46 protein-coding genes, 4 tRNA genes and 1 other annotated feature are annotated in these 46,612 nt (G+C 40.9%); of the genes, 9 read left to right on the forward strand and 41 right to left on the reverse strand.

The annotated features are described in order from the left end of the window. Together BA79_RS19295 and BA79_RS17155 are read right to left on the reverse strand one after the other, a co-directional pair. A partial coding sequence (locus BA79_RS19295) for a T7SS effector LXG polymorphic toxin (protein ID WP_155923909.1) occupies positions 1-151 on the reverse strand: 151 nt, incomplete at its 3' end. A gap of 201 nt (positions 152-352) precedes the next feature. After that, positions 353-1,588 carry a TerD family protein gene (locus BA79_RS17155; protein WP_035704130.1) on the reverse strand — a complete coding sequence of 412 codons (1,236 nt, stop codon included), beginning with the start codon at positions 1,586-1,588 and terminating at the stop codon, positions 353-355. 161 nt (positions 1,589-1,749) lie between these two features. On the opposite strand from BA79_RS17155, the gene BA79_RS19635 reads away from it, so the two are divergent. Beyond that, complete coding sequence (locus BA79_RS19635) at positions 1,750-1,911, forward strand: hypothetical protein (protein ID WP_100218327.1); 162 nt, start codon at positions 1,750-1,752, stop codon at positions 1,909-1,911. 5 nt (positions 1,912-1,916) lie between these two features. Here the strand turns inward: BA79_RS19635 and BA79_RS17160 are convergent, their stop codons facing one another. From BA79_RS17160 to BA79_RS17170, 3 genes are all read right to left on the reverse strand, one after another. Next, positions 1,917-2,897 carry a restriction endonuclease gene (locus BA79_RS17160; protein ID WP_035704134.1) on the reverse strand — a complete coding sequence of 327 codons (981 nt, stop codon included), beginning with the start codon at positions 2,895-2,897 and terminating at the stop codon, positions 1,917-1,919. 174 nt (positions 2,898-3,071) lie between these two features. Beyond that, positions 3,072-4,511 (reverse strand): 6-phospho-beta-glucosidase BglA, encoded by a 1,440-nt coding sequence (bglA, locus tag BA79_RS17165; RefSeq protein WP_155923908.1) that lies wholly within the window; start codon positions 4,509-4,511, stop codon positions 3,072-3,074. Between the two features lie 9 nt (positions 4,512-4,520). Further along, a complete protein-coding gene (locus BA79_RS17170; RefSeq protein WP_035704139.1) occupies positions 4,521-6,419 on the reverse strand; it encodes a beta-glucoside-specific PTS transporter subunit IIABC in 1,899 nt (632 codons plus the stop codon). Positions 6,420-6,574: 155 nt separating this feature from the next. Here BA79_RS17170 and BA79_RS17175 point away from each other — a divergent pair, with 155 nt between their 5' ends. Beyond that, on the forward strand, positions 6,575-7,285 hold the full coding sequence (locus BA79_RS17175; RefSeq protein WP_035704142.1) for a GntR family transcriptional regulator: 711 nt from the start codon (positions 6,575-6,577) through the stop codon (positions 7,283-7,285). A 38-nt stretch (positions 7,286-7,323) separates the two neighbouring features. Here BA79_RS17175 and BA79_RS17180 read toward each other — a convergent pair whose 3' ends face one another. Then, entirely contained in the window at positions 7,324-7,887 is a 564-nt protein-coding gene (locus tag BA79_RS17180) for an Imm64 family immunity protein (protein WP_035704144.1), read from the reverse strand. 323 nt (positions 7,888-8,210) lie between these two features. Between BA79_RS17180 and BA79_RS17185 the strand changes: the two genes are divergently transcribed. After that, a complete protein-coding gene (locus BA79_RS17185) occupies positions 8,211-9,107 on the forward strand; it encodes a PhzF family phenazine biosynthesis protein (RefSeq protein ID WP_035704147.1) in 897 nt (298 codons plus the stop codon). A gap of 39 nt (positions 9,108-9,146) precedes the next feature. Here the strand turns inward: BA79_RS17185 and BA79_RS17190 are convergent, their stop codons facing one another. The 5 genes from BA79_RS17190 to BA79_RS17210 all read right to left on the reverse strand — a co-directional run bounded on the left by BA79_RS17190 (position 9,147) and on the right by BA79_RS17210 (position 12,160). Further along, positions 9,147-10,007, reverse strand: a complete 861-nt coding sequence (locus BA79_RS17190; protein ID WP_035704150.1) for a LysR family transcriptional regulator — start codon at positions 10,005-10,007, stop codon at positions 9,147-9,149. A gap of 13 nt (positions 10,008-10,020) precedes the next feature. Beyond that, the gene (locus tag BA79_RS17195) at positions 10,021-10,527 is read right to left on the reverse strand and encodes a hypothetical protein (RefSeq protein WP_017368423.1); all 507 of its coding nucleotides are present in this window, start codon (positions 10,525-10,527) and stop codon (positions 10,021-10,023) included. A gap of 17 nt (positions 10,528-10,544) precedes the next feature. Beyond that, entirely contained in the window at positions 10,545-11,051 is a 507-nt protein-coding gene (locus BA79_RS17200; protein WP_035704155.1) for an LURP-one-related/scramblase family protein, read from the reverse strand. Positions 11,052-11,156: 105 nt separating this feature from the next. Beyond that, the gene (locus tag BA79_RS17205) at positions 11,157-11,498 is read right to left on the reverse strand and encodes a darcynin family protein (RefSeq protein WP_008347446.1); all 342 of its coding nucleotides are present in this window, start codon (positions 11,496-11,498) and stop codon (positions 11,157-11,159) included. 71 nt (positions 11,499-11,569) lie between these two features. Continuing rightward, on the reverse strand, positions 11,570-12,160 hold the full coding sequence (locus BA79_RS17210) for a Crp/Fnr family transcriptional regulator (RefSeq protein WP_035704157.1): 591 nt from the start codon (positions 12,158-12,160) through the stop codon (positions 11,570-11,572). Between the two features lie 100 nt (positions 12,161-12,260). On the opposite strand from BA79_RS17210, the gene BA79_RS17215 reads away from it, so the two are divergent. Together BA79_RS17215 and BA79_RS17220 are read left to right on the forward strand one after the other, a co-directional pair. Further along, positions 12,261-12,509, forward strand: a complete 249-nt coding sequence (locus tag BA79_RS17215; RefSeq protein ID WP_035704162.1) for a hypothetical protein — start codon at positions 12,261-12,263, stop codon at positions 12,507-12,509. Between the two features lie 14 nt (positions 12,510-12,523). Continuing rightward, the gene (locus BA79_RS17220) at positions 12,524-12,766 is read left to right on the forward strand and encodes a hypothetical protein (RefSeq protein ID WP_008347452.1); all 243 of its coding nucleotides are present in this window, start codon (positions 12,524-12,526) and stop codon (positions 12,764-12,766) included. A 69-nt stretch (positions 12,767-12,835) separates the two neighbouring features. Here the strand turns inward: BA79_RS17220 and BA79_RS17225 are convergent, their stop codons facing one another. The 12 genes from BA79_RS17225 to BA79_RS17275 form a co-directional block, all read right to left on the reverse strand. Then, positions 12,836-13,684, reverse strand: coding sequence for an MBL fold metallo-hydrolase (locus BA79_RS17225; protein ID WP_035704164.1), 849 nt, complete (start codon positions 13,682-13,684; stop codon positions 12,836-12,838). A gap of 157 nt (positions 13,685-13,841) precedes the next feature. After that, positions 13,842-15,584, reverse strand: coding sequence for a DNA cytosine methyltransferase (locus tag BA79_RS17230; protein ID WP_035704165.1), 1,743 nt, complete (start codon positions 15,582-15,584; stop codon positions 13,842-13,844). A gap of 433 nt (positions 15,585-16,017) precedes the next feature. Continuing rightward, a complete protein-coding gene (locus BA79_RS17235; protein ID WP_035704167.1) occupies positions 16,018-17,829 on the reverse strand; it encodes an AIPR family protein in 1,812 nt (603 codons plus the stop codon). 3 nt (positions 17,830-17,832) lie between these two features. Then, on the reverse strand, positions 17,833-18,858 hold the full coding sequence (locus BA79_RS17240; RefSeq protein ID WP_008347462.1) for a PD-(D/E)XK motif protein: 1,026 nt from the start codon (positions 18,856-18,858) through the stop codon (positions 17,833-17,835). A 22-nt stretch (positions 18,859-18,880) separates the two neighbouring features. Then, positions 18,881-21,532, reverse strand: coding sequence for a Z1 domain-containing protein (locus BA79_RS17245; RefSeq protein ID WP_035704169.1), 2,652 nt, complete (start codon positions 21,530-21,532; stop codon positions 18,881-18,883). After that, on the reverse strand, positions 21,519-22,997 hold the full coding sequence (locus tag BA79_RS17250; protein WP_008347465.1) for an ATP-binding protein: 1,479 nt from the start codon (positions 22,995-22,997) through the stop codon (positions 21,519-21,521). The genes BA79_RS17245 and BA79_RS17250 overlap by 14 nt, the downstream gene beginning before the upstream one ends. A gap of 124 nt (positions 22,998-23,121) precedes the next feature. Further along, positions 23,122-23,601 (reverse strand): 23S rRNA (pseudouridine(1915)-N(3))-methyltransferase RlmH, encoded by a 480-nt coding sequence (gene rlmH / locus BA79_RS17255; RefSeq protein WP_035704171.1) that lies wholly within the window; start codon positions 23,599-23,601, stop codon positions 23,122-23,124. 80 nt (positions 23,602-23,681) lie between these two features. After that, positions 23,682-23,852 (reverse strand): CxxH/CxxC protein, encoded by a 171-nt coding sequence (locus BA79_RS19300; protein ID WP_008360116.1) that lies wholly within the window; start codon positions 23,850-23,852, stop codon positions 23,682-23,684. A gap of 164 nt (positions 23,853-24,016) precedes the next feature. Continuing rightward, on the reverse strand, positions 24,017-24,844 hold the full coding sequence (locus BA79_RS17260) for an energy-coupling factor transporter transmembrane component T family protein (RefSeq protein WP_035704173.1): 828 nt from the start codon (positions 24,842-24,844) through the stop codon (positions 24,017-24,019). Beyond that, positions 24,835-26,550, reverse strand: coding sequence for an ABC transporter ATP-binding protein (locus BA79_RS17265; protein WP_017368436.1), 1,716 nt, complete (start codon positions 26,548-26,550; stop codon positions 24,835-24,837). Before BA79_RS17265 ends, BA79_RS17260 begins: the two co-directional genes overlap by 10 nt. 19 nt (positions 26,551-26,569) lie before the next feature. Beyond that, entirely contained in the window at positions 26,570-27,127 is a 558-nt protein-coding gene (locus BA79_RS17270; RefSeq protein ID WP_035704175.1) for an ECF-type riboflavin transporter substrate-binding protein, read from the reverse strand. Between the two features lie 14 nt (positions 27,128-27,141). Then, positions 27,142-28,002, reverse strand: coding sequence for an SAM hydrolase/SAM-dependent halogenase family protein (locus tag BA79_RS17275; RefSeq protein WP_007497378.1), 861 nt, complete (start codon positions 28,000-28,002; stop codon positions 27,142-27,144). A 111-nt stretch (positions 28,003-28,113) separates the two neighbouring features. Beyond that, positions 28,114-28,384: a binding site (T-box leader), on the reverse strand. A 192-nt stretch (positions 28,385-28,576) separates the two neighbouring features. Between BA79_RS17275 and BA79_RS17280 the strand changes: the two genes are divergently transcribed. Continuing rightward, entirely contained in the window at positions 28,577-29,266 is a 690-nt protein-coding gene (locus BA79_RS17280; RefSeq protein WP_008347476.1) for an ABC transporter permease, read from the forward strand. Beyond that, the gene (locus BA79_RS17285; RefSeq protein WP_035390097.1) at positions 29,267-30,148 is read left to right on the forward strand and encodes an ABC transporter ATP-binding protein; all 882 of its coding nucleotides are present in this window, start codon (positions 29,267-29,269) and stop codon (positions 30,146-30,148) included. Positions 30,149-30,187: 39 nt separating this feature from the next. Here the strand turns inward: BA79_RS17285 and BA79_RS17290 are convergent, their stop codons facing one another. From BA79_RS17290 to BA79_RS17340, 11 genes are all read right to left on the reverse strand, one after another. Beyond that, a complete protein-coding gene (locus tag BA79_RS17290) occupies positions 30,188-30,652 on the reverse strand; it encodes a GNAT family N-acetyltransferase (protein WP_035704176.1) in 465 nt (154 codons plus the stop codon). Positions 30,653-30,720: 68 nt separating this feature from the next. Then, on the reverse strand, positions 30,721-31,908 hold the full coding sequence (locus BA79_RS17295; protein ID WP_035704177.1) for a S1C family serine protease: 1,188 nt from the start codon (positions 31,906-31,908) through the stop codon (positions 30,721-30,723). 81 nt (positions 31,909-31,989) lie between these two features. Continuing rightward, positions 31,990-32,784, reverse strand: a complete 795-nt coding sequence (locus tag BA79_RS17300) for an MBL fold metallo-hydrolase (protein WP_035704178.1) — start codon at positions 32,782-32,784, stop codon at positions 31,990-31,992. A gap of 6 nt (positions 32,785-32,790) precedes the next feature. Continuing rightward, entirely contained in the window at positions 32,791-33,654 is an 864-nt protein-coding gene (locus tag BA79_RS17305; protein ID WP_024718467.1) for a two-component system regulatory protein YycI, read from the reverse strand. After that, on the reverse strand, positions 33,641-35,020 hold the full coding sequence (gene yycH, locus BA79_RS17310; RefSeq protein ID WP_035704179.1) for a two-component system activity regulator YycH: 1,380 nt from the start codon (positions 35,018-35,020) through the stop codon (positions 33,641-33,643). Before yycH ends, BA79_RS17305 begins: the two co-directional genes overlap by 14 nt. After that, entirely contained in the window at positions 35,010-36,848 is a 1,839-nt protein-coding gene (walK, locus tag BA79_RS17315; RefSeq protein ID WP_007497390.1) for a cell wall metabolism sensor histidine kinase WalK, read from the reverse strand. The genes yycH and walK overlap by 11 nt, the downstream gene beginning before the upstream one ends. 7 nt (positions 36,849-36,855) lie before the next feature. Beyond that, positions 36,856-37,563, reverse strand: coding sequence for a response regulator YycF (gene yycF, locus BA79_RS17320; RefSeq protein WP_017359978.1), 708 nt, complete (start codon positions 37,561-37,563; stop codon positions 36,856-36,858). A 347-nt stretch (positions 37,564-37,910) separates the two neighbouring features. Beyond that, positions 37,911-37,983, reverse strand: a tRNA-Phe gene (locus BA79_RS17325). Positions 37,984-38,009: 26 nt separating this feature from the next. After that, positions 38,010-38,086, reverse strand: a tRNA-Asp gene (locus BA79_RS17330). Between the two features lie 81 nt (positions 38,087-38,167). Beyond that, positions 38,168-38,239 (reverse strand) — tRNA-Glu (locus tag BA79_RS17335). Positions 38,240-38,245: 6 nt separating this feature from the next. Then, positions 38,246-38,321 (reverse strand) — tRNA-Lys (locus BA79_RS17340). Positions 38,322-38,653: 332 nt separating this feature from the next. On the opposite strand from BA79_RS17340, the gene BA79_RS17345 reads away from it, so the two are divergent. Then, entirely contained in the window at positions 38,654-39,178 is a 525-nt protein-coding gene (locus BA79_RS17345) for a peroxiredoxin family protein (protein ID WP_035704180.1), read from the forward strand. 30 nt (positions 39,179-39,208) lie between these two features. Here the strand turns inward: BA79_RS17345 and BA79_RS17350 are convergent, their stop codons facing one another. The 4 genes from BA79_RS17350 to BA79_RS17365 form a co-directional block, all read right to left on the reverse strand. After that, the gene (locus BA79_RS17350; RefSeq protein ID WP_024718463.1) at positions 39,209-39,418 is read right to left on the reverse strand and encodes a hypothetical protein; all 210 of its coding nucleotides are present in this window, start codon (positions 39,416-39,418) and stop codon (positions 39,209-39,211) included. A gap of 15 nt (positions 39,419-39,433) precedes the next feature. Then, on the reverse strand, positions 39,434-40,567 hold the full coding sequence (locus BA79_RS17355) for a DUF418 domain-containing protein (protein ID WP_035704182.1): 1,134 nt from the start codon (positions 40,565-40,567) through the stop codon (positions 39,434-39,436). A 133-nt stretch (positions 40,568-40,700) separates the two neighbouring features. Further along, a complete protein-coding gene (locus BA79_RS17360; RefSeq protein WP_007497400.1) occupies positions 40,701-41,996 on the reverse strand; it encodes an adenylosuccinate synthase in 1,296 nt (431 codons plus the stop codon). Positions 41,997-42,212: 216 nt separating this feature from the next. Then, the gene (locus BA79_RS17365) at positions 42,213-42,815 is read right to left on the reverse strand and encodes a TetR/AcrR family transcriptional regulator (protein ID WP_282706817.1); all 603 of its coding nucleotides are present in this window, start codon (positions 42,813-42,815) and stop codon (positions 42,213-42,215) included. Between the two features lie 116 nt (positions 42,816-42,931). Between BA79_RS17365 and BA79_RS17370 the strand changes: the two genes are divergently transcribed. Next, on the forward strand, positions 42,932-44,137 hold the full coding sequence (locus BA79_RS17370; RefSeq protein WP_017368448.1) for a cytochrome P450: 1,206 nt from the start codon (positions 42,932-42,934) through the stop codon (positions 44,135-44,137). 32 nt (positions 44,138-44,169) lie between these two features. Here BA79_RS17370 and BA79_RS17375 read toward each other — a convergent pair whose 3' ends face one another. The 3 genes from BA79_RS17375 to BA79_RS17385 form a co-directional block, all read right to left on the reverse strand. After that, positions 44,170-44,583 carry a VOC family protein gene (locus BA79_RS17375; RefSeq protein ID WP_017359894.1) on the reverse strand — a complete coding sequence of 138 codons (414 nt, stop codon included), beginning with the start codon at positions 44,581-44,583 and terminating at the stop codon, positions 44,170-44,172. Positions 44,584-44,713: 130 nt separating this feature from the next. Continuing rightward, positions 44,714-46,078, reverse strand: coding sequence for a replicative DNA helicase (gene dnaB, locus BA79_RS17380; RefSeq protein ID WP_003214779.1), 1,365 nt, complete (start codon positions 46,076-46,078; stop codon positions 44,714-44,716). A 286-nt stretch (positions 46,079-46,364) separates the two neighbouring features. Further along, positions 46,365-46,612: DUF4885 family protein (locus BA79_RS17385; RefSeq protein WP_035704185.1), on the reverse strand; the 248-nt coding region annotated here is incomplete at its 5' end.

The raw sequence follows: 46,612 nt of genomic DNA on the forward strand, positions 1-46,612 counted from the left end.
CGGCACCTTTTCCAGTGAAGTCGTCACCGAGATTGGCAACACCTTGAAGTGCCTTTTTTAAATCTATCATTTGTTCGTGGAGTTCCTGATAGTGTTTTGCCCTTGTATCCATGGCACTGGTTAGTGCTTTTGCATCAAGTATCTTGCCCAGATTAAGCCACTCCCTCCATTATTGATCATAAAGTCTATTTTACCGTGACCTCCAAAACGGAAAAATAGGCTAAATGACATAAAAAATGGAATGAACTCTCTATTCAATTTACCCTCTCATTTGGATAAACGAGTTTATCCATTGTAGGGATATAGAAAAGGCCAGACAGTTCATTATACTCTGTCTAGCCACATGTTCACGTTACTTATAGTCATTGATTGGTCCTTTATCCATCAAAACATCGATCTCATTTGAATATTTCATTTTTAACTTCGGTCTACGCTCAGAGTTTGGTTTACTGTAAAGCTCTAGTGGACGGATGATCACGCCATCATTTGTGTTTTGAAGAATACCTGGAACACAAGAATAAATTCGATCATTGTCATTTGCATGTTTCGCGTGAATCGTGACAGACGTTCCTTGATGATTATCGATACTCATAGACACTCTATATCTATAGAAAGAACCTGTTCCATTTGATTGAGCAGAGTAAACAACGGGTACCACCGCAAGGATATCATCATTTAACCTTAGTTTAATGACTTCTGTTTTCATTGATTCACGATCTCTACCGACATCTCCCATATGCTCAACAGCCCCGTTACCGTAATTTTTGAGAGCGGGAACACCTTTTGCGCCAAACATGGCCACATCTATTTGCTTTCCTGACTTCGTATAGACCAATGCGTAAATATCATAATCGGTTCCAGACTCCCAAGATACTGTAGCCGTAATCTCTGGTGTTTTTTCAATGATGATCGGTTTATGACCTTTGTCTAGACTAATTTTACCTTGAACTTTCTCTAAGCTAATAGGTGCAGCGACTTTCTCTTTAGCGGCTGTTTTCATTGGAGCAGGCTCATTAATTTGTTTTTCAGAAACCATTGGAGGAGGTGTAGAAACACCCTGTTCATCAGGTTCAACCTCTACCCCATAAAGCTTGCATAGCCCTTCCAATCCAGAATCGAAGCCACGCCAGATGGATCGTGCTTTCGTTTCACTATTTCTTATGTATAGCTCTACTACGACAATACCCTTTTCATTTGTAAAGCTTACTGGTGTTAGGTATAGCACCTCATCACCTGTTCGAATTTCTGCTTTCAGATTCTTCACATGAGAAAAGCCGATTCCTCGATCCTCTGTTAGTGTAATAGCCATCTTTGTGATTCCGACAGGCACTTTGCTCATATCAAAATTCAATTGATGTCTTTTCAACTGATCTGATATCTCTGCTGGTAAAAGTGTCGCGACACCCGTAGCACTCTCCGGCTGATTGTAAGAAATAATGCCATTATCTCCTTGAACTAGATCTGAATCTGTTAAGAGAAACGCCGTTAAAGAAATATCAATTGCAGATGACACTTCATAACTGATGAATAATTGCCCCTTTGGAGAGTTTAGTACGGTATTGGCACCCATTTGCAGAGTTTGATTCATTTCAACAACTCCTATTCTTTATCTACCATTTATCGTTTTTATAGACCAATTATACCGAATTATGTGATAGAACCTATTAAAACCTTTACCTCTTTTCAACCTCTACAATGATATGAGACAATGCCAACTAAAACCGCACTACTCTAGAAGGGAGAACCATTGTGTATAAATTAATTATTCCTGCTGTTATGGTGGTATTCAGTCTGTGGATTCTTCTTCAATTATCAATGAACATCAATATCTTTCAGAATCCAATGAACTATTTTACCGTCATTACCCTCTTTTTTCTTTGTATTCAGGAGTTATTGAAACATAGACAATAAAAAGATCACTCAGGTACATACACTTTTTTCAGAGGTAATAAGGATCTTGTCTCAGCTGGCATATATTCATACCAATGTACAATAAGATTTACGAGCTCTTCTAAGTCCACTAGATGAACCTCATTATGTTTAGCAACAGCTTTTGCATGAGAAGTAAACCCACCAGTAGAAACAAATAAACTGTTAGCATTCATTGGATTAGCACCTAATAATTGCTGCACCTCTGGCGAACTGGCTGAATTTTTCCGATGCTTTACTTGTACTTTAATAATAGGCTTTTCAAATCCAAATGCATCTTTATAAGCTAATACATCCACACCGCCATCTGGCCCTTTTGGACTCACGCGAACATTGTATGACATTGCTTGCAGTAAGCCTCCGACTAAGTCTTGCATTTGCCACGGGTCCAATTTATCTACTTTATCTTCAATCATGACAGTAGCTTTGCTGACTAAATCTTCGATAATTTCATCTTCTTCGGTTTCATCTTCAGGCGCTGATATAGATGTAGGGTTTTTGAGTAAATGTTCAATCTCTTTCCCCCAATCATCTACACGAAAAACAGTTGATATAGAACCGAGGCTGTTCTTAGCTGATTGACTGAGAGAATCTCGTTTAACTGCTATTGGTTCCCAATTTACCTGAATATGATTTGGATACATTTTATCTCCAACTGCTTCATCAAAAAAATGCGGAGCAATCACCGTACCTACTCGATATTCACGGCTTTCTTTTATGTACGTAATGATTCGATCTCCCTTTTTGATTTCTCTACTAAACCTCCATACCTGACTGACCCAGCTTCTTCTCGTAAAAGGTTTGTTCTCAGCGAATATGACATCAGCTCGAGCATTCATCTCTTGCTTTGTTTGATATTGTTTTGGATTACCTAATTTAGGCCACCCTATCGATGCAATGCCTTTCTCTTCCCAAATTGTAATTAATTCGTTTTGGTCACCCGCACGAACCATCCACCATTTCGTCATTTACTACCTCTCCCATTCCATCTATCTTCTCTTATTTTCATCATCAAATATTCTATCTAAATTATAAGACTTATTTCTTGTTAACAAAAGGATATGCGCACCATTTTTGTCGAAAGAAACACAAAAACCCGAACAAGCGTATACCACACTCATCCGGGTCTGCATTTTCCTTTGTTACACTTCTTCACCATTCGTTGCAATGACGTTTTGGTACCAAGTAAATGAATCTTTTTTGAGTCTCTTCATTGAACCATTACCTTCGTTATCGCGGTCAACATAGATCATGCCGTAGCGTTTTTTCATTTCACCGGTTGTGAATGAAACGATATCAATGATGCCCCAAGGTGTGTAGCCGATGAGGTCCACACCGTCATATTCAATCGCTTTTTTCAGTGCTTGAATATGAGAAGCGAGATATTGAATTCGCTCTGGGTCATGAATAGAGCCGTCTTCTTCCACTTGATCAATGGCACCAAAGCCATTTTCCACAATGAATAGCGGGATTTGATAGCGATCGTAAAAACGATTCAATGTATATCTTAAGCCTGTCGGATCAATGGACCAGCCCCAGTCACTTGATTTGATATACGGATTTTCCACACCATGTGGCAGTGCTCCATTGACAATGTCTCCGTTGTGATCAGATACCACATCGCTTTTGACCGTTGTTGACATGTAGTAGCTAAAGCCAAGGTAATCTACTTTTCCTTTTCTTAAACTTTCTTCATCCCCTTCTTCAAAAGGAATGTGATAGCCTTCGCGCTCAAATTCTTTTAACGCGTAGCTTGGATAGTAGCCACGCACCTGGACATCTGGGAAGAAATAGCGCTGTCTCATATATTCTTCTGCCAGCATGACATCCTCTGGGTTCGAGGAATATGGATAAATTGGCACGTGGGACACCATCGCTCCAATTTGAAAGGACGGATTGATCTCTTTTCCTTTTGCCACTGCCCATGCACTTGCAAGCAATTCATGATGTCCCGCTTGATACATGACTTCTTTGGCATTTTCGCCTTCTTTGACAGATACCCCTGAATTTGTCCAAAGGAACAACGGGTTGTTGACGTCCATTTTGTTATTGATTTCATTAAATGTCATCCAGTACGTGACCTTGTCCTTGTAACGATTGAAGCATACTTCCGCAAATTTTACGAAATATTCAGCGACTTTTCTGCTTCGGAATCCGCCGTATTCTCTTGCCAAATGGAGGGGCATTTCAAAGTGAGACAGCGTAATGACAGGCTCGATGCCATGTTTAATCAGTTCATCAAACACATCATCATAAAACTGTAAGCCTGCTTCATTCGGCTCGTCTTCATCCCCTTTAGGGAAAATTCGGCTCCAGCCGATCGATGTTCGTAAGCATTTTAATCCCATTTCAGCAAACATGGCGATATCTTCTTTGTAACGATGGTAGAAATCAATGGCTTCATGGTTTGGATAAAAAGTTCCTTCTTCTATCGTTTCCGTGATCTGTCTTGGAACACCATGAGCACCTGCTGTCATGACATCTACAACACTCGGCCCTTTGCCAGCTGCATTCCATCCACCTTCGAATTGATGAGCGGCTAATGCCCCGCCCCATAAGAAATCTTTTGGTAAAGTCATTATCTATTCCTCCTATTTCACAATTGTCATCATGACGTCAGTTGGCTGACATGTCGAACGTTTCTCTACAATCACATCTTCGTATGCTTGGGTATTGGTAATGATAACAGGTGTGATTGTTTGTAATCCTTTGCTTTCAATTGCTTCCTGATCAAATGTCATCAACAATTCACCCTTTTTCACCTTGTCGCCTTCTTTGATATTGAGTGTAAATGCCGATCCATCTAGAGAGACCGTATCAATTCCTACATGAACAAGTAACTCCACACCAAATTCAGAACGCAGACCAATCGCATGTTTTGTTGGTGCAAGCATGACGACACTGCCATCAAACGGTGCAAACAGTTTGTTATCGGTCGGATGAATGGCAAAGCCTTTCCCCATCGCTCCAGAGCTAAATACGGCATCTGGCACTTCAGATAACGAAAGCACCTTTCCTGTAAGTGGAGCCGTGATCATTTCTTCATTGTTCATAGAAGCTTGTGTCGTTTCTCCGCCTTGATCTTTAACAGGTGTTTCACCAGCTGGCTGGTCTACCGTATCTTCCCCATAACCGAACAATTGAATAAGCACAACTGGTAATATCAGCGCAATGGCCACACCAATCAAAATACCAATGATAGACGTTGGATAATCTGCACTGATTCCGTTCACAATGGTCAGAGGGCCAGGCAGCCCTGCATATGCAAAGTAATAAGGCGTAAAGAAGCTGGCCACAATGGCACCGACTGCTCCAGAAATACACCCGAAAATAAACGGCTTTTTAAAACGTAAGGTGACACCGTAAATCGCAGGCTCCGTAATACCGAAGAGTCCTGTGATTCCAGCTGAAACCCCAACTTTCCGTGTTTCCCGATTTCTTGCTTTTAAAATAACTCCCAGCACCGCACCGACTTGAGCGATAACAGCGATGGTTTGATATGCCTGAAAGGAGTCACGTCCATATTGTTCAAAGTTCGCAAGTACCATTGGCGTGATGCCCCAGTGAACACCGAAAATCACGAGTACTTGCCAGAAACCGCCGATAATGGCCCCTGCCAGAGCTGGTACATTTTCAGCTAAGATATTGTATCCGTTTGCAATCCCATTTGCACCTGCTGTCGAAAGAGGACCGATTAATAGAATGGTTAACGGAACCATGACGACCATACATAGAAATGGGACAAATAGCGGTTTGACAACCTCATGAATTCGTTTGTTTAAGAATTTTTCTACATAGGAAAGAATCCATACTAAGAAAAGCGGTGGCAAGACGGATGATGTATAAACCGTTTCAGATAACGCAATCCCTAAAAAGGTCACACCTTCCCCTGATGCTACACGTCCAGCAATCTCTGTCCAAGAAGGACTGACAAGCGCTGCTGTACAAGCAACCGCGATATACATATTTGTTTTGAAATGCTTGGCTGCAGTGATCGCAATAAAAATGGGCAAGAACGTAAACGGTGCCCAAGAAATAAAGCTAAACACTTCATAAGTTCCTGTTTTCGAGAAGCTTGGAAATATCAAATTTATTAAGATAAGTGCACCTTGTAAAATACCAGCTGCGGCTAAAATATACACAAATGGCGCAAACACAGCGGACATGGTCGCAATGACCCGATTCAGTATCGTTCCTTTGTTTTCATTCGGCTGATCATCATCCGACGTTTGGAGCTGAACAAGGTTGGAAAAATGCTCATATACCTCACCTACATGCTGACCGATCACAACCTGAAACTGACCACCGTTTTCCACCACTGTAATGACGCCAAGCATGGCGTTGACTGCTTCTTTTGCCTTTGGATTAGAACGCTTCAACACCAAACGCAGCCTCGTGGCGCATCTTGCAGCACTCACCACATTTTCTTCTCCGCCAACTGCTTCTAAGATGTCTTCTGCAAGCTTTTGATAATCCCTCACTTTTGACATATAAAACCCCCCTTTATCACTACTAGTATATGTACATTATAATTATACCGGTACAATTTATCAATACCTATATAATTTCAATTTGCATATCAAAAAGAAATCGGGATGTGCTATAATACAAAGACAATAAATCGTGAAAACAAAGAGGAATGGCTATGTTAAAGTATCAACAAATTGCGAGCGATATTGAAAAATATATTGTCACACATGAGCTACAGCAAGGAGACAAACTTCCTGTGCTTGAGACGCTCATGAATCAATTTGCTGTGAGCAAAAGTACAATTATCAAATCATTAGATTTACTCGAAAGAAAAGGGATTGTCTATCAGGTGAGGGGCAGCGGCATCTTTGTGAGAAGGCATAGACGCAAAGGCTATATCAGCCTTTTATCCAACCAAGGGTTTAAAAAAGATTTAGAGGAATTTCAACTGACATCAGAAGTTCTCACGTTAGATACCATCAAACCGCCAGAAGAAGCTGCGCTGAATTTAAACATTGAACCAGATGAGGATGTTTTCTACCTTAAACGCATTCGTTACATCAATGGACAAACTTTATGTTTAGAAGAGTCCTATTACCGGAAAACCATTATTCCTTACCTCAACACAGAAATTGCAGCCGATTCTGTATTTAAATTCGTCAGTGAAGGTCTTGGACTCAAAGTCGGCTTCTCCGATATGTACTTACAAGTAGGCAAACTGAACGATACCGAAGCAAAGCACCTCGGCCTCAAACTAGACGATCCCGCTCTCCGCGTCGAGACGGTCTTTCATCTCACAAACGGCCAGCCCTTCGACTTTTCGAAAATCACATATAACTACACACAATCCCAATTTTTTATTCAAGCGAATAATTATTATGGGTGATGAAAGGAAAAAGCCCCTGATACATTCAGGAGGCTTTTCTACTGTTCTCTTTTAACCTTTAAATATTTCTTCCCTCTCTCTTGAGTAGTTAGCCCGTCAATGAGAGTATCACCATAAAAAATGACTAAACAATCCCCTTTACCTATAAGAACAACTGGAAAAGCATGATGTTCTTGCAGACTCTTTTCAACATCATCTGGATGAAGCTCGACTTCCATTTCATGACCAATGAATGCATACTCGAACGTAAGAGTATGATAAAGTTCTACAAGACACTGTACGATCTCCTGTTGAATACGAACGACATCATGTGAAACAACCTCTGTCCACTTTAAATATAGAACGAATCCAACAAAACCAGCTTCTTTTTGTATATTCATGGTCGTATGCTTTAGACATGTTCCCGTCAATTCAAATTCTGTATAATAGGCTTCCAAGTAATTGTTTTTGATTTTATTCTCTTTTACATCATGTTCGATCCATGCTTCGCCATTAGCGTCCTGACTAAACTTTACCTTCGTTATCAATATTCCTTTTTTTGTTAAAAAGTCAGTCAGTTTGCGAAAAGTGATTGTTAAATGAATGTCATCATAGAATACCAATCCAATATTGATATATCCTCCTAAAGCTATGCTGACCCCCTCGCTTTCTTTTTGTTTTGTTCAAGCATACTACAAAAAAAGCAGATTCTCTTTGAACCTGCCTTTTGATCCGATATTATTTTCTTTCAGCCTTAAACGACTTTACCGTCTTACTACTCTCCGACATTCCTTTTCCTGTAACGGTAAGACCTTTCCGCCCTTAGCGCCTAGTTGTTTGATATTACATGAACAATTCCAATTCATCACATTCAAAAGATTCATTTTACGAATGCATCATACAAACTTATGATGAACATAACAACATGTTTAGGAGGATTCGTCAGATGAAAGATATTAGGGTGTATCATGTCGATGCGTTTACAACTGAGAAATTTGGAGGTAATGCCGCTGGGGTGGTGTTGGATGGGGAATGGTTAACGGAGGATGAGATGCAGAATATCGCCAAGGAGTTGAACTTACCCGAGTCCGTTTTCTTACTGCCGGCACATGATGAGAAAGCTGATTATCGAGTGAAATATTTCACTCCAACGGAAGAGGTCAATTTCTGCGGGCATGCGACGGTTGGGTTGACTTGGCTTTTAGCGACGGAGCTAGGGATGGCTAAAGAAAAATCAGGGGTTGTGTTAGAAACAAAGATCGGCCATGTTCCCGTTATATGGCACGAGGAAAATGGCAAAGTTGTGGATGTGGAGATGACACAGGTCACGCCAAAGACGCGAGATTTTATCATCGATGTAGAAGAGCTTAGTGACATGCTCGGTATAAGCAGTGACAGGATTGATCCATCCTATCCTATAAAATTAGCAAACACCGGAAACTGGCATCTCCTGGTTCCGCTGAAACATCAGGATGACATTGATCAAGCGGCACCAAACTTAGCAGCTTTAGGGAAAATGAATAAAGCGCAGGGTATCACAACGACTCATCTTTATACGTTTCAAGCCACAAAGGACTGTGATCTTTATACAAGGGATTTTGCACCTGGCATTGGTATACCCGAAGATCCTGTAACCGGAGCAGCAAACGGAGCATTAGCCGGATATCTGTATTTGGAAGGGATCATTCCTCAGCAAGAAACCACTCATCTGCGCATTGCTCAAGGTGATGCAATCGGCAGACCAGGATTGCTTCGTATCACGGTCATTCCGAATGAAGCAAAGCCGGTGATTAAAGTAGCAGGTGCAGCGGTTATTACCATTCGTGGGGTGATCACGCTATAAATTGATCAGCTTGAATAGAGACTCTCGTTCAAGCTGAATCTATTTAAAATGATCTTTGACCGCTTCAATCCATCTTTTAGTAGAGGGAGAGGCTGCGTTAAAAGATTTAAACGCCATATTGATTTCGCGATAAACACTGGTCTCAAGTGGAATTACGTTCGCATGAGGCACCTGAGGCGGCAAAATCAACTTCGGAATGATCGTGAGCCCAATGCCTTCCTGAACCATAGAGATGAGCGTATTGTTGTCCCCAATCTCAAATAAAACATGGGGTTTTACGCCTCTTTCTTTTAATATTTTCTTAATGAGTTGATCACAGCCCGCTTTTGGCATGATAAACGGTTCATCTTGAAACGAAGCGACTTCCATCACCTTCTTTGTATGGAAACGATGACTCTCTTGCATGAGCACCACCAATTCATCTTGAAACAGTGGAACAGTTACCAAATCTCTAGATGGCTGTGTTAAAAACCCAAGATCAACTGTGCCAGACGCGATCCACTCTTCAATCTCTTCATAGCCGCCTTCGTATAACTCCAATTGGATATTGGGATAACTTTTCGTAAAACGATGAATCAGCTGCGGAAGCATTTTTGAAGAAAAACTAGAAAACGTGCCGATTTTAATGCTCCCCACTTCCATCCCTTGAATCAACGCCGCCTCCTGCTCAAGCAATGACGCATGATGAATGATTTGGCGAATATGCGGCATCACCCGCTCACCTGCATCTGTCAGCGACAGCCCGTTTCGATTCCGATGAAGCAGCACAATCCCAAGTTCTGACTCAAGCTTCGCCATATTATGACTCACCCCAGACTGCGTCAGCCCAAGCTTCTCTCCAGCTTTTGTAAAGCTGCCGCATTCGACGACTGTTTGAAATACTTTGTATGGGAATGTCATTCGTTTGCTCACCTCACTTTAGATCTTGGCAAAACCTACTGTTAGACATGTCTGTGATTTTTCGATTTAATTGTTGTTCGACCAATTGAAAACATGCCTGCTGAATCCATAAACGTTTAAATGTATAGAGTTGTTCTTTTTCATCGCCATGCATCTCTTCATCTTTTTCTAACTGAAAATCTGTCAATTCGATTTTGTCATGAACATGCATGTGAATAAAAACATGCGCATTGTGAAAATCATGCATATGCTCTACTAAAGCTGAGATATTGGTGATAAAGTCATCAAATATATCTTCTTCTAGCGTTTTCTTGAGATCTAGATGGCTGTGCACATCCATTGATATGTAATTATCTCTTTCATCCAGTTCTTCTTGAGTGGCCAGAGGGTTATCATGAATCGTTGCTTTTCTATTTAAATCTGTAATCGAGAAATAGACGATGATGTCTTTATTATCGAGAAATTCATACTCCCATATCTCTGCATCTCTTAATCTTAAAATGCGGGTGAGGTTGTCCAACTTTTTAAACCCTCCAATTAATTATTCATCGTCGTCGACGAAGACCTCGACGCCGCTTCATCCGCCTTCACACAATCAATCGCAACAACCAATGCAATCATCACAGGCTCCATCTCTTCTTTCAAAATATCCACCTTATAGCTATCCCCCCAAGTAAACCATTCCTTCTTCACTTGACCGATCATTTCGCCGCTTTGCAGCACTTGGAAATTCATATCCCACCAGTTCCCTTGTACTTCGATACCCGCAGCATCAATTGAATATTTGGCTTTGAAGAACGTAAATTCTTTTTTGATCGTCAATACCTCTTGACCATCAACTTCTACTACAAACTTCGGTAAAAAGGTAAACATTTTCTTCGTAATCACAGCGATTTCATCTCGTTCTGTATTCAAAATGGTGAACGTCTTTGGCACCTTCATAAAGCTGCCTTCGACCACATATACATCATTCTCCTGCTGATCCTTTACAGTAAACCTGCCGCTCAGACTAAATACCTTTTGCTTCATATAAAGCTGCTTCATAAGTACCTCCGATTCAGTTCAAAAATTTATCCGTTCTTACCTTACCCCTGATTATACCAAAAAATAGAATGTGCAAAAAACCACCTGATAGTAGGTGGTTTTCGATTACTGATCCATTTTCAGAGATTCTTTTTCATATGTTTGAAAAGCATCTTCCATTCCCATGATGACCTCTTTAATTTTGACATAACCACTTGTGTAAGGAATAGAATCTCTAATCTCTTCCCACATAAAATGATAGAACTTCAGGTCATCTGTTTCACACATCACAAAATCTGTGTAATCCTTACCTGGAAGAGCTTCAGCATCAAAAAAGCGCACCGTCACATGTTCCTCATATTTCTGCATCAACTCTTGCAGCGAAGCCGCATGGGTTCTGCGCTCCTCTCGTGGTAAAGCAAGCCAAGATGGATAGAACTCTAATAAAACAACCATCATATATTTCATCATCATGCCCCTCGATTCTTCTATGATGTGATGATTGTACGCCAGATCTAGAGAATGTGCATTAACATAGGTTAATGTTCAGCAGGATGCAGTAGCCTGCTCAGCGAAACTGGAGAAATACCGATATATGAGGCAATATGATATTGAGCGATACGTTGATGTAACCCGGGATATTTCAATAAAAACGCCTGATATCGCTCAATGGCTGGCAAATAGAGCAGTTCCCTCTCACGCTCTTCCTTTCTCGTATACAGCCTTTCTACACTCACCCGAACAAACCGCTCCCACATATGACTTCTGTCCATCAACATTTGAAGCAGATCATACGGAATTTCAATCACGATAGAATCCTCCATCGCTTCAATCGAATAAGAAGAAGGCTGCCCGTTGATCATACTTGCATAAGAAGTAGCAAAATCATCTTCCAACGTAAAAGCCACGTTGTACTCCCTGCCATCCGGTAACAAATAGAAGAGACGGAAGAGACCTGTTATGCAGAAATAAGCATGCTTCACTGGATCGCCAGCCTTGATCATGCATGTACCCGCTTTTAATTGTTTAATCGTTGTTCCATCTTTGAAGACTTGCCAATGATTTTGTTCAATTGGATATTTCGATATTTTGGTTTTGAACGTGTCGTATGGGTTAGTTATTTTGTCCATCTGTAAGTAACCTCTCTATTAATAGAAAAATTGATAAAAAATGGTGTCAGAAAACACTCAGGTTATAATGGAAATATAAGCGAAGATGAGGGGAGAAACAATGAAAAAAATCACTTTTTTTGACTGGACCATCCATTTACAAGCAGACTTAACGGCGATTACCGATCATCATGAAAAGAAAATGGTCATTTTAGAGCCATCTATTGAACTAAATAGCATCATCTGGATGGATGACAACAACGAGCTACAAATCAAACCTACTTGGGATTGTGTCATTTCAATTGATCCAACCAATAAATCACTGACAATCCGGCAAACAAAAGAAGTATTCGGAGATGTGTACGAATGAAAATAGGAGGAACTATGAAGAAAACCGCTTTTTATGATTGGACGATTCACTATCCTGAACATTTAACAGCCGTCAAAGATGATACAGAAAAGAAAATGGTCTTTCTAGAACAGACTGTTGAATTTAAAGGGATTATTCGTATTGATGAGAATGATGAACTGCAAATAAAGCCCACTTGGGATTGTGTCATTATTATTAATGCAAAACAGATGTCTGTCACAGTTCGTGATGCAGAAGACTTTGTAGGTTTACCATAGAAATGAAATAAGTCTCGTTTGAGGGAAATCACTCAAATGAGACTTTTTCTGTTTAGTCACCATAATTATTTAATAACCATTTACAAAGTAAGCAATGGTTTCTAGTTCATCTTCTTTCAATTCTCTGTTCACGTAATTTTGATATTCTATCGTGATTTTCTGTTGATCTCCACCACAAAGATCGGTGAATTTCGCAATCATCCGAAGCTTGTCTGTTTCCTGACGAAACTCCTCTTTTGTCCACGGTCTTTGGTGTGAAGGAATATACGTTTCAGCATCAAATGCATCTAACTCATCTAAAAGACGCAAGATTTCTTTTACCGTATAATGTACTTTTTCAGCATACATTTTCGGATAAATGCAATCAGCAAGAAACAGGATTTTTTCCTCTTTCACATACACGATCACTGAATCTGCGGCATGATCACCCCCAACATGCTGCACAACACAAGTCACCCCGCCAAGATCAATCTCCATCCGACGATCAAACGTCACAACCGGTAAGACGACCTGAATCTCTCGATGATTCTTAAATTCTTCTTTTATCGCCTTCGCGCAAAACTCAATCTCCGTTCCTTCCTTCACCCGCTCATCAATCGCCTCATCTGACCAAGAAAACGGAAGAAGCTTCTCCATTTCCTTTCTGGTTTTTGCAGAAGCAATTGAAACCGCATGAGGCAACGCCGGTAGACCAAAGATATGATCCCAATGCCAATGCGTGAGGACAACGAGATCAGGCTTGGCGTTCTCGTGTTCTAAGGTTTTTTGGATGAAATATTTCGCATGATCTTCTGAGTTTCCGGCATCGATCATTAATGTTTTGTTATTGCCTTCGACCATGCCTAGGATGGGGCGGTCGGTGAGTGATACTGGTGTGATGTAGGAGAAGGTTTTGCCTATTTTTTTGATTGTGTGCATGGTGTGTTTCCTACCTTATGATTTCTCTTTGGATTTTTTACCCTAACTTAATTCCAGAGAGTAATTTTTTAATTTTAATTATGTTTCACTTTAAAATTTACAAGTTATGTAATGGGAGTATATAAAAAGTTTAAAGGCAAAAGTCTATATCAGACCTTTACCTGCGAACTTTCATTCCAGAATATACACAATTTTCAACAACATGTTTAGGCAAAAGTATTTCTCTAATATTCCCCTCAACCTCTTCACCTAAAGATTGCAAAATTCCCTCTGCAACAGCCCTAGCAAGCAATGGGGGAACCGCATTCCCTATTTGTTGATACTGCGAGTCTTTTGACCCACAGAATTTATATGAATCCTGGAATGATTGTAACCTAGCTGCTTCTCTAATACTGATAGCTCTGTCTATAACTGGATGAACCCACATTGATTTTCTAGCATTAAGTACAGTATCTGAAGGCTCATTATATGCAAGTCTTCTATAAATCGTATTTTGTGTTCTGCTATGATCTGTGTAGGTAGTTTTCAAAGATTCATCCAGATTATGAAAATTCTGACCTTCTTTTAAAGCCTTAAACCTTTTTTGAGCTACTTCACCAGATTCAGTTCTAACATGGTTATATACCTTATCTATATTATTAAGGTAATCATTAAGAGGACTATTGAGTAGCGGTTGATGGGAAGTCTTATCAAGTTCATCATCTTTTACATTTACACCGGGTGATATGTTTTCTAAATCGCCTATTGCATCATAGATTTTGTTATACTCTTTCCTATTATGAAAAAGTGGCTCAGGCGTTTTAACTGCTTCCTTTTTTAAAGAAGTTTCTTTGATGCCCATTAAAATTAATCTGCTTCTTTCCTGCGCCACGCCATAATGAGCAGCATTAAAAATATACTTATCCTCATTTAATGCGTAACCTAACTTGGTAAACTTTCTTTTAATATAATCAAACACATTGAATGATTTAATGATAATCTCAATATCATCATTATTTACTTCTATATCGAATAACAAAACTTTATTTTTAATTACTTCTGAAATCTTGCGTATTACCTTCTGTGCCTCAAGAATGTTTTCAAGGCTATCTGTATATGAAGTGAGATTTTCAGTTGTTTTGTCTAAAAGGTTCTTCAGCTTTTCTCCCAAGTCAGTCCAATCTAATTGGTATAGGCTATTCCAATATTCACAATGCTGACTATGCCATTGCTTGTTTATTACCTTCATAAAAAATTTATAGTTTGCTTCTTTTTCTATAAAGTTCAATAAATCCATAGGCGATTTCTTTTTAGCATGTTTTAAAAGTGTATTTAATTTAGAAAAGAGTTCGTTACTTATTATAAAAGGGGTTAGATCTTTCCGCTGTTTGTAGGCATCCATAAGGAAATTTCTTAATATAACAGAATAAAGTGTACTTCTGCCGATCTTAATATGTTCTTCCACAGGCTCAATTTCCAGCTTATCAAGCTCAACTTCGTCCCCTTCACTCAAAAAAAACTTATGCTTTTCTGACTCCATGCTTTTCACGTTTTCCATCACAAAAGCTATGGGACGAATTTCTTCAATCGCCCGCAAATATTCCTTAACAAGATTATTATTCGAAGAAATTAATGTATTCTGTTGCCGATTTGCATTGGAAAATCCTTGACATGGTGGTCCACCTATCACCACATCAATATCACGGAATTCACCAATCTTTTCTCCATTTTTGTCTGTATATTGAAGCTTTGTAATATCCTCATGTAAAATGACGTCATTACGATGGTTTATTTTAAAGGTTTTACGTGCGTTCTCATTAATTTCGACAGCGACTTTCACTTCGAACCTGCCTGTCTGTTCAAAGCCGTTGCTGAGACCACCTGCCCCTGCAAAAAGATCCATTACTTTAAATTTTTTCATTATAAAACCTCACTTCATTAAGAAGTAATCTTTCATATTATATTTCAATAAAAGAACATAAGTTCGTAAATTTGTTTTTTAATTAACTTTTCAATTATATCATAATTATATTTATATCAAATGGTTTATTGTTGGTTTCTCAAGGGAGATTTCAGAGTTTGCAAAAGCCGATTTTTTTATAAGGTATAAAGTATAACAAACCTACAGTGTTCCAATCCATGTCTAATAATGTCTCACTAAGACTCTCTAAAATGACTGCAAAGACCAGCGAGTGAATATAAAAGACTAGTATGTAATAAAGTTAATTTTCATTAAGGAAAATGAATTTATGCATGGCTTTTGACACTCAGTTAATCATATTCACATATTTATAAAACACTATACTTAAATGAAAAACACCCTGAATCTCTGTAGAAGGATTAGGGTGATAATACTAAATCAAGTTTTTTAATTCTTGTGAGCAGGTCTCTTTATACTGAATCCAACATGCTTCTTGCTTCGCCCATTGTGTAACGTTTCGCTCTCCCGCAGATTCCCTAAGATAGGACAATGTCTTTTCTGCGATTATTCGAATGATATCATCCCATTTTTCGGACAAGGATTGTTCTTCCCACACTTTAATTAAATCTATCTGTTCACTATATATTTGATGAAACATCGCAGTTGTATAATAAAGGACATTTGCTTTGTAACCTCTTAGCTTCATTTCATCAACAATTTTCTTTACCCTAAGATTAATAATAGCTCGCGCAATTAGTTTTTGATAGACAGATAATGTTATTTTATCGAGGGTATTTCCGCTCCAAAAGCTCTTATTTAACTCCATGAATTTCTTAAAAGCTTCCTCCCCGCCTTTACTGGAAACATGAGGATAGCCTTCCCATGACATGAAATATTTAGCCATATCAACTTTTGTGAGGACTTTATTTTTCGGATATTGTTTCTTGAAGTCAATCTGTTCTTTGCCTCTTTTTCGCCTGTTAATATCAACCATATACTGCCCTCTGGCACGTTCAAAGTACCATTTGCTTTCGGACCTTCTTCCATCTATTCCAGGAATCCAGATATTTCTCGAAAATTTTTCAAGGTCAGACATGAAACGTGTATTGGCTAATAAATCTGATTTATTAATCTTGTTTTGGGTATTGGCATATTGTGAAATGCGTGAAATCATCTCATCTTCGATCTGGTGCTGATCTTTTTCAGTAAATTCATTAACCTGTAGGATAGTAAGTTTTGCCTGGACATAGACATCTTTCAAGCTGATCCCATCCTTGTAAGCTTTATGAATGGAAGCTGTCGTTTGACCTCCGTTAACAATCTGCCAGCCACTTAATCCCTTAATCTTAAATTGGTTTACTCCTTCTTTTACTGGTTCAAAGTTACCAGTACGGGCTACTGTTGATATACCATTGTTATAGGCAACAAACATTTTACGCTGAAAAGGGTCCTTTAATGTATCGCGAATGCCTTTGTTGGTTCCGCCCCTTGCTTGAAGGAATGATCGAACATTTCGCTCAACAAGCTTTTGTCCCCATTCATCATATGCTTTAGCTAGTAACTCAGCAGAAATATAACCTATATAACATTCAAAATCCTTCACACCACTTGAGGGGTCCGGGACAAACATCATCTCAAATGTTTCACCGTAGTCCTGTTCAAAATCTATGTAGTCTGTTTCAATAGCTTGCTCAGAAGTGATCAGTTGCTGAACTCGATCAATATCCCATACTTGAACATTAACAGTTTCAATTCCAGGGATGGTTATTTCTACAGGCTTATTGGAAGTATAATACATGTTTGTTATAACAAAAATATTAATCTCATTTAAACTATTCATTACTTCATTGATGATTTTAGCAAGATCGTAGGCTTCCAATGAATGATCAATCGTCTGAAGGAGACTTTTTGAATTTGTAATAAATCGTTTTACCCTATTGGCTACTTCAGTGACAGCAGTCATGTTGATGGAAAGTAAATCTTTTTCATTCTGCTCAAAGTTATAATCAACAACGTAAACATCTAATACTTGATTCTCTTCGTCATAAGAATAGGCATTTACAGCAATATTTTTTCCAGAATCCCTAAAAGGAGGCAACAGAATTTCAGGTTCATCTGGTCTATCCATAAAGGAGATCATTTTTTCCAGGAAAGGAACCTGGTAACTACCAGATTCTATCGCTTTTTCCTCTAACTCTTCTGTAAAATCGAGCAGGAATTCTTTTCTTTGTCTTGTTTCTATCATCTTTTATCCTTCCACTCTAAACATTTGATATATAGTTTCCAGTTGCTTCTCATATGCTGCACAATGAGTCAGATCAATATTATAACTTACATGTGAAATTCCTTTTGGCAGATGTTCCTTTAATAAGCGAGGAAAATTTTTACCAGCCTCATACACCTCTGTTTTTTCCATAAAATAAAGCACATCTTCGTATTCTTCTTCTCTAAACCCCAGATCAGTCAATAAATCGCTATAAATGAGTGCAATTCTTTCAGATCTTTCTGCAAGCTTGATACGAACCTGACCTGCCAGTTCTTGAAGAGAAAGCCCATGTGTACGGCTTTGTTCTAGAAAACATACATAGAGATAAATTGAAGATACAGCTTCATTCAGCTTAAGCTGATTTTCATTTGATATTTTAATCGTTTTTGATAATTTTTCATTAATTGTTTTGATTTCAATTCCACATTTGTTTCCTTTAAAATCAATGCGACCTTTCGTCGGTCCTTCCCAATGTTCAATTATAAGAGGCGGTTGGCCAGGATGCCTTTCCAGCCATTCATTAATAAACCATAATTCCCCAAACAACCCACGCTGTTGCTCTTCTGAAAGCCGCTTAAATCCTCCTCGCTGAAAGAAAGTCCTCCATCGATCAAGTACTTTATAGACTGTTGAAAAAAGAGAAACTTCTTCTTCAGCTACTGCCAGGTGATCAGCGAGATTCTGCAGAACAAATTCAAAGATTTCTGGGCTTTGTTCATCCTCTTGTCGGATAACAAGAAAATAATGTTCCTTTAAGAGGGATAGTTTTTCAAAGTATTCCACCTTAACGGACATTCCCCTCCATTTGGGCAATGCTTTTTCCTGATCCTTGTCCCATCCTTCTGTGCCCAAATCAATGTACAGCTGCCGATGATGATTAGCAGGGTCGATCCCTGCAAACATAATTGGATTCTCATAAGTCAAAACATTCAATTTATATACTTCACTTTCATCCTGGCTTCGAAGTTCTTGTATCATATCATCAAACTCTATTTTTAGGTTCAACACATATACTCTCCTTAAATAAAGGTTATTTAGATATCGTTTTATTTGTCTGATAGACGCCATTCTCTTCAATTTCCGTCGCCGGGAAAGAAAACGCAATTCCAATTGGCACTAGTTTCGAGGAGAATTTCACATCTAAACTCTTAAAGATAGGAACTTCTGGATGCAAAGGATATATTAACATTAGGCCATTTTCCTTTGAACGCACTCCTCGTTTATCTTTACGCTCTTTAATTTCTTTAATTTTATCGAAGTCCAAATCCATATCCTCATGGTTAGGAGACACAATAGCCCCAATGTCTCTAATTTGATACATGTTCTCAGGCGCTTTGACCTTATTTCCAAGTGCAGAAGCAGATTTCAAACTGATTTTTCCTAATTCAACCGGGTATTCTGATAGGCCAAGAGAAGATTTGCGCTGACCTTCTACTATTGAAACAGTCCAATTTAATAATTCTCCTTCTTTGTTCACTCTGTCAATATAGTCAGCAATTAGTGCAGAATTTACAATATTACTGTCAGCCGTTCGATATTCTGACAGAAATCCTTTGATGTGTTCTGCGTGCACACCAGATGTCGAGTAGAAGTCGGTCTTTTTGTATGTTGTCTTTGTTAAAGGAAGTATATTAACGAGCTTAACAGTCGCATCCATGTTTCCTTTCATTACATCTTCACTTGGATCAAACAGTCTTGTCTGTTGTAGGGTACCAGCATAAATGACATTTGAAGAAACTGCATTTCTCATTTTCAAAGGACTCGTAAGCTTCATTGTTGGATGGCTTAGCATTTTGATCGCATATTCAGATGGTGTCTTCTTCATTGTAGCCAGACGGTCGAATTCCTGTCGAAGTTGAATCATCGCAATAGACAGATGTTCAAAATTTGAAGCAATCTCATTAGAAGTATAAATGCGGCATATATCCATATAACCCTTTTTATAGCCAAACCAGCGTCCCATCTGCATGAGAGTGTCGTACATAAGCGTATTACGGAAATAATAGGTGATACTTAAGCCTTCTAATGTTAATCCTCTGGACAATTTGTCTCCACCTACTGCAATAACATTTAATCCTTCTTCTTTATATTGATGGTAATCTAATGCATCCCGGCTGTTACCATTTATCTCAAAAACTTGGATACTTTCACAGCAATTCATCAATTCTTTATATACTTCATTCCAGCTAAATTCTGGGTGATTTTCATTCGGCCAATCTTTACTTGTTGGGAGAATATCATTATCATAAAGTTCTTGTAGTTCTGCAATCACAGTGCTTTCTGCATTATACTGTAATTGCTTTGATATAGCATCAAACGCCCGCTCAACTGCGTCTTTTACACTTGACTGGACATCTTTAAAACGAGAAGTATGTATGAGCATTGAATTATGTTTATTTCTTTGTCCTCTCAGATTGCGAATAGCAATCACAAGCAGGAATTCAAGTATTGCTTCACGCATTTGAGGAGGAACTTCTTCGAATTTATTTGCGTCAGATTTCTTTTTAATTTTTGTAAATACATCGAGGTCTTCTTGACGCAAATGGCGGATCAGACTCGGGCGAGTATCTTCCGCGTCCTCTTCCACATTAAAATATTCCTCAGGTCCGCAATATTCCTTCGGCTTTGGTAGGCCGACAAGAAAATCTTTTGGATACAGGTCATCTCCTTCTTCATTTGTATTTCCTTCATTGCTGATTAGAAGATTTGCAAAAGGTGTTGCAGTATATCCGACAAAAGCTTTTCGATTAAAAATTTCAAGGATTTGCCTGATCAAGCGATTGATCGTTTTCGGATCTTCATTTTTATCAGGATTGGAAGTATCAACAGATGCCTGATCTGCTTCATCGTCAACAATTAAGACGGGAATATCCAAATTATATATATCCCGATGATAAATTAACTGATCTCGAAGCGATTCTAGTACGGTTTTATTTTTCTTAACGACCATTAATGTTGGTGAGTTTAGGTTAAAAGTACCCCTTTGGCTTGATTTGATATCATGGTCTTCTGTTGTCCAAGAAGAAATGATATGATCAGCTGTATTTGCGCTTATTTGAGCAACTCCTATTGGGTTTCCATCTTTGTCTGTTCGGTTCCCGATTACCTCTTCATTCAAACGGATTTGTGTCTGAGTTCTTAAATCATTATGAATACCTGATAGCACAATTATTAGCATATAGCCAACATCAAAAGCTTTATTGATTAAGCCAGTGAAATTAGCTGTTTTACCTGACTGAACATAACCTAATACAAGCCCACGTTTATCGAATGGGTCTATCGAGCTTGGATTTCCTATAGATGCCATTATCTGATTCGTTGTTTCATCTATTGCAGTAACTGCCTCAAGAGGCCAGTTTTTCGAAGTGGAGAGATATCTACGATACCTGGACCAGAAAAATCCGCTAGCTACCATCTTAGGCTCAAACCAGCTTTTTTCTTTGGACTCTCTCATTACATAATTCTTTGGAACTTCCAAACCAATTTTGTACTTCATGTACATTTCAAGTGACCACTTTTGAAATGTTGGATCGTCAATAGGGCTCTCGGCCGACGCTAATCCTCTTGCTGATTCCAAGGCTTTTTCTGCTGCCTCTTCCTGATTTTTATAAACTGTTTTTAGGTAATAATAGGTATTTAAAAAGTTCTGTTCAAAAAAATCTTTCAAATCAATTGCTGACATTCAAATTCGCCTCCAATAAAATTACTTTTAAAGTTGCACGGTTTAATTCATCAAATGCAGGTTGCGTTAACAAAATATTCAAAAGCTGTTCTTCGTTTTCAGCTACATTTAACTGCATCATAGAAGAAGCAAATTGGACTACCAATTCTTTCTTGCTGTCTGAAACCTTTTGCAATTCTTCTTCTGGAACTTTAGGAGCATCTATAATATTACTTGGCGAGCCAAGCTGTACAAATTTCAAATATAAGTTTAAGAGTTTTGCATGTTCATCATCCAAATTTTTAAGCAACTCAGAAAGGATCGGATGATTTCGATTTAAAATAAATTGAGGACCATCCTCGTTTCCTGACTGCTCCCATGTATTTAAACTTCCCTTAATCGAAGGATTTCTAGGACCAGACTGTGTCCGAAAATAAAAAATATCCCTTGAAACTTTTCGTGCAATGGATGAAATGGTTTCTAGTCTTCTTTTGGCGTCTTCAGGCAAATTAATGCCCGATTTTTTTATATCAACCTGCCAGTCTGAGTCAGCTGAATTCGGGAGATCGATGCGCACCCTGGCCAGCTGTGAAGCTGCATCCTTGGGAAACAGCCCCATCCAATCACCAAAATATAAAAGACGATTTTCTCTATAGATATATAATCCCTGATGATCACGCCAGCCTTTGTAACCGCCCGCCTTCTTATATTCAGACTCTGTTAAATGGGAGGCATGAGGCAAAATAAAATACTGCACTTTGATTCTATTATCATTAATTTTAAGAATCTGCATTTCGCCTTCCAGTGTATTCGGATGACTCCTCATAAAAGGATCCCATGGATCTATCTCTTTACCGTTGATAAACAGACTTACTTCTTTTTTCTCCAGTATAGAGTGAAATACAAATTCCAGGTGTCTATTAATACGAGAAACTTTATTATAGAAACTTGTTTCTTTTAATTTGCGCTTTCGTCCAACCCCCATAAATCGGTCAAGCTTGTCAATACAGACGATTGTGCCGTTTTCCCCCTTTATATCGTCTAGTTGCAATTTTATTTCTTCAGGAATTTTGGTGAAGAGTTGCCATTCATTACATTCTGATACATGATCAAGATCCCAACATCTCTCAAAATATACTCCATCTTTTTTTGTCAAAACACTCAATCGCTTTCCAAGTGAAAAAGAAGCCGTTTTCAATCCCATACCAAAACGACCGAGCTCGTTTGTTCTTCTACGCTCTCTTGGGTCTTTAGAACCAATGCTCATAGCGATTTGAAGCATATATTCAGTCATACCCAAACCATTATCATTTATGGTAATCATTCCATCTGTATCATTATAGGTAAAATTCACTTTAATAGTTGATGCCTTAGCATCTAGACTGTTATCTACAAGGTCAGCAATGGCTGTACTAGCATTATATCCAATAGAACGAAGCGCCTGAATCACAGGTGCTGCTGATGGTCTTGTCAGAACTATATTCATCTATTAAACCCCGTTTCGCAGCAATATTTATACTAATTATAGCAAATAACTAAAATAAATAAATTTTAGGTAATAGTTTTTCCTTAGGTTTACAAATAGATGAAAAGTTATAAATAGATTTTATCTACTTATGATAAGGCTCCCCCCGCACAATCCGAAACGCCCGATAAATCTGCTCCACCAACACCAGCCTCATCAACTGATGCGGAAACGTCATCCTCGAAAACGACAACTTCTCATTCGCACGCTGCATCACAGCATCGCTTAACCCAAGGGATCCGCCTATGACAAAACACACCTTACTTTTTCCGTATGTTGCCAGCTTATCTATTGTATCGGCTAATTCTTCGGAAGTTTTCATTTTTCCTTCGATGGCGAGGGCGATGACGTGGGCGTCTGGGTTGATTTTGCTTAGGATGCGTTCGCCTTCTTTGTCTTTGATGATTTTCATGTCTTGATCGCTGAGATTCTCGGGTGTTTTTTCATCCGCGAGCTCAATAATCTCGATTTTTGCGTAGGCTTGTAATCGTTTTGTGTATTCGGCTATGCCTTGCTTTAAATATTTCTCTTTTAATTTTCCTACTGTGATAATTGATATATTCACAGGTCATCCCCACCTTAAGAACAAGTTATTCATATAAGTTATCAACAATTGTGGATAAAATTTGTGTATTTTGTGTCCGATCATTCGTTCCCCACTATATATATTGCAGGTTCATCGCACAATTCACAGGTTGTGGATAAGCTGTGTGTATGTTCGATTTTTCTGAATTCTGGCGGTGTTTCGTGATCATCTATGTACATGTCTAGTACGGTTTCTATATGTTCTGCACAAGCATAAAGTGATTTGTTCATAAGTTTCTAATTCCTCCACTATGTTGTTTGGTTATTCACAAGTGTTTCGCTCATTGTTCAATATAACCGATTTATTCACATGTTAATAGTCTTTTACCATTTTCCACACCTTTTATCCACAAACCAAATAAAAAAGCCTCCACTCCTGTGAAGGCTTCCTTCTATCAAAACGGATTGTAAAATCTCGTTCCTCTAACAAATGTAATCACTAGCGACACAATCAGTACCGCTCCAACAAAGATTAACGCCGCATAATCTGCTTTTTGAAAGTCTTTCGCCGTAAACCATGTGCGCTTTTTATGCTTTCCAAACCCGCGCAATTCCATCGCATTGCTGATCGTTTCAATCCGCTCTAGGCTGGAGAAAATCAGCGGCATCACAATCGACAGCGCATTTTTAATCCGTTTTCCCAGTTTTTCATTCTTCGATAAATCAATGCCTCTTGCTTGCTGAGAAATGGCAATCGTTCGAAAATCACGCTGAATATCTGGGATGTAGCGCAGAGCAATCGCTACCGCATACGAAATCCGGTAGCTGACCCCGATTCTGCTGAGCGATGAGGCGAATTCACTTGGATTTGTTGTCACGATAAATAAAAGCGCCGCTGGCATCACGGTCACGTATTTCAGTGTAATGTTCAATTGATAGAAAAGCTGTTCAAGTGTGACGTTGTACCAGCCTGCAATGTGAAACAGCTCGTGCTTCGCTCCATAGATGGCGACACCTTGCTGGGGAGCAAAGATGTAAATGGCGATGTTGTTGATCACAAGAAAAATCGCCAGGACAATCACTACGAAAGAGATATCACGAAATCGTATGTTTGATAGCTGAAAGAACACGATACTGGCAACTAGCATAAACACTAATACGCCTGTATCATATGTGAGCATCGCTGCGGATGACCAGAGGATAAAGCAAATGAGTTTGGTGGCGCCTGTCAGCCGGTGAATCGGCGACGGGCGATCGATATAAGACAGCATGTCTACAGCCATGTCATTCGTTCCTTTCTGTCAACCTCAATGAAGCGATCCACGAGTTCATTTGGATTCGGCCAATCAGCTTTCAGCGCCAGTTCATATAGCGACGTTTCTTTTAAGCTCGCCTTTTGGACTAGCAACTGATCTGTCAGTACTTTGGCTGGTGTATCATCTGCGATTTTTTCTCCATCTGAAATGACAATGGTTCTTGTTGTGTATTCGAGCATGAGATGCATATCATGGGTGATCATCAAGATCGTGACTCCCTGCTGATTTAATTGCTCTAAAAACGTCATCATCTCTGTGTAATGTCTAAAATCTTGACCGGCCGTTGGCTCATCTAAAATGATGATTTCTGGCTCTAACACAAGAATCGATGCGATGGTGACGCGCTTTTTCTGTCCAAAACTAAGGGCTGAGATCGGCCAGTTCCGAAATGGATACAGCCCGCATACTTTTAAAACCCGCTCTACACGATCCTTGATGTCGTCTTCTTTTACGCCTCTTAAAACGAGACCGAGGGCGACTTCATCAAAAATCATTTGTTTCGAAATCATTTGATTTGGGTTTTGCATGACGACACCGATTCGTTCGGAGCGCTGTTTGATGGTGTCTCCTGTGATGTCATCGCCATTTAGATGAATTGTCCCTTTTGTTGGCTTTTCAAATGCGCAGAGCACCTTGGATAGTGTCGTCTTGCCTGCGCCATTGGCACCGGCGATGCTGATCATTTCTCCTTTTTTGACGGTAAAAGAGATGTTGTTCAGTGTGTTAGGTCTTGTCGGATAATCAAAGCTCAGCTCACGCACTTCTAGTAAATCCGGCGCTTCATTCTGCTCGACTGATGGCTCAGATGCTTCCATCCATTGCTCGATTTTCTCTTTTGCCTCGTCATTTAAGGTGAGATGCTGTAAATTAGCGATTTGATCTCCTGCTGCAATCGGAATGCCTGCATATTTCATCGCTCTCACATATAAAGGCTCACGTAAATACGCCGCTTCTAATACATTCGAGGCGAGCAATTCATCTGGTGTCATATCCGCTGCAATCGTGCCGTCATTGACAACGATGATGCGGTCGACATGGCGGAAGAGGACGTCTTCCAATCGATGTTCCACCATCACGACCGTTTTTTTCGTTTCTTTTTGCAGACGGTCAATGAGATCGATCACTTCTTTGCCTGTTGCGGGATCAAGGCTTGCCAGTGGTTCATCAAACAGCAAAATGTCGACATCGTTGACAAGTACGCCTGCAATAGCGACACGTTGTTTTTGACCGCCTGACAGCTCATGCACGGATGATGCCAGTTTGCCGTCTACCTCTGTTAATTTTGCCGCTTTCTCGACACGTGTTTTCATTTCTTCGCGTGTGACTTGATCATTTTCAAGTGTGAACGCGATATCTTCTCCTACAGTCAGCCCGATAAATTGTCCATCAGGATCTTGCAGCACCGTTCCGACGAGCTGTGAAAGAGAGAAAATGTTCTCTTTCTCTGCATTTTTCCCGCCGATGTGGAGACTTCCTTCCATAGAACCTTTATAAGACGCAGGAACTAGCCCATTGATACAATGGGCTAGTGTGCTTTTTCCCGATCCAGACGGGCCTGCGATGAGGACTTTTTCTCCTTCATAGATGGTCAGGTTGACATCTTTCAATGTTGGTTCTGCCTGACTGCGATACTTGAATCCGAAATGTTCGAATTGAATCATCGGTTTCTTCATTTATGTGTTCCACCTTGCTTCATGATGTTTCTTTCGATAGACTGCCGCTTTTGCTTCTTGTTTTCGCATAAGCCGCAATGATGATGGTGCCTAGTACACCGACTGTGATGATGTTTGAGATTCCTGCCACGATACCTTGAACAAACACTTTATTTGCAGGTTCTGCATAGATCACAATGTCGAGTACCGGCGCAATGACAAACCAGCCTAATGCTTGTGCGCCGGCTTGGACGGCGTTGAAGAGCATGATTTTTTTCCAGCCAAAGTCGCCCTCTTCTACTTTTAAACGGTTCGAAATGAGGCCGATCAATAAACCAACCACACCCGAAACGATAATCCAGCTCCACCAAGGTCCAAATGTGGTGGCATCTTTAATGAGATGACCAATAAATCCAATCAATGCGCCTGCAACAGGACCAAATAGCACGGCCATTAACGCAAGGAACGCGTACGATGTTTCAATTTGTGTATTCGGAATCCCAGTTGGAATGGAGACGAAGCGTCCTAAAATGACAAAGACGGCTGCGCCAATTCCGATGGCAACGACAGTTTTCGTTGAAAGTTGTTTACCTGCCATGATGTTTCCTCCTCTTATTCGTATATAATGCGCGGAGCTTTGCGAATCGAAAGGCGCCAGCCTGTGCCTGTACCGATGTTATAAGCCTTTGCAAATGACCCTTGATTGATCGCCACGCCTAAATGATCGAGTGAATTGACATATACGAGTGGTTCGCCTACCTTTAAATCGGCAAAAGATCGTCCATAGGTCATGATATTTTTATACACATTTTTTGGCCCGTTGGCAATGGTAACTTCTATTGCATCCCCATAATTGATTGAAAGCTGTTCAAATAACGTATGATGAATGTTTGTCCATAGGTTTCCGAACCGCACATCTAAAATATCAATCGTCCCTGTGATCACTTCTTCTTCCGCATAAGCTTGTACGACTGGAAGGTGAATAATGTCCTCTATATTCGCCTTTGGCCCGACCTCTTCAAAAGAAATCACACCTGAAGCAATTCTCGCGCCTGTATAGGCGTAAATGTCTCTACCATGGAATGTATGTGATTTGCCTGACTTCGGCAGACGGTTGATGGTTTCATCTAAATACCGAGCCTCCACGATGCCAATATCCTGTGCGACATGCGTAAGTGTCCCATTATCAGGTGTGATGATGTAGTGTGAGCTTGTTGTTTTGACGACAAGGCTCTTTCGCTCTGATCCAACGCCTGGATCAACAACGGAGACAAATACCGTTTCTTCCGGCCAATATGTGACCGTCTGAAGCAAGCGATAAGACGCTTCCCAAATGTCGTATTGGGGAATGTTGTGAGTTAAATCAAAAATGCGGATGCCGCTGCTCACTGTATTGGCTACGCCGTACATTGCGCTGACCGCTCCATCATCAATACCGAAATCTGATTGTAAAACCAATGCATGTTCACTCATGTTAATCTCCCTTTCATTTGAAAAAATGGTTGTGGTGTTTCACGTGGAACATTTGAACATTTGTATGAAAAAAAGTGGACAATAAAAAATACCCCATCCTTATCTATGAATCATAAGGACGAGGTATTTGTCTCGTGGTACCACCTTTATTTACTGTTTGCTCGCGCTAAACAGCCTCTACAAGTACAAAGCTCCAATTTGGCTCATATACTGTGGTTTTGATAACGAGTACCAACTCTCGTCGTCACCTACTAATATCATGGATATGTTCAGCACGAGGCTCAGAGACCATTTTTCGAATCATTATTTTTGCTTCTTTTCAGCTGCCGAAGCTCTCTGTGGAAAAATTGATGATTGTACTTTCTCTCGTCATTGCCTGTTTAACTATCTTGAATTAAAGCTATCATACATGATGTTTTTTGATAAATCAAGATATTTTTCTGAACATTTTTAAAAATGAGTTAAATGTTCTGGAAGAGTCTTCTTTTTTATAAAATTTAAGCAAATGTTAAAGAGCGAGATATGGTGTCTTTCTTTTCTAGGGGTATAATAAAGATGAAGGGAGGTACAGTGTGTGTGGACCATCTGTATGAATGAATTTAAGCAGCTCTTCAAAAGCACAAAATCCATCTTAACTATTGTTATTATTTTCATTTTATCTACTTTTGTATCAAGTCTTCCATTTATAGCTGCTTATCAAGGGAAGTGGGAACAGGCAAAGGACCCTTATTCCATTGGGAATGAACTAGTGATTTCGTTATTTGGTTTCTTCCTTATTTTTTTATTATCTCATGATATTTTGAGCCGCGAAATTCATTTGAAAACCATTCGTTTTCTCGTCAGCAAAACGACCCGTTTAAACATTGTCATCGGGAAATATCTTGGGCTGATGCTGTTTTGGCTCAGTTGCATTATGACCACATATATATTAAATATGGTGATTTCACATCGTTTTCTGTTCTCTGATGCCTTAAAAATATTAACGTTTATCAGTGTCGGCATCTCCTGTGCTTTGTTTTTGTCCATGCTCTTTCCAACACCACAGAAATCGATGTTTGTTGGCATGTTGTTTTCCTTTCTATTTCCAATCATGAGCATGATGTCTGTTCTTTCTTCAGAACGGTTGATTCACTGGTTCCAATACGTGACGCCTTATTATTATGCGCGCTGGAGTGAACCGCTGACCTATGTGCTGATGAATGCCGCATTGACTGTTGTCTTACTCGTTGGAACTGCACTACTGTTTCAGAGGAGGGATGTCTAAGTGCTTCACACAAAAGGGCTGACAAAAAAATATCGGACAAAAGTCGCAATAAATCATATTGATCTTGATATCCATCAAGGGGATATCTTCGGCCTCATTGGACCGAAGGGTGCTGGTAAGACAACCTTTTTTAATATCATTACAGGGATCTCCCGCCCCACCTCTGGCACGTTTATCATGATGAACATGACGTCGTTAAAAAAAGTACGTCATCATATCGGTGTTCTGCCTGAATATACAGATTTATATGAAGGGCTGACTGCTATTGAGCATATTGCCTATTTATCGAAAATTACGGGTACTCGCCAAAAAACGAGCTATTATGAAGAATTACTCGAATTTGTTGGCTTACATCGTTATCATCAAGAGAAAGTCGGTGCCTTTACACCTGGGATGAAGAAGCGGCTCGGAATGGCTCAGGCCATCGCTCATCAGCCTGACTTTATTTTACTTGATGAGCCTTTTGCGGATATTGATGCAGATTCTATCTTACATATCCAGCGGGTGATTGAATCGTTAAAATTTGAAGGAAAAACTGTCTTTTTAACAGCAGACGAGCCAAGGTTCACCCAGCCTATTTGTACCAAAACAGCTTTCATATCTGAAGGAAAAATCGTGTCCTCAAGTACTCATCCTCAAGAGAAAACCATCACGTCCTCAACCATTCGTGCCACCTTCAAGCATGCATGGATTGATGATGAGGTGAAGCCTGTTCTCACGCAGTACTTACAAAGTGTGGGAACAGACCTTGTGATCAGAGATGACGAGACCTCATTGTTGATTCGTTCAGAAGCTCAAGTCCCAGCCATCATCCGTGCGTTTGTGAAATGCAAAGTCGACCTATACCGAGTCACGGCGCAAGATGCCATGATGTCCACATAAAAAAGTACCGTACGCTCGCCGCACGGTACTTCTCTTTTTTTATAAAGGCTTGCTCATGTAAATCCCAGTCTCAGCGAATCCCGTTTTCTCATAAAGTGAGCGGGCGATTTGATTATGGGCAAAGACATGCAGCGATAGTTTCTTCACACCTAATGACTTTGCCTGCTCTTCTAATGCCGCCATGGCCTGTTTTGCCAACCCTTTTCCTCGATACGCTTCAAACAAAATAAAATTATAAATAAAGCCTTCATGCTGGGGATGATCTGGATCATAGCAAAGCCATACCCATCCAATGGCTTCTTCTCCATGTAAGATGTTCCACAACTCATGATCTTCTGTCTGAAGTCCTTCAGGAAGCAGCCGGTCAAATTGTTCCTCTGCGTTCTTTTGCGCTTCTTCCTGATTCCATGTCCCTGCGTGTACCTTTTCTTCTGCGTACCGCTTAATGGCCTTCTCTATCAAGACGTCATAATCTGTTTGCGACATTGGTAGTAATGTGACCAATCGTATCTCCCCCTTTTCTTTATCATATGCCGGGCATGTAAAAAAAGCCAGTCCCTTATAGGAACTGGCTAGCCACCGAACTGATCGGTTTGGGAGAGTTTGATCTCGACTGATTTTTTCTTTCCGCTTCGGTAAAATTGCACCTTTACCTTGTCGCCTACTTTCTTTTGATAAAGATATTTACGCAGATCGACGATGTTTTGTACTTCCTTGCCGTCAAACGACGTCACGACATCCAGCTCTTTTAACCCTGCTTTCCCTGCTGGAGACAAAGGCTCGACACTCATCACGACGACTCCGGTTGTGACCTTTGATGGCAGTTTTAACGTTTCCTGCCAATGATAGCTCGCAATATCTGCTAGTGATTTCATCCCAACACCAAGGTACGGACGCTTCACCTCTCCATAGCGCTCTAAATCCTCTATGACAGGGATCACCAGATTCGCAGGAATAGACAGCCCAATCCCTTCCACCTCTGACTCAGCAATCTTCATTGAATTGATGCCGATCACTTTGCCGTCCATATTGATCAAGGCTCCGCCGCTGTTCCCAGGATTAATGGCGGCATCCGTTTGCAAAACTTCCGCATTCCAATCCGTCTGTCCATCACCATTAGAATCAACAGGGATCGCACGCTCCGTTCCAGAAATCACACCTTGTGTGACGGAGCCAGCAAATTCAAGGCCTAATGGATTTCCAATGGCGATGACAGGCTCACCTGGTTTGACATGGTCTGAATTGCCGAAGGCAGCGGTTTTTTTGATCTTATCACTTTTGACCGTGAGTACCGCTAAATCCATAAGCTGATCACTGCCGACAAGATTTGCCCCGATCCTTGTCCCGTCCTGAAGGCTCACTTCAAGCTGGTTTGCGCCTTTGATGACATGATGGTTGGTCACAATATAAAAGGTGTCACCCTTTTTTTTATAAATCACACCTGACCCGCTGCCTGCTTCACCGCCTTCTTCCCAAAAGCTCGACTTTTGAATGTTAATGACGCCGACAACCGTATCCGACATACTCGATACCACTTTTGTGACCGCATCATTCACGTTCACATTGACGGTCTTTAAAGGGCCATCTGATGCCTGCTGATCTCCAGCTGACTGCCAGCCAAAGGGGCTGCCGCTTTGTCCAGACACATAGGGGAAAAAGAATCCCATTAAAAAAGCTCCTACCAATACACCGATCAGACCAGATAGGAAGTATCCTTTTCTGCTTCGTCTCGGCTTCCACTCTACATCGCGATAATCCACTATGTTTCCTTCCTTTCAGTGAATAGATGATGTATATAGTGTTGGTAAGAAGCTCTTATCTTAATCATACGATTGTAAAAATCATACGGCGCAAAGCGGGGTTGCTTTTTTCGGGTCCGTATCATATAAATCAAAGCCGTCCCCTACAACAAAGCCCTTCATTTCAAGCGTCTGCTGGACCGCCATACGGGCTAAGTCCTTCATGTTGTTGTCTTGACTCAAGTGGGCCAAATAAATGCGTGAGGTGGCGTCTCCAATCACGTCTGTCATAGCAAGAGCTGCATCTTCATTGGATACGTGTCCGACATCGCTCAAAATTCTGCGTTTAATACTCCAGGGGTAGCGCCCCATTTGCAGCATGCCGACATCATGGTTGCTCTCAAATACGAACGTATTGGCTGATTTAATAATCCCTTTCATCCGGTCACTCACATAGCCTGTATCCGTCATAAGGGCAAGTTTACGCCCGCCATAATGGAATACGTAAAACATGGGCTCTACCGCATCATGTGATACGCCAAATGATTCAACATCGAGTCCGCCGAATGATTGAACCGTCTCCATATCAAAGTGGAATTTCTGCTCCGTATCCACTTTCCCAATATGTGACTCCATCGCCTTCCATGTTTTCGCATTTGCATAGACAGGAAGCTTGTACTTTCTTGCCATCACACCGAGTCCTTTAATATGATCTGAGTGCTCGTGTGTGACAAAAATTCCGTCCAAGTCTTCAGGCTTGCGATCGATTTGACCAAGCAGCTCTACCATCTGTTTGCCGCTTAAGCCCGCATCTACTAAAAAAGCATGCTCGTCTGTTTCTAAATAAAAAGCGTTCCCCGTACTTCCGCTCGCTAGTACACTGAACTGCAAGCTCATGTTCTCTCACTCCAATGAAGATTTGTCTTCTTTCTCTATATGATCAAGGGTTGAGCCATCAATGGCATTGATCAAATATTCTTCCTCTGTCTTTTTCTTTGAACCAGTTGCCACGCCTTCAATCTCTACTCGCCATACAGGAACCATGACTTGAGTGCTTGCACCTGGGTATTGCGTGTAGTAGCCAAGCTCCACTTTTTTCACTGTCGTGTTTTGGCTCAGCATATTTTGTGTATATAAGTCCTTCACCGTTTCAAGCGCCGGGACAAGGGTTTCTTTTCTCACTTCATTAATCGATGTCACCATCGACTGCCGATACGAGACGACCTCGTTTTGATCGTTCACATCCAATGTGATCTTCCCGATGGTTTCGGTGTCATCAAGACCTTCTTGGAAGATGTATTTTCCTTTATACGTTTGGAAAAAGACGATTTCACCTGTTTCTTCATCGATGCTCCAGAGCTTATAATTCTTGCCATCCAGCAAACGCTGGCTCACAAGATTGGTCGCTGCTGTTTTCATATCTTTTTTCGGCAATGCAACTGGTTTATTGAAGGTCATTTCAAGCAGGGTGACAGGATCATCTTTCTCGGTTTTCGGGAATGTGCTTTTCGTCTTTTGATCAGCTAATCCGTCGACATCCTTTTTCGTATATTGCTTTTTCTCAGCTGTAATGCGGTATCCAATCTTCGCTTCATCTGATAGATTGCCATATTTGATTCCGTCTGCCTTCATTTCTTCCAGCGTATCTGTTTTTTCGATAATCGCAAAATGATCGGTCGAACGCTTTTCAAAATATTGAAAACCTAGAAAGATATCGAGAACGAGAAAGGCTAGGATAAAGATCGTTTTGGTCTTATTCCACTCCATGATTCTCGCTCCCCTCTGTCAGCAAATCATTCGATAAAATGACGGTTTTTCCGTTATATTTCATACACCATACCGGCTCTAGCCAGACAAACATCGCTTGATCCTGATCTGATGCCGTGGATGTCGCTTGATAGGCAGGGAAAATCTGTTCAATTTTCTCTAAATCATCATACTTCGTCTGCTTGATGATCAAGTTTTTCAGCTCTGTCCCATTCATCAGTTTGACCTGTTCACTCTGACTCGCTTTGTTGCCGAGAATGTAGTTTGGACGCTTATAACTCAAGATGTCATCATTCGCCCATTGTACTTCAAGTGATGTCATACCAAATGGATGCTTTGTGCTGTTGACGATCGGCAGTCCATCCATAAACATATTAAAGGACAGCTGCTGGTTGCTGTTGATGCCGAAGTATTGATAATTATCGGTAAAACTTCCGTTATCATTGAAATATTTCACGCTTCGCTTGATCAAATCTCCCGTTTGGAATACGGTACTAGAATTGATATTACGATGCTGATATTGGATGCGGTGGTCTTTTTGATTTGCTTCAAGACGACTCGTTCCATCTGTATACACCGTCCGGTTTAAATTAGATTCCTCCCCAACTAGACTTGGGTCTGTAAACAAAGCGTCCTTGAATTTGCTTGTCTTAATCGTTTCGATAAAGAACATTTTCGCTTCAAGCTGCTTTTGCTTCTGCGGCAGAAGGAAATCTCGTTTTGAATTCGTAGAGAAAGTATATAGATCATAGCGCGGCATCTCGTTTTGAGCGGCTGCAATACTATCCATCAGATTACGATAGTTGGCTGATTCAATCGTCAGCTCAAGCACCGTTTCCTTGCTGTATGAAACCAAATAGACTTTCTTATTGGCCTTATCCGGCTGAGCGAACGGCACAATCATCCGGTCAAATGAGTTGTATTCAATGGATTTATTCGGCCATTTAAACAGCGCTTGGAAAATATCAATTGGAATCGGATCATTGAACACAAGATCCAATGTTTTGCCTTGCCCCTCGCGTCCATAGAAGAAATTCTTAAATTTCTGCTCGGAATATTGGTCCGACACATCGGCAATCTCTTTGACATCCCACAGGCTCACATCATTCCAAAAGTTTTGGAAGAGTTCCTTTTGATCCACTTTGAAATGCTCTCCATTGGAATGGATGAACATCTCACGCGGTTTCACGACATCAATGAGACTCCGAGGCTCGTCGCTTGAAATCTTCTTCGTTTCCACGACCTGTGTACCGGCATCCGCCTGATCCTGCATGACGGGCTGGAACATCCAAATATTCCACGTAAACACAAGACTGATCGCAATTAGGATTGTCAATATAATGGTTTTAAAGGTCTCACGCTTCATCCCAATCATCCTCTTGTTCTTCATTGTACGGAAGGGTAAAGGTTACCGTTGTTCCTTTTCCTTCAATGCTGTCAGCCCAAATATCTCCGCCATGAGCCTGAACCATTTCTTTTGCAATCGCAAGACCTAGGCCGGTTCCGCCAAGTTTTCTTGTTCTTGCCTTATCCACTCGATAAAAACGTTCAAAGATTTTATCCATATCCTTCTTCGGAATACCGATTCCTTCATCTTTGACACTGAATAACACAAGACCTTGCTCCTCATCCAAATCGACAGTGAACGTAATGTGTCCACCCTCTGGCGAGTATTTCATAGCATTGGAAATGATATTATCGAGCACCTGAGTGATTTTATCTTGATCAATTTCCACATATATTTCACGCTGCGGCAAGTTGCGGATGAAATCGACATGCTGCTCCTTCGTCATTTCAAAACGATCAATGACGAGCGAGATAAACCTGATAAAATTCGTCCACTCACGATTGAATTGATAATCCTTGCTGTCGAACTTAGACAGCTGGAGCAGGTCATTCACAAGTCTAATCATGCGCTCTGTTTCATTTTGCGTGACACTGAGGAACCTTGGCGCAAGCTCTTTATCACCAATCGCACCTTCAGCGAGTGCCTCAAGATAGCTTCGCATCGTCGTAAGCGGTGTGCGCAGCTCATGCGATACGTTCGCCACGAATTCACGACGTTCCGCATCAATTTTTTCCTGCTCGGTTACGTCATAAATGACCGCGATCAAGCCATCAATCTTCCCATGCTCTTTCTGAATCACTGAGAAATTGACACGCAAAACAGACAGTTGATCTTCACGTTCAATTTCTAGCAGCATGGAGTCTTGATTTTCGACTAAATCTTCAAATGTATGAGTTTCTTCTAAGCCAAGCAAGGATGTGATCGGCATCTCTAGAGCTGTTTCACGTGAAACATTCAAAAGCTCTAGTGCCGGGCTGTTTAATAGAATAATGGCCCCGTTTTGATTCGTGGCAATGACGCCATCCGTCATATAGGCGATAACAGAAGAAAGCTTTTTCCTCTCACCCTCTGTCATCAGCTGCGCTTCCTCCAGCTCTCTCGTCAGATGGTTAAATGTCGTTGCTAGTTGACCAATCTCATCATGTCCATACTTTCGGACCTTTCTGGAAAAGTTCCCTTTGGCGAGCTCGATCGCTTGCTTTCTCATATCCGAAATTGGGTGTGTAATGGTTCTGAATATGAATATACCAAGTAGAGCAGTCGTCCCAAGTGCGATGAGTGTACCCGTCGCCAAAATGGTGTTGATCGTTCGCATTTGGTTAAAAACACTTTCCATGGATGAGACCACATAAATGACACCAACGGTTTCTTGGTTCTCATTTTTCACGGCTGTTGCTGATATGCGGACTCGTTTATTCGATTCTGGGTCATAGAATTTTTTTTCGTAGTCTTTGCCAACCGCAAAAATACGGCTAATGATTTGATCTGTGATTTTCTTCCCGGCAATCTCTTGACTGCCGTTATTCACAGAGGCAATGACCTCTCTGCTTTCGTCAATATAGCTGACTTCAGAAATTTCATTAGACTCATCTTTGTTGTTAAAATCGTTTAATATCTTTTGAGCATCCTCTTTTAATTCTGCCTTGCTTTTCGATGAATCTTGTTCTAGGTAATACGATAACGAGTAGATTCGCTGATTCAAGGAATTATCATATGAATTAATTAAGGACTGCTCTAGCTGCTTCACAAAGTACACGCCAATGATCTGCATGGCGACAATGATCAGCAGCACATAAATCAAGGTCAATTTAAAGTGAATCGAGCGAAAAAAACCTACTTTACTCATAAGAATCTTAGTCCTGCTCTGGGTTTCTTAAATAGTAGCCGACGCCTCGTCTTGTCACGATCCAGCTCGGGTGGCTAGGGTTGTCTTCAATTTTTTCACGAAGACGGCGGACTGTCACGTCTACTGTACGGACATCTCCAAAGTAATCGTAGCCCCAAACCGTTTGCAGTAAGTGCTCACGTGTCATGACTTGTCCAATATGTTTCGCTAAGTAATGAAGCAATTCGAACTCACGATGCGTTAATTCAATCGTTTCGTCACGCTTAGACACGACATACGCATCTGGGTAGATCACAAGTGAACCAATCTCGATATCATTTGATTCAGATTCTTCCTCTGATTGCGGAGCAGCCGTCTGTCTTCTTAAATTTGCTTTTACACGTGCAAGCAGCTCGCGTGTACTGAATGGCTTTGTGACATAATCGTCCGCGCCAAGCTCAAGACCAATGACTTTATCGATTTCAGAGTCTTTTGCTGTCAGCATGATAATCGGCATATCATATTTCTTTCTCACTTCACGGCATACTTCAACGCCATCTTTGTTCGGCAGCATAATGTCGAGCAAAATGATGTCTGGCTTAATTTCTTCTACCATTTCAAGGGCTTCATTTCCGTCATACGCACAATGAACCTCGTAGCCCTCTTTTCTTAAGTTAAATTCCAATATATCCGCAATCGGCTTTTCATCATCTACGACAAGAATCTTTTTTTCCATTGTGATTTCCTCCTGCATTTTTAGCATCTATGTCATTCCATTTTGCATGTCACATTACGCCTTCTTCATTTATGAAAAAAAGGCTCACTGTCTATTATAACGTTTTACGAGGCAAAGATAAAAATAATAACGGCTTTCTTTGCTAGTAAACGTTGGATAGAAGAACTTCACCCAAAAGATTTGATGACTTTTTCCTTTTTTATTGAAACTTTTCCAGTCACCAAACGTCTATATACATGTAACGTCTTCTTCTTATGGAGCCGGGCCCTACCTAGGTCCGGCTTCTCCCTTTTTATGCCTTCTTTTCATAATAAAAACGCACCTGCGATTGCAGATGCGTTTGGAAGTGGCTCGGGACGGAATCGAACCGCCGACACACGGATTTTCAGTCCGTTGCTCTACCAACTGAGCTACCGAGCCATCATCAAAAGATGAATATGTATAAATGGCGGTCCGGACGGGACTCGAACCCGCGACCTCCTGCGTGACAGGCAGGCATTCTAACCAACTGAACTACCGGACCTCAGTAACTTGCCCGAAAAAGCAATCGTGGTGCTCCTTCAAGCAAGTGAGGAAAAATTAGCTTAACGCTAAAGTAAATCAATGACCCGTACGGGATTCGAACCCGTGTTACCGCCGTGAAAGGGCGGTGTCTTAACCGCTTGACCAACGGGCCAAAACATGGTGAGCCATGAAGGACTCGAACCTTCGACCCTCTGATTAAAAGTCAGATGCTCTACCAACTGAGCTAATGGCTCTCGGTTTGTGAAAAGTGAATCTGAAGAAGCTGTATTGCGTCAAACCAATCGCTTTAAAAGCTGGAAAATCGCATCTTAACAAGTTTCAGAGACCTTTGCAACAACGAGATTTATAATATCATAGAGTAATTACATATGGCAATACGTTTTTCGACATTTTTTTAAAAAAAGTGTCGGATTTGATATCTTCTGTTAAACCGCCTAATCCTGCAAGCGCCTTCATTCAATCAATGGCTACTGCCCAATCCAGCACACAGAAACGTTTGATTCCGACCAATATTGGTTATACAAGAAACAAACAGCATGGTGATTGAAAAAGGAGGAAGCATAGGATGAGTTCATTTAAATTAGGAGATAAAATGCCCGATTTTTCACTGCCAACAGTGCAGGGCGATCACATTGAGTTTTACAAACATTTAGAGGAGCATCAAAGCTGGCACCTCCTCGTTTTCTTTAGAGGATCATGGTGCCCAGTATGTGTCGAGGAATTAAAAGAGCTGGAAAAACAGCAATCCTATTTTCAAGAAAAGGATATTCACTTAATGACGATTTCAACGGATAACCCTGAAGACTTGAAAGAATTTGCAGACAAAGAGGGACTTTCTTTCCCCATCATGTCTGACCAAAACCTCACATCATTGAAAGCCTATGAAGTCTTCTATCACGGGGAAGATACCCCATACGAAGACCACGGGGTGCACGGAGAACCTGCCTATTTCTTATTAAATGAAAAAGGCCAAGTCCTCTATCAGCAAAGACAAACAAGTCCATTTGGCAGACCACATGCCAACGAACTGCGCAAAATCATTCAATACATTCGTAAAAATTTAAAAGGCCAATATAAAAGCCTAAAATAAAAAAGAAGCTCTCATCAGAGGGCTTCTTTTTTATGAATGTTTTTTGTTGTATAGCCAATCTGCGGTGAAAAACACAAGAAGACCTGTCATTAAAATCACAAAAGTCACAGGTGTACTCTCACCTTGAAAAAAAGCGTAAGACGCATGTCCTCCTAATGCTAGAAGATAAAAAACAAACGCCGATCCTGCTGCTTTTTGTGCATTGGCTTGTTCTCTTTTCGTCGTTTTTTTGAAAAACATTGTATCTATTCCCCTTTAAGATGCTTTCTTCATTGTCACACGGCGAAGTGCCCGTGATCGGATATACTCCATTGGCCCAATTCGCCAGACGTGTAAGCAAAGGGCTGAAATGGCAATTTGCAGAAGTGAAATGAACAGCCATGACAAGACGATAAGGGGGGCGTTGATTTGACCGCCAAGACCCAATCCCCAGCTGTAAAAAAGAAGCGAGCAGATGACATTTTGCAGGATATAGCAGCTAAGCGCCATTTTCCCTACATATTCAAACCAAGTCCACATGAACCATGACTCCGTGCGTGCTAGAAGCTTCGCCACGACAGCAATATAGAAAATAGAGAGGAATGGTGAAAACACATAGCGCACCACGAATTCTACTATGTCATTTGGTACGAAGACGAGCGCATTCAGCGGCAGTCCAATCCACAAACCCATTCTGAATAATGTTTTCCGCAGAGTTTGCCCACGCTCATTTGCATAAAATACACCAGCTCTCATCATCCGCACACCTAATAAAAACAAAAAGGTATTCATTGGGATAATAAAGATCGCTTCTTCTCGGTACATCAAAAAATGCTGTAATCGGTCTTGAACTTGAGATATCCATGTCTCCGGTAGTTGTTCTTCGTACACTGGTTCACTGCTCTCGTCATAGGATTCAGTTTCCAATTCAGAGAAAGAAAATACAACGAGAAAAGCCGTCACCAACAAATGAATGACACCCGAGACAATCATGCCTTTTTTGATGGGCCGACTTCCTCCACGGACAATAAACGCCACAAGCAAACCCGTGATGGCGTAACTCATGAGCACATCATATTCCATCACTAGCGCAAAATGGACAAAGCCTTCAATCAATAAGAATAAAAGAATCCATAAATATGTACCCGGCCAAGTCGTATTTTTTCTTTTCGCCTGCTGGTATTTCAGCTCTAGCCCTACGCCAAACATGATTGTGAGCAGCGATAGCATTTTGCCATAAACGAACATAGAGACAAGACTTTCAAGAAAACTACCATTTTCATATTCATCCGCAATCTGATCTGTCGCAAAGGTATCCCCTGCGTATGCAAAAAACCAGACGTTTGTACCCAATGTACCTAATATCGCAAAACCTCGTAAAATATCTAATAATCGTATTCTTTCTTTCACTAGAACGCTCCTTCCTTTTTATACAGTTATCACATTTTGGTAATGACAGGAAGAGCATTCCGTAGAAATTAAGGAATATTTAAACAAAAAAAGACACCAGTAAAATGTGTAATTTTACTGGTGTCTGATCAGTCTATAATGATGGACGGTACACGCTGCGGACAACGTTCGTTTGGGAACGGTCTGGTCCGACTGAGAAGATAGAAAGTGGAATACCTGTTAATTGTGAAATGCGCTCTAAGTAATGACGAGCATTTGCAGGCAGTTCACTTAAATTTTTCACGCCTGTAATATCCTCTGTCCAACCTGGCATTTCTTCGTAGACAGGTTCACATTTCGCTAATTCATTTAGACTTGCTGGGAATTCTTCAGTGATTTCTCCGTTCAATTTATAAGCAACACAGATTTTCAATTTCTCAATCCCTGTCAGTACATCAATGGAGTTAAGAGATAAATCTGTAATTCCGCTCACACGGCGCGCATGACGGACAACAACACTGTCAAACCAGCCAACACGGCGCGGGCGGCCAGTTGTCGTACCGTATTCACGGCCAACTTCACGGATTTGATCGCCAATTTCATCATGGAGTTCTGTCGGGAATGGGCCATCACCTACACGAGTTGTGTAAGCTTTTGATACGCCGACCACATGTTGAATTTTCGTAGGACCTACACCAGAACCAATCGTCACGCCTCCAGCCACTGGGTTAGATGACGTCACGAACGGATATGTTCCTTGATCGATATCAAGCATAACGCCTTGTGCCCCTTCAAAAAGAACACGGCGGCCTTCATCTAGAGCATCGTTCAATACAACAGATGTGTCCACAACATATTTTTTCACTTGCTGACCATATTCATAATACTCATCTAAAATATCTTCAATTTTGAAGCCTTCTGTGTCGTACATTTTCTCTAAAAGACGATTTTTCTCTTCTAGATTACGGGCAAGCTTCTCTTCAAATACTTCACGATCTAATAAATCTGCGATACGGATTCCGACGCGGGCAGCTTTGTCCATATAAGCTGGTCCGATTCCTTTTTTCGTCGTACCGATCTTGTTAGCCCCTTTCCGCTCTTCTTCTACCTCGTCCAATTTTAAGTGATAAGGCAGAATGACATGGGCTCTATTGCTGATTCTGAGGTTATCTGTACTCACATTCCGTTCGTGAAGATACGCAAGCTCAGTGACCAACGCTTTAGGATCAACCACCATTCCATTACCGATGACACAAGTTTTCTCTTTGTAAAAAATACCGGACGGAATGAGGTGTAGCTTGTAAGTCACTCCATCAAATTTGATTGTGTGACCTGCATTGTTTCCCCCTTGATAACGGGCAATCACCTCTGCATTTTCTGAAAGGAAATCGGTAATTTTCCCTTTCCCTTCGTCACCCCACTGCGTACCTACTACGACTACTGAAGACATATCGTGCACCTCCGTTAACCTTTCAAAACGTTATCTCTTTCAAACACATTTATTTTATCAATGGACAATGAAAAAGTCAACGTGAAATCCGAACATTAATATCTTGAAATCAAATTTTGTTCGTTTTACATGTGAGGAAAAGCGCTTTAATTGCTCATTCTACGCTTAAACAAGAAGATTTCGATCAAAATTACTGTTTTTCTCATTTCCGTTTGTTCAGTGATTTTCAATCAATTGAATCATCGAACTTGCCATAAAGTCGGGTGAGTATGGTCTACCTTTTCTCAGCCACCACTCAGCTGTTCCAACATAAGCAGAAATGACAAATTGCTTCTGCATCTCGAGAGGAACGTGTTGTGGATCAGGTGTTGAACCTGTGACTTCTTCTAGCCCCAAAGTAAAACTTTCTTCAAAAAAAGCACTGGCCGTCTGATGAATATTAAGCTCTCTTCCCCTTTTCAAGAGAATCTGATACTCCTCTTCATGTTCCTGCAAATGCTGATAAAAGCGATAAATATACACATATGCTGCATGATCGCTCTTCCACTCACTTTCATGTACAGGAGCAAAAATAGCGGTTTTCATGACATCAAACATCTCATCCATGACCTGCTGAGCTAAGTCAAACTTATCCTCATAATGCTGATAGAAGGTGGTGCGATGGATTCCTGCCTTGTTCGTCAAATCTTGTACAGAAATCTTCCCCCATTCCTTCTCCTTTAATAACTGAAATAACGCTTTTCTTAATTGTTGCTTTGATTCAGTTGTGCGCTTATCCCCTCTGTAGCAGTCCGCCACAAGCCGCTCTCCCCTTCCCATTTTCTTCAACAGATTTCTCTTTTCTGTTGGTTGAATCCTTTCTCCTGATGAATTACCTTTAAATCTAACACAGTGAAAAAAAGGAATCATCTGACAACCCATAAGGAGTGATGATCATGGAAACAACAACACCTAGTGCCGTTCAGAAAGCGTTATTAAGAGGGAAAAATAAGCAGGACCCGTATCACCCATTTGATTGGTACGCCAAAATGCGTCAAGAATCCCCTGTTCATTTTGATGAACACAGCCAAACATGGAGTGTCTTCACCTATGAAGAAGCAAAGCGCGTCACCATCGATAAAGATACCTTTTCTAGTCAACCTCCTCAAGACCACCGGAAACATTCACTGATGAAAACAATGGTCATGATGGACCCGCCAAAACATACACGAATCCGTTCCATTGTGAGCAAAGCCTTTACACCCCGGGTGATGAAATTGTGGGAACCACGCATTCAAGAGTTAATGGATGATCTCATTGCACAAATAGAAGGTAAGGAAGAGATTGATCTTGTTCAAGACATCTCCTATCCGCTTCCTGTCATAGTCATTGCAGAGCTTTTAGGTGTGCCAACAGAACATAAACAATCCTTTAAAGAATGGTCCGATATTCTCGTCAGCATGCCTAAAAGTGAACATGAAAAAGATGTCGTTGAATGGCAAAAAACACGGGATCAAAGCGAAGCGGACATGATGGCGTTTTTTGCTGACATCATTGAAGAGAAGCGGCAGAACCTTAGTGAGGATTTGATTTCGCTTTTAATCCAAGCGGAGGAAGATGGAGATAAGCTGTCCGCAGACGAATTAATTCCTTTCTGCAATCTTCTCCTGTTAGCAGGCAACGAAACGACCACCAACCTGATCTCCAATATGATCTTTAGTTTGTTAGAAAATCCGGGGTCGTATGAAGCGCTCGCTCAATCACCTGACCTCATTCCTCGAGCTGTGGAGGAGGCTGTCCGTTTTCGTGCCCCTGCGCCTACCATCGTCCGGTATGTCACAGAAGACACCGAACTTGGAGGAAAAGTCTTGAAAAAGGGAGACAGTGTGATTGTCTTTCTTGCTTCTGCGAACCGGGATGAGCGTCAATTTCCAAACGCACATGAGTACGATATACACAGGCACCCTAATCCCCATATTGGCTTTGGCCACGGCATTCATTTCTGCCTAGGCGCACCACTTGCTCGCCTGGAAGCCTGCACTGCCATCAAAGCCATACAGTCACGATATGAATCACTAGAGCTTCTCTCTTACGTCCCAATGACAAGCAGCGGTATGTATGGACTAAAAGCACTGAAGCTCCGTGTCACGCCTCGTTGCTAACAAAAAAGGCTCCCACAAGATGGGAGTCTTTCTTAATCAGGTGTAATTCCTTCTGTATTCATGAGCACCACTCGATATCCATCTGGATCTTCAATCGTCACGCCTCCTCGATCCCAGTACGGGTTCGTAGAGGTGACATGCCGTCCGCCAAATGCGATCAGTCTCTTTTTCATCTGCTGAAATTCTTCTTCATCCGGAATATAGAATACAAGCAGCTGCTCTGGGTGGGGAACAGGCAAGCTTTCGTCTTCTTCATGTTTGGTGATTTCCAGATGAACATGCTGGTGAGGAAGCCCAAGCATGACCCCATCATACCCTTCATGCTGATCAAATGAGCCTATTCGTTTCAGCCCTAAACCTTCTTCATAAAAAGAAACAACCTCTTTCATGTTGACGGTCGGACGTGCGATGCGTAATTGAGCGGCTTCGAATTGTTGAAACTTCATCAGTCATCACTCCTTTTCTCTCCCTTTAGTATACGCTCTCTTTTTCTCCCACTCCTCCTCATTTCGACTGTTTTTCAGTCATTCTTTCGATGTAGATGGATCAAAAAAGCCCAGCTTCTTGAGCTGGGCTTTAAGCACCGGGCGGAACACCCGCATCGTCAAATCTTCTCTCTAAGTTGACGAATTTGTTATATTCTTTCACGAAAGCCAGTGATACCGTTCCAACTGGACCGTTACGCTGTTTCGCAATAATAATTTCAATAATGTTCTTATTCTCTGATTCTTTGTCATAGTAATCATCACGATAAAGGAACGCCACAATATCGGCATCCTGCTCAATACTTCCTGATTCACGAATATCAGACATCATCGGACGTTTGTCCTGACGCTGCTCTACCCCACGAGAAAGCTGTGATAAGGCAATGACCGGCACTTCAAGTTCTCTTGCTAGTGACTTTAAAGCCCTAGAAATTTCAGATACCTCTTGCTGACGGTTATCGCTTGATCGTCCACTCCCTTGGATGAGCTGTAAGTAGTCAATCAGGATCATACCAAGCCCGTTTTCTTGCTTCAAACGGCGGCATTTCGAGCGAATCTCACTTACTCTAATACCAGGTGTATCATCAATGAAAATCCCACTGTTTGATAGCGAACCCATCGCCATTGTCAGCTTACCCCAGTCCTCTTCTGTGAGATTACCGGTTCTTAGGTTTTGTGCATTGATATTTCCCTCGGCACAAAGCATACGCATGACCAGCTGCTCAGCGCCCATCTCTAAACTAAAGATGGCGACACTTTCATCTGTCTTGGTCGCAACGTTTTGTGCAATATTTAACGCGAAGGCTGTTTTCCCTACGGACGGACGAGCCGCTACAATAATCAAGTCATTTCGCTGGAAGCCAGCTGTCATCCGGTCAAGCTCTGAGAAACCCGTTGGAATCCCAGTGATATCACCTTTTCGATTATGAAGCTGTTCAATATTATCATATGTCTGAACAAGAACGTCTTTAATGTTTTGGAAAGCTCCTGAGTTTTTACGCTGAGCCACTTCCATAATGGTTTTTTCAGCATCACTCAATAGATCTTCTACTTCATCCTCACGCGTATATCCATCCTGTGCAATGGTTGTCGCTGTACGGATCAGACGTCTTAAAATAGATTTTTCTTCCACAATTTTTGCATAATATTCAATGTTTGCGGCAGTTGGGACAGAGTTCGCAATATCTGTTAAATACGAAATCCCGCCTACCTCTTCTAGTAAGTCTGTATTGGCAAGTTCTGATGTCACCGTGACAAGGTCAACCGGTTCCCCTCTATCACCAAGTACAAGCATCGCATTGTAAATCTTTTGATGCGACATTCTATAGAAATCCTCTGGAATTAATACTTCAGAAGCGAGCGTTAGCGCAGATGGTTCTAAAAAAACAGCACCTAATACGGCCTGCTCGGCTTCTATATTTTGCGGCGGCAGCCGGTCATCGAGAAGTTCCGTCATGCCAAGCACCGTCCTTTCATAAAAAAATACGCTACTCATCATTTTAACATTTTCATCAATAAAAAAGTGAAAAACATCAACTATAGTCAAAATTACCATGTGGCTGTTTCATTGAACAGCGAAACAACACACTTCAAATAGAAAGGACTCTGTAACATAAATTGTTATAGAGTCCTTTGTATCGCTTATGGGATTTGTAGCTGTTGTTGTTCAAACATGTGATTGATATTCTAACACGGCATGTACACGCACATGATCAAACCTTGCAAATATCAGGTGCGTTTTTTTAATCTATCGTTTTCTTAACTCCGTAATTCACCTTTTGTCCAATATCATATAAAGACCCGTTTTCATAACCAATAGATAGCACCAAATCAGGAATAGAATCATACCCGTTCTTCGCTAGATCAAAGAGCTGTGCACCATAATGTGATGCAGCAATGCGGGCATTTTCTGCTGTGTATGGATTTTTCAGAAGTTCTTCTTTGTAGATATCGAAAATATTCGCTCCGGTATCCGTTACAAATTGACCGT

The sequence above is a fragment of the Bacillus altitudinis 41KF2b genome (assembly GCF_000691145.1).
Classification (GTDB): domain Bacteria; phylum Bacillota; class Bacilli; order Bacillales; family Bacillaceae; genus Bacillus; species Bacillus altitudinis.

What these genes read in the sequence shown, in the direction of transcription:
- BA79_RS17155 (WP_035704130.1), bottom strand. Translation starts at nt 1,588, where the DNA reads ATGAATCAAACTCTGCAAATGGGTGCCAATACCGTACTAAACTCTCCA.
- BA79_RS17160 (WP_035704134.1), bottom strand. Translation starts at nt 2,897, where the DNA reads ATGACGAAATGGTGGATGGTTCGTGCGGGTGACCAAAACGAATTAATT.
- BA79_RS17170 (WP_035704139.1), bottom strand. Translation starts at nt 6,419, where the DNA reads ATGTCAAAAGTGAGGGATTATCAAAAGCTTGCAGAAGACATCTTAGAA.
- BA79_RS17175 (WP_035704142.1), top strand. Translation starts at nt 6,575, where the DNA reads ATGTTAAAGTATCAACAAATTGCGAGCGATATTGAAAAATATATTGTC.
- BA79_RS17185 (WP_035704147.1), top strand. Translation starts at nt 8,211, where the DNA reads ATGAAAGATATTAGGGTGTATCATGTCGATGCGTTTACAACTGAGAAA.
- BA79_RS17190 (WP_035704150.1), bottom strand. Translation starts at nt 10,007, where the DNA reads ATGACATTCCCATACAAAGTATTTCAAACAGTCGTCGAATGCGGCAGC.
- BA79_RS17200 (WP_035704155.1), bottom strand. Translation starts at nt 11,051, where the DNA reads ATGAAGCAGCTTTATATGAAGCAAAAGGTATTTAGTCTGAGCGGCAGG.
- BA79_RS17205 (WP_008347446.1), bottom strand. Translation starts at nt 11,498, where the DNA reads ATGAAATATATGATGGTTGTTTTATTAGAGTTCTATCCATCTTGGCTT.
- BA79_RS17210 (WP_035704157.1), bottom strand. Translation starts at nt 12,160, where the DNA reads ATGGACAAAATAACTAACCCATACGACACGTTCAAAACCAAAATATCG.
- BA79_RS17215 (WP_035704162.1), top strand. Translation starts at nt 12,261, where the DNA reads ATGAAAAAAATCACTTTTTTTGACTGGACCATCCATTTACAAGCAGAC.
- BA79_RS17220 (WP_008347452.1), top strand. Translation starts at nt 12,524, where the DNA reads ATGAAGAAAACCGCTTTTTATGATTGGACGATTCACTATCCTGAACAT.
- BA79_RS17225 (WP_035704164.1), bottom strand. Translation starts at nt 13,684, where the DNA reads ATGCACACAATCAAAAAAATAGGCAAAACCTTCTCCTACATCACACCA.
- BA79_RS17230 (WP_035704165.1), bottom strand. Translation starts at nt 15,584, where the DNA reads ATGAAAAAATTTAAAGTAATGGATCTTTTTGCAGGGGCAGGTGGTCTC.
- BA79_RS17235 (WP_035704167.1), bottom strand. Translation starts at nt 17,829, where the DNA reads ATGATAGAAACAAGACAAAGAAAAGAATTCCTGCTCGATTTTACAGAA.
- BA79_RS17245 (WP_035704169.1), bottom strand. Translation starts at nt 21,532, where the DNA reads ATGTCAGCAATTGATTTGAAAGATTTTTTTGAACAGAACTTTTTAAAT.
- BA79_RS17250 (WP_008347465.1), bottom strand. Translation starts at nt 22,997, where the DNA reads ATGAATATAGTTCTGACAAGACCATCAGCAGCACCTGTGATTCAGGCG.
- BA79_RS19300 (WP_008360116.1), bottom strand. Translation starts at nt 23,852, where the DNA reads ATGAACAAATCACTTTATGCTTGTGCAGAACATATAGAAACCGTACTA.
- BA79_RS17260 (WP_035704173.1), bottom strand. Translation starts at nt 24,844, where the DNA reads ATGGCTGTAGACATGCTGTCTTATATCGATCGCCCGTCGCCGATTCAC.
- BA79_RS17265 (WP_017368436.1), bottom strand. Translation starts at nt 26,550, where the DNA reads ATGAAGAAACCGATGATTCAATTCGAACATTTCGGATTCAAGTATCGC.
- BA79_RS17270 (WP_035704175.1), bottom strand. Translation starts at nt 27,127, where the DNA reads ATGGCAGGTAAACAACTTTCAACGAAAACTGTCGTTGCCATCGGAATT.
- BA79_RS17275 (WP_007497378.1), bottom strand. Translation starts at nt 28,002, where the DNA reads ATGAGTGAACATGCATTGGTTTTACAATCAGATTTCGGTATTGATGAT.
- BA79_RS17300 (WP_035704178.1), bottom strand. Translation starts at nt 32,784, where the DNA reads ATGAGCTTGCAGTTCAGTGTACTAGCGAGCGGAAGTACGGGGAACGCT.
- BA79_RS17305 (WP_024718467.1), bottom strand. Translation starts at nt 33,654, where the DNA reads ATGGAGTGGAATAAGACCAAAACGATCTTTATCCTAGCCTTTCTCGTT.
- yycH (WP_035704179.1), bottom strand. Translation starts at nt 35,020, where the DNA reads ATGAAGCGTGAGACCTTTAAAACCATTATATTGACAATCCTAATTGCG.
- walK (WP_007497390.1), bottom strand. Translation starts at nt 36,848, where the DNA reads ATGAGTAAAGTAGGTTTTTTTCGCTCGATTCACTTTAAATTGACCTTG.
- yycF (WP_017359978.1), bottom strand. Translation starts at nt 37,563, where the DNA reads ATGGAAAAAAAGATTCTTGTCGTAGATGATGAAAAGCCGATTGCGGAT.
- BA79_RS17345 (WP_035704180.1), top strand. Translation starts at nt 38,654, where the DNA reads ATGAGTTCATTTAAATTAGGAGATAAAATGCCCGATTTTTCACTGCCA.
- BA79_RS17350 (WP_024718463.1), bottom strand. Translation starts at nt 39,418, where the DNA reads ATGTTTTTCAAAAAAACGACGAAAAGAGAACAAGCCAATGCACAAAAA.
- BA79_RS17360 (WP_007497400.1), bottom strand. Translation starts at nt 41,996, where the DNA reads ATGTCTTCAGTAGTCGTAGTAGGTACGCAGTGGGGTGACGAAGGGAAA.
- BA79_RS17365 (WP_282706817.1), bottom strand. Translation starts at nt 42,815, where the DNA reads ATGGGAAGGGGAGAGCGGCTTGTGGCGGACTGCTACAGAGGGGATAAG.
- BA79_RS17370 (WP_017368448.1), top strand. Translation starts at nt 42,932, where the DNA reads ATGGAAACAACAACACCTAGTGCCGTTCAGAAAGCGTTATTAAGAGGG.
- BA79_RS17375 (WP_017359894.1), bottom strand. Translation starts at nt 44,583, where the DNA reads ATGAAGTTTCAACAATTCGAAGCCGCTCAATTACGCATCGCACGTCCG.
- dnaB (WP_003214779.1), bottom strand. Translation starts at nt 46,078, where the DNA reads ATGACGGAACTTCTCGATGACCGGCTGCCGCCGCAAAATATAGAAGCC.